Below are 54,844 nucleotides of genomic sequence, written 5' to 3'. Positions count from 1 at the left end.
ATCTGCTTCCTGACCATCGGTGTCGGCCTCGGCATGGTTTCCGCATGGAAGCAGGGCAGCGTCCTGGACAGGATCGCCAGCTCGATCTCGCTGGTCGGCCAGTCCACCCAGATCTACTTCCTCGGCCCGCTGGCCATGGGTCTGTTCGTCACCAACCTGAACTGGCTGCCGCAGCCCTCCTACATCCCGCTGACCCAGAACCCCTGGGCCTGCTTCATGGGGATGATCCTGCCCTGGCTGGTCATGTCGGTCATCTTCTGGTCGAACTACACCCGCCAGGTCCGCTCGCTGATGCTGGAGCAGCTCTCCGAGGACCACATCCGGGCTGCCCGGGCCAAGGGCATGTCGAGCCGCTACGTCTGGTGGCGCTACGCCCTGCGCGGTGCGATGGCCCCGATCATCACGATCTTCGGTATCGACCTCGGCGCGGTCTTCTCCGGCGCGGTCGTCACCGAGTACACCTTCGGCATCCACGGTCTCGGCTTCCTCGCGGTCGACTCGGTCCGCCAGTCCGACATCTACCTGGAGCTGGGCGTGCTGATCTTCAGTGCGGCCTCCATCATCCTGTTCAACATCATCGTCGATGCGGCCTACGCTCTCCTCGACCCCCGGGTCCGGCTGGGATGACCTCCTCCACCGCACCCCTGCCAGCTCCGCACCACCCCGCTTTCGAGGAGATCCGACCGTGAGCACCCTCACCAAGTCCGAGGCCGTCCCCGCACCGCAGGCCGGAGACGCCTTCCTCTCGGTGCGTGACCTGCGTGTCCGGTTCCGCACCGAGGACGGCATCGTCAACGCCGTCAACAACCTCACCTTCGACATCGAGCGGGGCAAGACCCTCGGCATCGTCGGTGAGTCGGGCTCCGGGAAGTCCGTCTCCAACCTGGCCGTGATGGGCCTGCACAACCCGAAGAACACCACCGTCGAGGGCTCGATCCAGCTCGAGGGCAAGGAGTTGCTCGGCGCCTCGCAGAGGGAGCTGGAGAAGCTCCGCGGCAACACGATGGCGATGATCTTCCAGGACGCGCTGGCCGCGCTCTCGCCCTACTACACGATCGGCCGGCAGATCGCCGAGCCGTTCATGAAGCACACCGGGGCGAGCAAGAAGGAGGCCCGCGAGCGCGCGATCGAGATGCTCCGCCGGGTGGGCATCCCGCAGCCGCAGACCCGCGTCGACGACTTCCCGCACCAGTTCTCCGGCGGTATGCGCCAGCGCGCCATGATCGCCATGGCACTGGTCTGCGACCCCAAGCTGCTGATCGCCGACGAGCCGACCACCGCGCTCGACGTGACCGTGCAGGCGCAGATCGTCGACCTGCTCAAGGAGCTCCAGCAGGAGTTCGGCACCTCGATCATCTTCATCACCCACGACCTCGGTGTGATCCGCGAGATCGCCGACGACGTCCTGGTGATGTACGCGGGCCGGGCGGTCGAGCGCGGCACCATGCGCGAGGTGCTGAAGGCCTCGCAGCACCCCTACGGCTGGGGCCTGCTGAGCTCGATCCCGCGGATCAACGCCTCGGTGGACGTCCCGCTGGAGCCGATCCCGGGCACCCCGCCGTCGCTGCTGAACCCGCCGACGGGCTGCGCGTTCCACCCCCGGTGCGCGTACCGTGAGCTGGTCGACGGCGACAAGTGCGTGACCGAGCGCCCGCCGCTGGAGCTGGCCAACGGCCACCTCTCCGCCTGCCACCTCACGGCCGCGCAGAAGCAGTCCATCCTCACCGAGCAGATCCTGCCCCGGCTGAGCAGCTGAGCCTCGGTAAAGGAGCCAAGGAAATCCCATGAGCGCAGAGCAGACTCTGACCGAGCCGGCAGACGCGGCCCCCTCCTCCGGCAAGACCCTGCTGGAGGTCAACGGCCTCACCAAGCACTTCCCCGTGATGGGTGGTTTCCCGTTCAAGCGCCAGGTCGGCGCCGTCCAGGCGGTCGACGGTGTGACCTTCAACGTCCAGGAGGGCGAGAGCCTGGGCCTGGTCGGCGAGTCCGGCTGTGGCAAGTCGACCACCGGCCGACTGCTCACCCGCCTGCTCGAGCCCACCGGCGGGTCGGTCAAGTACCTCGGCCAGGACATCACGCACGCCACCCGCAAGGAGCTCGCGCCGATCCGGTCCGAGATCCAGATGATCTTCCAGGACCCGTACTCGTCGCTGAACCCGCGGCACACGGTCGGCACGATCATCGCCGGGCCGATGGAGATCAACAACATCAACCCGGCGGGCGGCCGTGCGGCCCGGGTCAAGGAGCTGCTGGAGATCGTCGGGCTCAGCCCGGAGCACTACAACCGCTTCCCGCACGAGTTCTCCGGCGGCCAGCGCCAGCGCATCGGCGTGGCCCGCGCGCTCGCGCTCAACCCGAAGCTGATCATCGCGGACGAGCCGGTCTCCGCGCTCGACGTGTCGATCCAGGCGCAGGTCGTCAACCTGCTCCAGGGCCTGCAGCGCGACCTGGGCATCGCGTTCGTCTTCATCGCGCACGACCTCTCGATCGTCCGGCACTTCTCGCAGCGCGTCGCGGTGATGTACCTGGGCAAGATCGTGGAGATCGCGGAGCGGGACGCGCTCTACACGCGCCCCCGCCACCCGTACACCCACGCGCTGCTCTCGGCCGCCCCCGACGCCGACCCGGACAACATGTCCGTGGAGCGGATCCGGCTGACCGGTGACGTCCCGTCGCCGCTCAACCCGCCGTCCGGCTGCCGCTTCCGCACCCGGTGCTGGAAGGCCCAGGAGAAGTGCGCCACCGAGGAGCCGCCGCTGCTCCAGATCGGCGGCAACGACCCCGGGCACCTCACGGCCTGCCACTTCCCCGAGGACGGTGACGCCGCCGGCAAGCGCTCGGCCACCGTTCCCGCGGCACGGACCACCGAGGACTGACCGCGATCGGTCGCACCACGCGTGAGGGCCCCAGGAGCCGTTCCTGGGGCCCTCACGGGTACCCGGGTCATTCGATCGGCGCTGCCCCACCACCGCCGTTGCCACCGTTCCCGCCGTTGCCACCGTTCTCGCCGTTCTCGCGCTCCGCCGCGCTGTGCCCGATCTCGCGCTCCGCCGCGCTGTGCTCAATCTCGCGCTCCGCCGCGAAGTGACACGCCGAGTCGTGCCGGGCGAGCCCGCCCAGCCAGCTCGGCGAGGCCAGCAGCGGGACCTCGGTCGCGCAGCGGTCCTGGGCCTTCCAGCAGCGGGTGCGGAACCGGCAGCCGGAGGGCGGGTTGGCGGGTGAGGGCACGTCGCCGACCAGCACGATCCGGTCCCGCGACTCGCGCGCCGCGGGGTCCGGCAGCGGCACCGCCGAGAGCAGCGCCTGGGTGTACGGGTGCGTGGCGTGCTCGTAGATCTCCAGGTCGGTGCCGATCTCGACCATCTTGCCCAGGTACATCACGCCCACCCGGTCCGAGATGTGCCGGACGATCGAGAGGTCGTGCGCGATGAACATGTACGAGAGGTTGAACTCCTTCTGCAGCTGGTCCAGCAGGTTGATCACCTGCGCCTGCACCGAGACGTCCAGCGCGGAGACCGGCTCGTCGCAGATGATGATCTCCGGTCGGAGCGCCAACCCCCGTGCAATGCCGATGCGTTGGCGCTGCCCGCCGGAGAACTGGTGCGGATACCGGTTGATGTACTCGGGGTTGAGCCCGACCACGTCCAGCAGATCCTGAACGGCCTTGCGGCGGTCGCCCTTCGGCGCCACCTCCGGGTGGATCTGGAACGGCTCGCCGATGATGTCGCCGACCGTCATCCGCGGGTTGAGCGAGGTGTACGGGTCCTGGAAGACCATCTGGATGTTGCGCCGCACCGCCTTCAGTGCCGGACCCGAGAGCTTGGAGATCTCCTCGCCCTTGTAGCGGACCGAGCCCGCGGTGGCCGGCTCCAGGTTCATCAACACCTTGGCCAGCGTGGACTTTCCGCAGCCCGACTCCCCCACGATGCCGAGCGTCTCGCCCTTGACCAGGTCGAAGGAGACCCCGTCGACGGCCTTGACCGCCCCGACCGTCTTCTTGATCACGACGCCCTTGGTCAACGGGAAGTGCTTGACCAGGTCCCGGACTTCGAGGATCGCCTCGCCGTGCTGGACCGGCTGCTTGAAGGCCGTCTCCCCCGGCTGGGCCGCGCTGAGCGCGGTGGCGCCGTCAGTCATGGAGGGTCTCCTTCCAGAAGTGGCAGGCGCTGGCCCGCCCGGGCGCCGGGACACCCTCGTCGTCGGTCACCTCGAAGAGCGGCGGCACCGTGGTCCGGCAGATGTCCTGGGCACGCGGGCAGCGCGGGTTGAAGGCGCAGCCCGGCGGGATCCGCAGCAGGTTCGGCGGCAGGCCCTTGATCGCGTAGAGCTCCTGGCCCTTCTGGTCCAGGCGCGGGATCGAGTCCAGCAGGCCGCGGGTGTACGGGTGCGCGGGGTTGGCGTAGAGCTCGTGGACGGGCGCGGTCTCGACGATCCGTCCGGCGTACATCACGGCGATCTTGTCCGCGACGTCGGCGACCACACCGAGGTCGTGGGTGATCAGGATCAGTCCCATGTGGTACTCCGCCTGGAGCTCCGCCAGCAGGTCCATCACCTGGGCCTGCACGGTGACGTCCAGGGCGGTGGTGGGCTCGTCGGCGATGATCAGGTCCGGCTCCAGGGCCAGCGCCATCGCGATCATGATCCGCTGGCGCATACCGCCGGAGAACTGGTGCGGGTAGTCGCCGACGCGCTGCGCGGCGGCCGGGATCCGCACCCGGTCCATCATCTCGATCGCCTTGGCCTTGGCGTCCTTGCGGTTCAGGCCCTTGTGCACCCGGTACATCTCGCCTAGCTGCATGCCGACGGTGTGCACGGGATTGAGCGAGGACAGCGCGTCCTGGAAGACCATCGCCATCTGCGCGCCGCGGATCTTGCGGCGCTCCTCGGAGCCGAGCGTGAGCAGGTCGCGCCCCTTGAAGACGATCTCGCCCCCGGTGATCTTGGCCGGCGGACTGTCCAGGATGCCCATCACGGCCTGCGCGGAGACCGACTTGCCGGAGCCCGACTCGCCCAGGATCGCCAGGGTCTCGCCGGCCCGGACCGAGTAGTCGACCCCGTTGACCGCCTTGGCCACCCCCTCCCGGGTGTGGAACTCGACGTGCAGTCCGCGCACCTCCAGAAGGGGCGCGTCCTTGCTGTCGGTGGTGTCCCTGCGGGGTTCGGTCGACCTGCTGCTCGTACTGGTGCTGCTACTCATGGCTGGTGGGGACCTCTCTCAGCGCAGCTTGGGGTCGAGAGCGTCGCGGACCGCGTCGCCGAGCATGATGAACGCCAGCACGGTGATGCTGAGCGCCCCGGCCGGGTAGAGCAGGATGTGCGGCGCGTTGCGGAAGGTGTCCGCGGCCGCGGAGATGTCGATGCCCCAGGAGACCGTCGGCGGCTTGAGTCCGACGCCCAGGAAGCTCAGGGTGGCCTCCAGGGAGATGTAGGTGCCCAGTGCGATGGTGGCCACCACGATGATCGGCGCGACGGCGTTCGGCAGGATGTGCCGCAGCATCAGCCGGGCGTTGCCTGCGCCCAGTGCCCTGGCCGCGGTGACGTAGTCCTGCTGTTTCGCCGTGATCACGGCACCTCGGGCGATGCGGGCCAGCTGCGGCCAGCCCAGGACCACGATGAACGCCACCACGATCCAGATCGACTGACTGGGGATCACCGAGAGGAAGACCAGGCCGCCGAGCAGGATCGGGATGCCGAAGAAGACGTCGGCGATCCGCGAGACGACCGAGTCGAGCCAGCCGCCGAAGAACCCGGCCAGCCCGCCCAGCAGGGTGCCGGTCAGCGCGGCGCCGGCGGTGGCGCAGACGCCCACCGTGATGGAGGCGCGGGCACCGTGCACGGTACGGGCGTAGACGTCGCAGCCCTGGTTGTCGAAGCCGAACGGGTGTCCGGACTCGGCGCCGGCCTGGGACTTCGCCAGGTCGCACTTGAGCGGGTTGGTCGAGGTGAACAGGGTGGGCCAGAGCGCCATGATCACCAGGAAGATGATCAGCAGACCCGAGATGATGAAGATCGGGTTGCGGCGCAGGTCGCGCCAGGCGTCCTGCCAGAGGCTGCGCGCGACGACCCGGTCCTCCAGCGCGGGAGTCTCCGGGTGGTCCGCCAGCCGTTCGGCCTTGATTAAGGTCTGGCCCTCCATGGTGCCGAGGTCGAAGGTGCGGCTCTCCACCGCACTCGGCATCTCCTCGTCGCCCGAGCCGGCTTCGGAGAGCGGGTCGGACTCGTTGTACTTCCCCTGGTCAGGCATACCGGATCCTCGGGTCCAGGACCGCGTAGAGCAGGTCGACGAGCAGGTTGGCCGCCAGGAAGACGATGACCAGGATGGTCACGAAGCCCACCACGGTGTTGCTGTTCTGGCGGACGATCCCCTGGTACAGGTAGAAGCCCACGCCGTGGATGTTGAAGATGCGCTCGGTGACCAGCGCGCCGCCCATCAGCGCGCCGAGGTCGGTGCCGAGGAAGGTGACCACCGGGATGAGCGAGTTGCGCAGCAGGTGGTTGATCACCACGCGGCGGCGCGGCAGGCCCTTGGCCGTCGCGGTCCTCACGTAGTCGGCCTTGGAGTTCTCGGCGACGGTGGTCCGGGTGAGCCGGGCGACGTAGGCGAGCGAGACCGAGGCCAGCACGATGCCGGGCAGCAGCAGCGACTGGAGCGTCAGCGGGTCACCGGCGGTCGCCGGCAGGATCCCCCACTTCACACCGACCAGGTACTGCAGCACGTAGCCGGTGACGAAGGTGGGGATCGAGATGACCACCAGGGTCAGGATCAGCACGCTGTTGTCGGCCACCCCACCCCGGCGCAGTCCGCTGATCAGGCCGAAGCTGATGCCGAAGACCACCTCGATGGTGAACGCCACCGCGGTGAGTTTGAGCGTGGCCGGGTAGGCGGTGGCCAGCAGCGAGGTGACCGTCTGGCCGCTGAAGGTGTTCCCGAAGTCCCAGCGGAACAGGTTGCCCATGTACTTGACGTACTGGAGCCAGAGCGGGTCGTTCAGGTTGTACTGGGCCCGGATCTGCGCCGCGACCGCCGGATCCGGTGCCTTGTCCCCGAAGAGCGCGTTGACCGGGTCGCCCAGGGCGTGGACCATCACGAAGATCAGGAAGGTGGTCCCGATGAAGACCGGGATCATTTGGAGCAGCCGTCTGAGGACGTAGCGTCCCATACGAACCTCCTCTGAGCCGTCGGCAGAGCCGCGGCCGGTTCCGGCGACCGAGTGTCGCCGGAACCCGCCGCGGCTGCCGACTACTTGACGGTGATCGAGGTGTAGACCGGGACGCTGAACGGGTCGAGCATGACGTTGCTCACCTTGCTGGACCAGCCGACCGTGCCGTTCTGGTACCAGAGCGGGATAGCCGGCATGTCGGTGGCCAGCATCTTCTCGGCGGTCTGGAAGTCCTTGACCGAATTCGCCGGGTCCGGCTGGGCGTTGGCCTGGCTCACCAGGGCGTCGAACTGCTGGTTGCTGTAGTGCGAGTCGTTCGAGGAGCCGTCGGTGGTGTAGACCGGCTGCAGGAAGTCCTGGATCAGCGGGTAGTCCATCTGCCAGCCGGTCCGGAAGGCTCCGGTCATCTGCTTGCTGGTGATCTGGTTGCGGAAGTCGGCGAACGTGCCGACCGGCCGACCCACGCACGAAGTGGTGTTGCCCATGGCGTTGTTGATGCTGTTGCAGGTCGCGTCGACCCACTCCTTGTGCGGACCGTCGGCGTTGTAGCTGATGGTCAGCTGACCGCCGGGGATCCCACCGCCCTGCTGGATCAGCGCCTTGGCCTTGGCCGGGTCGTAGTTGCACGCGTCACCGCAGATGCCGGCCTGATAGCCGCCCGCCGCACCGAGCACCGGCGAGGTCCACTCGGTCGCCGGCGTACGGGTGCCGGTGAACACCACCTTGGTGATGGTGGCCCGGTCGATCGCCATCGAGATGCCCTGGCGGACCAGCTTGGCGTTGTCGGTGCTCCAGTTGGCCTGGTAGAGCGGGAACGAGATGGTCTGGATGATGCCGGCGGGCTGGTTGAGGTACCGGCCGTTGAGGTCGCTCTGGATGGTCTTCAGCGCGGAGTTCGGCACCCCGTTGTCGACGTCCAGGTTGCCCGACTGGAGGTCCGCGTAGGCCGCGTTGGTGTCGGTGTAGACCTTGAGGTCGATCCCGCCGTTCTGCGGCTTGATGGTGCCGCTGTACTGCGTATTGGGCCGCAGCTGCATCTTCTGGCTGCGGGTCCACGAGGCGATCTCGTACGGGCCGTTGCCGATCGGCTGGTTGAGGTAGCCCGCGTGGTTGGAGAAGAAGGTCTTGGGCAGCGGGTAGTACGCCGAGTAGCCGAGGGTCTGCGGCCAGGTGGAGAACTTCTGGCTGAGTGCGACGGTGAAGGTGTTGTCGTCGACCACCTTGAGGCCCGACATGGTCTGCGCCTTGGGCGCGCCGGTGGCCGGTGCCACGTCGTTGAAGCCGTCGATGTAGCCGAAGAAGCTCGCGTTGACCTGCTTGTTGGTGACCAGCGCGCCGTAGTTCCAGGCGTCCACGTAGGAGCTGGCGGTCACCGGAGTGCCGTCGCTGAACTTCCACCCGGGCTTGAGCTTGACCGTCCAGTTCTGCTGGTCCGTCGAGGTGATCGAGTCGGCGTTGGCGTTGTTGGCCTTGCTGGTCTTCGGGTCGTAGCTGACCAGACCCGTGAAGATCATGTTGAGGACGGCGCCGCCGTTGACCTCGTTCGTGTTCGCCGGCTCCAGCGGGTTCTGCGGGTCGCCCCACCAGGCCGTGACAACGCCGGCGGAGTTCGTCCCGCCGCTGCTGCTGCTGTTGCTACTGCTGCTGCACCCCGTGACCACCAGGGCCAGAGATGTCGCAGCGATGACGGCCCAGCGCGCTCGGGTTGCTGCCGGCATGAAGGTTCCTCCTCGACGTGTGTGTCGCATCACACCCCATCAGAAGGCAGGTCCTGCGGTGGCGCACCCGCAGTAGGGCCGGACGGGGGACCCGGGGACCGGTGGGAGTCCCTCGATGTGATGACGGCTCAGGTCTCGGCGGTGGAACGGCAAAACCGCCGGCCGGCCCCCGCGAGGGGACCGGCCGGCGGCTGGTGGAACGGGTGGATCAGTTCTTCTTGGCGCGCGAGGCGGTACGCCCGCGCTCCTTCTGGTCCAGCACGACCTTGCGGATACGCACGGTCTCCGGGGTCACCTCGATGCACTCGTCCTCGCGGCAGAACTCCAGGGACTGCTCCAGCGAGAGCTTGCGCGGCGGCACCAGGTTCTCGGTGGTGTCGGAGGAGGCCGCACGCATGTTGGTGAGCTTCTTCTCCTTGGTGATGTTGATGTCCATGTCGTCCTGGCGCGAGTTCTCGCCGACGATCATGCCCTCGTACACCTCGGTGGTGGGCTCGACGAAGAGCGTGCCGCGCTCCTGGATGCCCATCATGGCGAACGGCGTCACGACGCCGGCGCGGTCGGCCACCAGCGAACCGTTGTTGCGCATCCGCAGCTCGCCGAACCACGGCTCGTGGCCCTCGAAGATGCTGTGCGCGATGCCGGTGCCGCGGGTGTCGGTCAGGAACTGGGTGCGGAACCCGATCAGACCACGCGACGGGACGATGAACTCCATGCGGACCCAGCCGGAGCCGTGGTTCGTCATGGTCTCCATGCGGCCCTTGCGGACGGCCATCAGCTGGGTGATCGCGCCGAGGTACTCCTCGGGGCTGTCGATCGTCATGCGCTCGACCGGCTCGTGGGTCTTGCCGTTGACGATCTTGGTGACCACCTGCGGCTTGCCGACGGTCAGCTCGAAGAGCTCCCGGCGCATGGTCTCGACCAGGATGGCCAGCGCCAGCTCACCGCGGCCCTGCACCTCCCAGGCGTCCGGGCGCTCGGTCGGCAGGACGCGCAGCGAGACGTTACCGACCAGCTCCTTGTCCAGGCGGTCCTTCACCATGCGGGCGGTGACCTTGTGGCCCTTGCCGCCCTTGCCGACCAGCGGCGAGGTGTTGGTGCCGATGACCATCGAGATGGCCGGCTCGTCCACCGTGATCAGCGGCAGCGCGATCGGGTTCTCCAGGTCGGCCAGGGTCTCGCCGATCATGATCTCCGGGATGCCCGCGACGGCGCAGATGTCGCCGGGGCCGGCCACCTCGGCCGGCTTGCGGGTGAGCGCCTCGGTCATCAGCAGCTCGGTGATCTTGACCTGCTGGATCGAACCGTCGCGACGCATCCAGGCGACCTGCTGGCCCTTGCGCAGCTCGCCCTGCTCGACGCGGCAGAGCGCGATACGGCCGAGGAAGTTGTCGGCGTCCAGGTTGGTGACGTGGGCCTGCAGCGGCGCGTCGGCGTCGTACTCGGGCGCCGGGACGTGCTGGAGGATCGTGGAGAAGAACGGCTCCAGCGAGTCGCTGTCGGTCGGGACGGTGCCGTTCTCCGGCTTGGTCAGCGAGGCCACACCGTCACGCGCACAGGCGTAGACGATCGGGAACTCGATCTGCTCCTCGGTGGCGTCCAGGTCGAGGAAGAGGTCGTAGGTCTCGTTGATGACCTCGTCGATCCGGGAGTCCGGACGGTCGGTCTTGTTGATGCAGAGGATGACCGGCAGCTTGGCGGTCAGCGCCTTGCGAAGCACGAAGCGGGTCTGCGGAAGCGGACCCTCGGAGGCGTCGACCAGCAGGACGACCGCGTCCACCATCGAGAGACCACGCTCGACCTCGCCACCGAAGTCGGCGTGGCCAGGCGTGTCGATGATGTTGATCGTGATGACCTCGCCACCCTCCTTGGGGTGGTACTTGACCGCGGTGTTCTTCGCGAGAATGGTGATGCCCTTCTCGCGCTCCAGGTCGTTCGAGTCCATCATGCGGTCGTCGAGGTGCTGGTGAGCCGCGAAGGCACCGGCCTGCTTGAGCATCGCGTCAACCAGGGTCGTCTTGCCGTGGTCGACGTGGGCGACGATGGCTACATTGCGGATGTCATTGCGCGTGGGCATGCGGAGCGAACTCTCCCGGAGTCGTGGGTTGTGGCGCCCCGGCTGCGATTCCCTTACCGGTCCACCCGCCGGGCACGACATGCCACGGCTCCTCCTATGGTACGTGGAACCATCCAGCGCGGCAGATTCGGGCAGCTCACAGCCGTTAACGCCGCAGGAAACCGAGGTCCTGCCAGCGCGGCCAGGCAAAACCGAAGGCCCCCGCACCGGCCACCCCGGCGCGCACGGCGACCAGCTCGGGCCGCTGGTAGAGCGGCACCGAGTGGCCCAGCTGCCAGATCCGGACGTCGGCCTGGCGCAGCAGCTCGGCCTGCGCCGCGGGGTCGGGCTCGGCGAGGGCCTGGTCGAAGAGGTGGTCGATCTCGTCCGTCCCCGAGCCGCCGAAGTTCTGCCCGGCGACCGGTCGGCCGTCGGCGTCGGGCCGGGGCTTGGCGTAGAGCGGGCGCTCGTCGGCGGCGGGGAAGGCGGTGGCGGGCCAGGAGAAGAGCGCGAGGTCCCAGTCGCCGCCGGCCAGGTGGTCGCGGACGAAGCCGTCCCCCGGGACGGCCTGCGGGTGGACGGTGATCCCGTCCGGGGCGAGCTGCGCCACCAGGGCGTCGGCGGCGCGGCGGGCGGTGGCGGAGCCGTCGGGGAGCAGCAGGGTGAGATCCAGGTGCAGGTTCCTGGCGGTGGCCGCGATCGCCCCGCTGTCGTCCTGGTAGCCGTCCTGGTCGGCCATCAGCAGGTGGTTGCCGAGCGGGACGGCCGGCAGGCCGAGCGGGGCCAGCGCCGCCTCGGCGACCGCACGGCGGTCCACGCAGGCGGCCACCGCCCGGCGGACGGCCGGCTCGGCGAGCGGGCCGCGGGCGCCGTTCAGGGTCAGCTGGGTGAAGGAGGGCGCGGCCGCCCGGTGCAGGCTGAGGCCGGGGAGCGTCTCGGCGCGCTTGAGCGCCGAGAGTGAGGAGTCGACCGCGCCGTCCAGCGCGGCGACATCGACGGTGCCCTGGTCGAGGGCGTCCAGCCGGTTCGGCGTGGCCAGGAAGTCGATCCCGTCGACTTTCACCGGATCACCCCACCACTGCGGGTTGCGGACCAGCGAGGCCTTGCCGCCCTTGGCGTCCAGTGACTTCAGCGCCAGCGGGCCGCCCGTCACGGGAAGGCCGACCGCCGGGTAGAGCGGGCTGAAGAGCGCGCGCCACTGGGCGTACGGCTGCTTGAAGGTGACCTTGACCTGGTGCGGGTCGGCGCCGGGGGCGATCGACTCGATCGCCGCGTAGCCGGGCAGCGAGTCGCGCAGGCCGGTCCACTGGGCGGTGAAGTCGGCGGCCGCCAGCGGCTTGCCGTCGCTCCAGACGGCCTTCGGGTTGAGCCGGTAGACGACCGTGCGGTCCGTCGCGTCGGCGCCGACCAGGTAGTCCGGGTCCGGGGTCGGGCGGGCCCGGTCGTCCGGCCGGAAGAGGCTGGGCAGCAGGGCGTGCGCGATCAGCTCGGTGTCGGGGGTGGCGGTGGGCCGGTAGACGTCCAGCGAGGCGGGCACCTCGTCCACCGCCCAGCGGACCGTCCCGCCGTCGCGGACCGCCGTGCGGTCGCCGCTGGTGAGGTCGGAGGCGGGCTGCGGCGGCGGGGCCGCGGGAGCCGGGGGCCGGGGCGACGAGCAGCCCGCCAGGGCGCCGAGCACCACGGCGGCGGCCAGAACCCTGCGCAGGACCGAGGCGTTGGTCATACCGTCCACTCAACTCCAGTGACCATCACGTGAGCTGACGGCACGACAGGCGGGCACCCGGTTGGACGAGCGAATCCTGTCCGGGGACTTCCCGTGCGTTGTGATCAAGGTCACACTCGCAGGATGACCATAGCGATCCCGGAACGCACACTCCGTACCGACCGCTGGTGGCTGCCACAGCTCGCGACGGCAGCCGGGCTGCTGGCCTTCATCGCCTACTCGACCTGGCGGGCCTTCGAAGGCGCCCACTACTACGCGGCGCCGTACGTCTCCCCGTTCTACTCCCCCTGCCTCGCCGCGAACTGCGCCACCATGCGCGGCGGGGCGGACTGGGCAGTGGTCGGCGACTGGTGGCGGTTGTCGCCCGCGCTGCTGGTGCTGATCTTCCCGCTCGGGTTCCGACTGACCTGCTACTACTACCGCAATCAGTAGATCAGCAGAGGTAGTTTTGTCCTATGGCCGATAACCTGGTACAGCGAGCACACTGGGGCGATCTCAAAGACATGAACTGGGCAAGCCTCACACGGCTTTCCACCGAAGAGCAGGAGGGGGAACTGTCAGCTGATGACCCGTCCAGGAAAGGGCAGTACCTGACGGGGAAGGACATCAAAAGCACTGACGAGCAGGAGAAAGACAACCGCGCATTTGTGGAGAGTCGCGGAGGGACGTACGTCTACACGTACCCCGAGCCGGACACGTCAGCTTGGAAGCGTCGGCGAGTGCTCCAACCTGACGGAACCGTGGCCTACCGGGTGCGTCGCCCGGTATATGAAGGCGCATTAGATGATCTCAAGGCGCGCCGCGCGCCTAACGGTCAGCGGCTTGACGGTTTGATCGTTGCCGACCTTGACCGTCTGACCCGCGACCCGCGCCACCTAGAAGACGCCATAGATGTCGTTCAGCGGTACGGAGTACCGATCATCGATATCACCGGCAGCCTAGATCTCTTGACTGAGAACGGCGTGGCCATGGCGCGGGTGATGACCGCCATGAACAACAAGGCGTCAACGGCCACTAGCCGGCGGGTACGGCGTAAGCACAAGGCCATCCAGGAAAACGGGATTCCCGGTGGCGGGCCCCGCCCGTTTGGGTGGCAGGAGGACCGTCGGACGCTGGACACGACGGAGGCCAAGCTACTGCGCGATGCGGCGAAGTCGATGATCGAGGGTGGAGTGTGGTTCGGCATCATCGCCGACTGGAACCGTCGGGGGGTCAAGACCGCCCACGGAAAGGCATGGACCGTCCAGGCTCTCAAGAAGGTACTGACCAGCCCTCGCATCTGCGGCTACCGAGCGCGTACCGAGATTGAGATCACCCCGGAGACTGGCGCCGAGCGCGCACGCATGGTGATCGTTTACGACGCGGAAGGCAAGCCGACGATTGGCCAGCACAAGCCGATCTTGTCGGTCGAGGACTGGCAGGCAATCTGTGATCTCATCGAGGGAAGCCCCAAACGCGGCACGGGGGACAACACCCGTTCCCGCCTCGGCACCGGGACACTCCGATGCGGCAAGGAAGATTGCGGCGCGAGGCTGCGCGGGATGAAATCATCTCCGAGCCAAAAGAAGCCGGAAGGCCACTACGTCTACATATGCCGCAGTAAAGGAACTGGACAGGGATGCGGCGGTGTGAGCGTCAGCGGTCCTGAAACGGACGAGTTGATCCGCAAGCTCGTTATCGCCAAATACGATGAAGAGGCCAAGCGGCGCGAAGCCGTTGCGGTTGGCAAAGAATGGGAGCACGAAGAGCAGTTGGCCAATGTCCGCGAAGACATCGCCGCCGCCAAGAAGGCCCATAGGGCGCGGCTGATCAGCGCAGATCGGTACTACCAGGATCTCGCCGAGTACGAGGCTGAAGAACGCCGGTTGCTCAAGGACCGGAACCAGTGGCAGCGCACAGCACGCGCCGCACAGGGAGCCCCCATCGATATGGCGAAGGAATGGGACAGGGCCGACATCACGCTTGCCGAAAAGCGCGCATACGTGGAGCGTGCATTTACCGCCATTGTCGTCATGCCTGTTGGCAGGGGAACCCGAATCCCGCTGCGGGACCGGCTGATCCCGATCTACAACGAAGTGCCGTAATCGGGACCAGCCACCTTATGAGACAGGAGGAGCAGAGCGGCGCGGCTCACGGCTCACGACCTTGTGAGAAAGAACCGTGATCATGCGCCGCCACTTCTCGTCAGACCACTCCGGCGCCCGTCGGGCGTGTTCAGCTGCCCACGCCCAATCCTGATCATCAGTAGTCAACTCAGGGCCAATGGCCGGCGCACGCCCCACCACATCATCCGGCATGGTCCGACGCCGATTGCCGGGGCGTGTCAGCCCGCCATGGCGCCCGCCGCGCCCCACCCACCCACCCTGAGGGCAGGTCCTCGCGGGCAAGCGACCGGGTCCGGCACAGGTCCTCAGCGACCCCCGCAGCGATCAGCGCCTCAGCCGGTGAGTGCCCCGAACCGACGAACCGCCACTCCCCCACCGTGATTTCGTCGTCCGACCCGAACAACTCCCGGCCGGACGCCGCCCGCATGTGGGCACCCCGCTCAGCCCTCAGCGCGCCGAAGGTGGTCGAGTACCGGCGCGTCTTCGTCAGGCAGTGCCCCCGGTACCCGAGCATGTGCGCCCAGCTCCGCAACCGAAGGTGACCAAGTTCCACCAGGCCGCCCAAGCGCCAGCAGGTACCGAGGAGAGCCCGAACGTGCGGAGACACCCGAAGCGTTCGGATCTCCGCCACGCTGTCGATCCGCCGTTCGACGGCCCCGGCAGCTTCCGCGCTCTTGGTCGTGTACTTCGCCACATACCCCGCCACCCGCTCGTCAGTCAGCTGACCGCCGCCCCCGGTGATCGGATGCACGTCCAACTGTGTGCCGAAGCCGAGCGGTTGGGACCCGCAGGCCAGCGACGGCGGAACGGTGAGCGACACGGCCGCAGCCGCCGACCTCACCACCTCCACGAGCAGGCCACCCGTCGCCCAGACCGGGGGCTCATCGCCGAAGCCGTCCGGCCCGTCCAGCCGGAGGACCGCGTGGAAGTGGACAGCGCCGCGTCGCTGGTACTCCGCGACCTTCGCCGCCGAGACCCGCACCAGGCGACGGACGACCGATCGGCCGACCCCCGCCCATGCCGCAAGGTGGTGGTACAGGTTGTCTGTGAACGCCTTCCACAGCGCACCCGCATGCGCGTTCCACAACACGTGCCCGATGTAGTCGTAGCAGGCCGGGCACAACGGCTGCCCAACCACCGTTTCCGCCTCAACGTGGACGGCCCCGCATCCGGCCGGGAGTCCGTGCTCGCAGGAACCCGACCGGGCCCGGTGGCACTGCCCCGCACGGTGCACCCGACCGAACGAGGGAGCCGTCAGCGTCGCGAACACCATCGGATGACGCCGGACATCGCCGGGGACACCCTTTCCACCGGCCAGCCCTGCCCGCACCAGTTGCCAGGTGTCACCCTGGTACTGGCGCGAGCAGGGACCGCACCGGGCCGAGCGACGGTTGCGGCACCGGACCGCCAGCCGCCCGCCCGGCTCACCAGCAGTGCTGTAACGCCGCAACAGTTCACCCGACACCGCGTCGTACGTCGAGCTGCGGCCCGTCAGGTAGACCGGATGAGCACACCCACCGGTCGCGGTGATCTGCTCCAACCAGCGCGACAGGTCCGGCATCTGACCCAAGCGCACCAAGTCCCGGTCGACCGGGTCGAGTCGGCGAAGTCGCTCGTCCTGGGCAAGGTATGCGCGACGGGCCGCCGGGCTCTCAAAGGGATTGATCATGGGGGATGACTCCAAGGGAGGCAGGGCCGCCCCGGCCACACCGGGCAGAACCCGGCATGACCAAGGACGACGAGCGAAGGGAGAGGGATGAGCTTTGGTGGTCGCATGGGAACTCCAGTTCGATTAGGTGGTGTGAGTCAGGCCGTTAACGAGCCACGTCACCGTTGCGGCGATCGGATCGGCCAGGTGAGTCTGGGCCAGGTAGAACCCGAACAGCCCGACCACCACCGCTTGCCAGGCTCGTAGCTCGCGTGAGCGGACCATCAGGAAGACCACGACGGCGAGAATCGCCGCCAGGGGCACCGTCATGCTCACGACGCACCACCAGCTTCCAGTTCGGCGAAGGCCGGAGCGAGATAGCCGTACCGCTTGGCCACCCGCTGAGCTTCCTCGGGCGTGACCAGCTGCGAGCGTGCCCGCATCCAACTGCCGCCCGCCGCGCCGAAGGCCACCGCGACGCCCGGGGTGTCGTCCGAGATCTCTTGCACCGCGTCCAGGGCTTCCCGGTCGAGATCACCGAGCGCCATCTCAGCGGTGCCCTTGTCCGAGACCCGGAAGCACACCCGGCCCGCCAACTGGGCCCGCAGTGCCGTGACTCCCGGGCCGAGGTCCGAGCCGACCCGCTGTCCGGCGATCAGGAGGTGAATGCCCAGCGCCGCGCCGAGCTGACCCAGACGCAGAAGGGCCGTCGAGACCTGGGTGACCTCCGCCTTGTCGCTGTTGCTGGCCATCAGATACAGCTCCGCGACCTCGTCCACCAGGACGACCACCGGCACAGGCCGTCCCTTCTCGGGCAGCTCCCAGATCGAGCGAGCGCCCGCCTCACGGCACAGCGCCATCCGGCTCAGCGCGACCTCCACCAGCTTCCCCAACAGGTCCGCCGCCTCACCACGCGTGGTCGCCAGCGCCGACAACCGGTCCTCAAAGAGCGAGAGTTCCATCCCGCCCTTCAGGTCGATCCCGACCAGCGCGACCTTCTGCCGGGCCAACTGCGACACCAGCGCAGCCACCAGCGTCGACTTTCCCGAACGGGTCGCCCCCACGATCAGCCAGTGCGGAACGCGCCGCAGGTCGATCAGCCATCGGGCACCGTCCTCCCACAAGCCGACCACCGCCGACAGAACGCCGGCGGAACCGACGAACGGCACGAACGGCACGGTCAACGGATCCCACGCCGAAGCCCTCAGACTCACCGAGCCCCGCGCGTCCGAGACCGCCCGCACCGCGAACATCTGCCAGGCATGGGCCATCGACTCACACGCAGCCGCGTAAGCCTCCGGAGTCTGCCCAGCGTGCAGCCGCACCCGGACCACCAGGCCGCCGCGCTGCCACCGAGGAAAACCCATCCGGGGCTTGATCGGCTTCAACGCCCTGCCCCGCAGCACCACACCGCCGAGCACAGCCAGCGGCGGACGCTTGGGCACCGACAGGTTCTGAAGATCCGCCAGCTGCCGCCAGGTCCACAGCACCCTCACGGCCGCCGCCGGGTAGCCGCACAGCGCCCACCACACGTTCGGCACCCGACGCCGCAACCACGGCGAGGCCACCGCCAGCAACAGCGCCAGCACCGCCAACGCCCCCAACACGTACACCCCCAGGGGGGTGTGATGCTGGACCACAGGAGCACCCCCAGACACCGCATTCACTTCTTCACCTCCGCCATCTTGTTGATCACGTCCATTTCGACAACCACCGTCCGGCAGATCTGGTCAGCCCACGTCTGGCGCCGGTAGTGCACGACCGGCCGAATGAACCCGAAGAACCCCGGCGCGATGTCGACCACGTGCAGCAGGCTGCGCACCACCGACCGGGCCGGACCGATCGGCCTGCCCGTGTCCTCGTCCACCGTCACGATGCGCATCATTCGCTGACCCAACGACTGCCCGGTCAGGCCCCGCAGCGCCCACTGCCACAGCAGGAACGCCACCGCCAACGCCCAGTAGAAGAAGGCGAAGACGGGTTGCATGTGAAACCCGACGATCAACGCCAGCGTCTGAATCAGAGCGAACGCGGGACGGGCGTAGTACAGGAGATAGCCGTACGCGCTGACGATCCCCGCCGCAATGCTGATCTCCAGCAGCGCGGCAGACGCCCGCGTACTCCAGTCCGCCAGCCCCGGAACAGCCGCCCGCCGCTCAGCCTTCGAAGGGCGAGGCGCACCGATCAACGACTCCCACTCAGCAGGCCCGCTCACTGCGCACCCCCGCCCGTATCCAGCGGCGGCAGCTCAACGCCGTTCTCCGCCGCCTCGTTGACGAGTGCCGTCTCCAGGTCGCGAGCGAGCTGGAACGCGTCCTGCGCCATCGGCGCGATGATCGCGTACAGGAACCGGTACTGACCCGGGTGCAAGCCGGGCTGGATCTCGTCCGCCAGGTCCGACAGATCCATTAACCGCTCCCGCAGGTGACGCCAGTCGCGGTGCCCGCTCACTTCACACCGCCCCGGGGGCCACGCGGCGCCTCACCCTCACCAGCCGGGACCAACCCGGTCACCGATCCCGGCGCCGCCGTCACCGACTCAGCGCGGTAGGCCAAGCCGGAGCGACCGTTCATCTCCCACCAGAACGCCTCCAGGCCGTTCAAGATCACGTGCTGGCCGATGCCCAGGCCCACCGGCTCACCCGAGACGGTGATCTCGATCACGGCCGCCTTGCTTGCCTCCGGCCGGACCGCCACACTCACCGTCCACTGCGGAACGCCGTCCCGGTCCGCCTTGACCGCACCCGTCTCCAGGTCGGTCTTGGGTTCCACTGAGATGCACAGCGCGATACCCATGCGCGACGCGTCCAGCGGCAGGTTCTTCAAGCTCATCCGTCCTACCTCTCCCAGCTTGACGACCGCCAAGAAGGTCAGTCGTCATGATGAATTTTCTGAGTCCGATAGTGCTCCCACTTGACGGGAGGGGCAAGCGCATTCATCCTGACGACTGTTGACAGAATGGGTGCATACGGCACCTGATCAGCGGCAACGTCGATCGAAAAGAAGTTCGGAAGCGTCCTTGGAGTCAGGGACAAAACGCCACCTAAGGGGCGAGCGATGGCAGTGGTCAAGGCTCAGAGCCTGTACAAGCAGGTCGCGCGGGAGATGCGCAAGTCCATCGCCAGAGGCCAATGGACCCCGGGGGACCGGATTCCCACCGAGGACAAGTTGACGGCGCTGTACGGGGTCTCCCGTCCGACCGTCCGTCAGGCGGTGGCCGAACTGCGCAGCGAAGGACTCTTGGACGTGCAGCAAGGACGCGGGACCTATGTGCGCGGACCGAATCCAGACGCGGTGGCACCCGTCTACGTCGAGCGCACGGTCACCCGCACCGGCAAGCGCTACAACGCCCCTGACGGATGGTCGATGGAAGAGCCTGCCACGGTCTACCGCGTCCGCCTGGAAGCCACCGCCGCCGAGATCCTGCACGCGGAGGAAGGCGAGGCCGCCTTTCTGGTGGACCGCATGATCATTCATGAGGCCAGCGGCACCCGCGCCCGTCACGCCGTGCTGCTGCCCATGGAGCAGATCACCGGCACGTCGCTGGCTCAGCAGCCCGACGTAAGTCCCACCGATGCCTACGGCATGCTCGCTGCCGCGCACGGCCCGATCGAGTGGCGCGAAGCCATCAGCGCCCGCATGCCCAACCCCGACGAACGGGCCACCCTCCACGTGGCGGAAGGCGTACCGGTGCTCGTATCTCAGGCCGTCACCCAGACCCAGGCCGACCACCGACGGCTCATGCTGGAGACAACCACCATGGAGGCAGGGGCGACCCACCTCACCTACACCCACCGCCCGACCACCGCGAAGCGACCAGCCACGGCTTAGCCCCCGCCGACCAGCCGTCGAAAACTATCTTCACTTACTCAAGAGCGGCGCTGCGCGCCGCCGGGGCGGCCCTTGCCGCCCCGGCCGGGCATGCGGCCTGGCGGCCGGTCCCGGCCGGTCGTCCGGGACCGCCCCCGCCTCACAGGCGCACCCCAACTAAATCCGATCAGCCGGCGCCGCAGCGAACGTCTTCCGCCCCACCGTCGACCGGGCCGCACTGCATGATCCGATCCAGCACCGCCCCCAGCTTCCGAGCCCCCGACAGAGTGCCCTGGAGGAACACGACGCCGCGCCCGCCATCGGTCCAGCCCGCCTGAGCCTTCACCAACTCATCGCCGCTCAGCCCCAACCGCGCCAGCAGGGCGTTCAGTTGGCTGGCCGCAGCTCGCGCCTCCAGCCACGCCCCCTCGTAGTCGACCCCCGCGACCACCGGCCCCCCGGAGAGGAAGACCCCGTCATCCTCCCCGTAGTCCTCATCACTTGGTCTCTCGCCCATGCCTTGCTCCCCTGTGCGACGCGCCCAGCGCGCACCGGCTACCCCGGCGTACGCCCCCCGACGGCGACCGAAATCGACCGTAGCCATAGCGTCACACAAAGCTAAGACGGCCGCCACGATTCCCCCGGCGAGATTCCGCATCGCGGGAACTGACACACAACCTGCACGTCACCGAGGCGGCTACTCCTCGGGGGTCGCCCCCCGAGCCGACACGAAGGTGCCGCGCTGCGGAACCGTGTAGACCCACCCCTGCTCTCGCAGGTGCCGGACAGCGTTTCGCGCGGTGTCCCGTGCGACCCCGAAGCGCTGAACGAGTGAGGACTCGCTCGGGATCTTGCGATCCACCAGCAGCGTGCCGCGCTCGATATCGGCGATGATCAACGCCGCGATCTGCTGGTACACCGGGGTCGGCCCGTCGTGGTCAATCTCTGATCCCATGCCATCAACGGTAGACAACTGATCACGTAGCCATGCGATGGCATACGTTGATGTACATGGGTAGACGAGGGTATACAAGTTGGCTACCGTCGGTACAAAGAAGCCCCGGCAGACCGGGCCTAAGCGGTCCGCCGGGGCACGACGTCACCAGCTGCAAGGAGCTGACGACATGCGCGAGCATATCGGCCAAGTCCTCTTATGGGTGCGACACTTCCTCACCCCGAACAGCCGCCGCAACAAGCACCGGGCAGCGCTGCCGCGCTATGGCTGGGGGCAGGCCGCGGGACGCTTGGCAGACCCAGGGCTCACGGGATCGACGCCCGATAAGCGTCCAGCGGCCGGCCGAGCGCAGGCCCGCCACCGCCATGGGTGCCACGCCACGCCACCTTCCGCGCCATCGAGGACGAACTCAACCCCACCGTTCTGCTGCAAGAACAACCACCCGGTCCCGGCGCACCTGCTCGTCCGCACGATGCCACTCCGAGCCGAGGAGAACGCGCTCGTCCGCCCCTACTACGACGCGGAGGAGCTGCGACTTGAGCTGCGGCTCCAACGCGAACGGCGAACCGCCGCAGTCCTGGCCGCCATGGGCATCGACTACCCCAACCCGCCCCCAGCACGGGCGTGGGCATGAGTACCGGCGCAGCCTTCGGCGCCCCCAGCTGCAACGCCTACAACCCCGGCAGTGTGACCGGCCTCCCCTGCATCCTCACCACGACACACTCGTCCAATCACATGGACGCAGTCGGCGGATGCTGGCCCCAGCCCAAGCCCTGCAACCGATGCAACCGACCGACCGAGGCGCCGATCCCCATCATCGTGGAGCGCGCCAGCGGCCCCGCCTGGACCGTCCACCTCTGCCCCGACTGTGCGACCCGGCGCACATAGCCCAGACCGCCCGTTGCTCAAAACACTGATACCCCCGCGCGGCCCGTCGAGAGCTGTTCGGGGGTATCAGTGTGCGGGCGGTCAGACGGTGCCGAACTCGCCCGCCTTCACTCCGGCGACGAACGCAGCGAAGACGCCGACAGGGAAGAGCAGGGTAGGCCCCTCGGGGTTCTTGGAGTCACGGACGGGGACGACGCCCGGGTTGTTGGCGGCGACCTCGACGCAGGCGCCGCCGTTGTTGCTGTAGCTGGACTTGTACCACTCGGGGGGAGTCACTGGAGTTCCTCTCGTGCCTTTCTGATGAGCGCCACGGATGCGGCCTGCGGCAGCGCTTCTACCTGTAGCTGATGGTAGGCGGTCAGCAGGCGTTGAACCGCTTCGGGATCACGCTCAAACAGACCCTGTTGGGCGGACTCGGAGTAGGCCGCCGTTGATCGATCGGGCAACCCGAGCAGGTAGACGGGGAGATCAAGGCTTCGGCTCTCACCCATGGCGTACGGGGCGATTTGTAGCGTCATGTTGGGCAGTCCGGCTAGGTGCAAAAGCCGATCAAGCTGTGGGCCCATGACGTCGGGTCCGCCAATCGGCCGACGGATGCAGCTCTCGTCAAGGATCGCGTAGAGCTGTGCTGGCGGCTGGCGGGTTATGAGTGTCTGGCGTCTGGCCAGAACTTCCAGCCGCTCGGCAGCTTGGGCCTCGGTGATGCTGCCCCTGTTCATGGATGCCGTAGCGAGGACCGCCGCGTACTCAGGTGTTTGAAGCAGTCCAGGGATGATGCCTACCTCGAACAGTCGCAGCTCTGTCGCCTTGGCCTCATGAGCCAGGTAGTGGCCGAAGCCCTGGAGCAGGGCGCTCGCTCGAACATCCAGGAACAGGTTTGCGAACTTGGTGCCAGTTCCGAGCGCACGATCAACTTGCTGCGCGAAGAGCAAAGTTGGCGGTTTGCGACCGGTTTCCACCGAGGAGATGTGTCCGGGCGAGTACCCTGTCCGCTGGGATAAGTGATCTTGTGTCATCTTCAACTCCTCACGCGTGCTGCGTAGTTCAGAGCCGAAGGCCGCCCGAGGTGAAGCGTCGGGGGTAAGAGGCTTGAGGTTCACGGTCCACTTTTCTTTCCGAATCGCAAAGTTGAATACCCCGGCAGCGTACGGGACAGTGAGTCGCCCTGGTAGTGGAAGCGCTACGGAGAGGAGCGATGGCGTGGTGAGACCCAGCGACACCCGCAGATCGATCTACGTGCCCCAAGTCGGCGAAGTGGTCCAGGACTTGGCTCGCAAGGGACAGCTCGGGGTCTACATGGGCACCCAAGACGGTCTGCGGTACCTCCGCCCGAAAGGGGGAGGAGTCGAGTGGACGACGGAGCCCGAGGAGCTCGCACCGGAAGGTGCGGCGCCGCAGCTGGAGCCCGTCAGCCGACCCAGCGCTCAGCGCGATCCCCGAGCCATCCAGCTGCCGGACGTGGCCTAATGAGCCGGCGCAGGATCCCGCCCCTTGCCAGAGTCGCCCGAGTTGTGCGCAAAGCCCGGATGGCTCGCGCTGTCGAACTTGCGCAGTTCCCCCCGGGCAGTCCCAGGGTCCTGATCTCGCAATGGCGCCTGGTGCCCCCCGATGCACCGTCGGAGCGCCCGGCCCGCCAAGAGACCACATAGACCCCCGTGCCTGCCGCCGGAAGGGTCAACATCGGCAGGCACGGGCCCGGTTCCGTCCGTACGTGCATCACCCGCTGCTGACGGGCGGAACCACCCCAATAAGCCCCCGCGCCGATTCCCTAGGGAGGGAACTCCAGTCGGCACGGGCTACCCGCCCCGACCAGGGATTGAAGCGCGCGCTAAACCGGTCGGGGCGGGGACTCAGGTCAACATCAAATGATGGGAACTCGCATGGCACGCTGTGACATTGACTCTGCTAACCCGTCGGCGCGCCGCATCCGTCGGGAGCAGCTGTGACGGAGCTAGAACGCACAAACGAGACCCTGAGGCGACACCAGCAGGAAGCGGAGGACGCGGCAGAGGCACTGGCAACGGCGTTCCAAGTCGCCGAACTGACCGAGCTGCCCGGCCTGCGACCGTCGTTCCACGCGACCGGAGTTGAACAGGGCCCGCATGTGTACCTGGGCGGGTGCTCGGCCCGGGTGGCGCTCGAAATCGCGGGCGCACTCAGGGTGTACGCCCGTTGCACGGGGAAGCTGATCGACGGCGAATCCTCTTCCCTGCTACGCGAACTGATGGCACAGAGGAGTGCGACCCCGGCTCTGCCGGGCGACGGAGTGATCGTCATCCGGGGGGAACGGGCATGAGCGCCAAGCCCGCCATCCCCGCCGTCGGGACGTACGTTGTTGACCTTCGGCGTGATCGCGTAGCCCAGGTGATGGACTACCTCACCGGGGTGCTGTACCTCCGCCTGCCCGGCGGGGGATCGGAGTTCACTCGGTCAATCGATCAGGTCCGGGAGACAGCCCCTCTGGAGTCCTTGAGCGCCCGTGTCGACCGGCTCAATGCGATGACCAAGCGGCATGCCGGATGAACGTTCAACGCTCCGCCCAGGGTCGCCTGTACGTGGCCCGGCACGCTGCGGCGAACGTTCCGCGCAACCGGCGCAGGTCGCCCGGCCGCCACCTACTGCTGATCGCCACTGACAGGGGCTACCGGAACGTCGTGCGGGCAGCTAACCGTGCCGAACGAGAAAGGGGTGATCGTGGCCCGTCCAGAGCGTATCCCGTTCGACCCTGAGGAGCTGTACGAGCTCTACGAGGTACGGCGGTTGAGCGTCCGAGGCGTAGCGAGGCACTTCAAGTGCAGCTATGGAAAGGCGAACAAGGAGCTCAAGGCGGCAGGCATCGAACTGCGACCGGCCCACCGACCCTCGGCCTAGAGATAAGGAGAAGCTGCGTGTACCGCAACAGGACCACGGACCCCATGCCCACGTTCGATGCCGCCGAGAAGAAGGTGCTGATCAAGAGGCACGAAGACGGCGAACCCCTGAAAGCATTGGCCAAGGAGCTGGGCGTGTCGCCCAACTGGCTCTCCCAGAAGTTCCGTTCGTGGGGCGTCGTCCCGCGCGGACGAGGTGCAGCAACCGCTATGCGGCACAAGCTCGGGCAAGCCAACCGCTAACCCAAGGCTCCTGCCTCGGGGTAGCCCTCGTTCGGGCCTTCGGATGGGAAGGCGACGCGGGTGAGGCTACCGCGCGGTGGCCGGGTGCGGTGGGGGAAAGCTTTACGCACCCACCGCTGGCGGGGCCCGAGTCGAGCAAGCCCGGGGGGCCACTCGGCCAAATTGCGGTCAGGCCCAAAAGCCCTGACCGACTCGCGGGCAGCTTACGGCCCCCCGGCCATGCCCGACCCCACCACCGGCAGGACCCCGCCCAAAGCTTCCCCCCACCGCCAGCGCGCGAGCCACCCGACCCCTCGGCCGAGCTCCCAGCAGGCGCCGTGATCAACAGCAAGAGCCCGCAGGCCGGAGCACCTGACGGACGAAAAGGCGCAGGAACTACCTCTGCAAATCTATTGCAAGGCCTACTACCGAGCCTTCTGGTCCTCGCCGCCGGCCTGCGCGGTGGCCGAGCCGCACGCCGCGTACACCGGCGAGACGCGCTTCCCGCTGATCCTGCAGAACCTGCACCGCTACTTCTTCTACCTGGCGATCCCGGTCGCCGGGATCCTCACGTACGACGCGGCACTCGGCTTCCGCAACGCCGACGGAGCCTGGGGGCACGCCGGGCTCGGCACCCTGGTGCTGGTCGCCAACGTCGCGCTGATCTGGGCCTACACGCTCTCCTGCCACTCCTGCCGGCACATCGTCGGCGGCCGGCTGAAGCACTTCTCCAAACACCCGGTGCGCTACCGCGCGTGGCAGCTGGTCGGGCGGCTGAACGCCCGCCACATGCAGTTGGCCTGGCTCTCGCTGGCCTCGGTCGGGCTGGCCGACCTGTACGTGTACCTGGTCTCGTCGGGCGTCTTCGCCGACCCGAAGTTCTTCTGAGAGGGAGCCCTGCATGGACAGCTACGACGTGGTGGTGGTCGGCGCGGGCGGGGCCGGGCTGCGGGCGGCGATCGAGGCGCGCGAGCAGGGCCTGCGGGTCGCGGTGATCTGCAAGTCGCTCTTCGGCAAGGCCCACACGGTGATGGCCGAGGGCGGGATCGCCGCAGCGATGGGCAACGTCAACAGCGGTGACAGCTGGCAGGTGCACTTCCGCGACACCATGCGCGGCGGCAAGTTCCTCAACCACTGGCGGATGGCCGAGCTGCACGCCACCGAGGCGCCCGAGCGGGTCTGGGAGCTGGAGACCTGGGGCGCGCTCTTCGACCGGACGACGGACGGCCGGATCTCGCAGCGCAACTTCGGCGGGCACGAGTACCCGCGGCTCGCGCACGTCGGCGACCGGACCGGGCTGGAGCTGATCCGCACCCTCCAGCAGAAGGTGGTCTCGCTCCAGCAGCAGGACTTCAAGGAGTCCGGCGACTACGAGGCCCGCCTGAAGGTCTTCCAGGAGTACACCGTCACCCGGGTGTTGAAGGAGGGTGACCGTGTCGCCGGGGTCTTCGGGTACGTCCGGGAGAGCGGGCAGTTCTTCAGCATCGCCGCACCCGCCGTGGTGCTGGCCACCGGCGGGATCGGCAAGTCGTTCAAGGTGACCTCCAACTCCTGGGAGTACACCGGCGACGGCCACGCGCTGGCGCTGCTGGCCGGAGCGAGCCTGCTGAACATGGAGTTCGTCCAGTTCCACCCCACCGGCATGGTCTGGCCTCCCTCGGTCAAGGGGATCCTGGTCACCGAGTCGGTGCGCGGGGACGGCGGTGTGCTGCGCAACAGCGAGGGCCGGCGCTTCATGTTCGACTACGTCCCCGAGGTCTTCAAGGGGCAGTACGCGCAGACCGAGGAGGAGGCGGACCGCTGGTACGCGGACCCGGACCACAACCGCCGTCCGCCCGAGCTGCTCCCCCGCGACGAGGTGGCCCGGGCGATCAACTCCGAGGTCAAGGCCGGCCGCGGCACCGCGCACGGCGGCGTCCAACTGGACGTCTCCAGCCGGCTGCCGGCCGAGGAGATCATCCGCCGACTGCCCTCGATGTACCACCAGTTCAAGGAGCTGGCGGACGTCGACATCACCCGCGAGCCGATGGAGGTCGGCCCGACCTGCCACTACGTGATGGGCGGCGTGGAGGTGGACCCGGACACCGCGGCAAGCCCGGCCGTGGCCGGCCTGTACGCGGCCGGCGAGGTGGCCGGCGGGATGCACGGCTCCAACCGCCTCGGCGGCAACTCGCTCTCCGACCTGCTGGTCTTCGGTCGCCGAGCCGGGCTGCACGCGGCCCGCTATGCCGCCGGCCTGACCACCCGTCCGGTCGTCGACCAAGCCCAGCTGGACGCGGCGGCCGCCGAGGCGCTGGCCCCCTTCGCCGAGGGCGGCGAGAACCCGTACACGCTGCACCAGGAGCTCCAGCAGACCATGAACGACCTGGTGGGGATCATCCGGCGGGCCGGCGAGATGAAGCAGGCCCTGGACCGGCTGGCCGTGCTGCGGCGGCGGGCGGCTCGGGTGACCGTCGAGGGCCACCGGCAGTTCAACCCGGGCTGGCACCTGGCGCTGGACCTGCGCAACATGCTGCTGGCCTCGGAGTGCGTGGCGCGCGCGGGGCTGCTGCGCCGGGAGAGCCGCGGCGGCCACACCCGGGAGGACTGGCCGGGGATGGACCGGGACTGGCGCCGGGTCAACCTGGTCTGCACGCTCGACGAGGACGGCATAGCGGTGCAGCGGCAGGCGAATCCGCCGGTCCGCTCGGACCTGCTGGCGCTCTTCGAACGCGAGGAACTGGCGAAGTACTTCACCCCTGAGGAGCTGGCCGATGAGCAAGGACGTTGAGTTCCGGATCTGGCGGGGCGAGGGCGGGCAGGGAGGCTTCGCGAACTACCGGGTGGAGGTCAACGAGGGCGAGGTGGTGCTCGACCTGGTGCACCGGCTGCAGGCCACCCAGGCGCCGGACCTGGCGGTGCGGTGGAACTGCAAGGCCGGCAAGTGCGGTTCGTGCAGCGCCGAGATCAACGGGCGGCCGCGGCTGCTCTGCATGACCCGGATGTCCACGCTGCCGGCCGGCCAGCCGGTGGTGCTCACCCCGCTGCGGGCCTTCCCGTCCATCCGCGACCTGGTCACCGACGTGTCGTTCAACTACGCCAAGGCGCGGGAGGTGCCGTCCTTCGTGCCGCCCGCGGAGCTGAAGCCCGGCGAGTACCGGATGCGGCAGGAGGACGTGAACCGCTCGCAGGAGTTCCGCAAGTGCATCGAGTGCTTCCTGTGCCAGGACACCTGCCACGCGGTGCGCGACCACGAGGAGAACAAGGCGGCGTTCGCCGGGCCGCGCTTCCTGATGCGGGTCGCCGAGCTGGACATGCACCCGCTGGACGCCGCCGCCGAGGCCGGCCTGGACCGCAGGGCCGACGCGCAGGACGTGCACGGCCTCGGCTACTGCAACATCACCAAGTGCTGCACCGAGGTCTGCCCGGAGCACATCAGGATCACCGACAACGCGCTGATCCCGCTGAAGGAGCGGGTCGCCGACCGCAAGTACGACCCGCTGGTCTGGCTCGGCTCGAAGATCGGCCTGCGGCCGAAGAGCTAGACACCCAGTTCGAACCAGACGATCTTGCCGTGCGGGGTCCGCCGGCTCCCCCAGCGCTCCGCCAGCAGACTGACGAGTTGCAGCCCTCGGCCGCCCTCGTCGGTCTCCTGGGCGCGGCGCTGGCGGGGCTGGGCGTAACCGTCGTCCCAGACCTCGCAGACCAGGTTGGTGTCGCGCAGCAGCCGCAGCCGGATGTCGCCGCGGCCGTGCCGCAGCGCGTTCGTCACCAGCTCGCTGACCAGCAGCTCGGTGGTGTCCACCAGCTCGTCCAGACCGCGCACCAGCAGCCAGCCGCAGGCCAGTTCGCGGGCCTTGGAGACCGAGGTCGGCTCCGGCGGCAGCCGCCAGTCGCCCACCGCGTCCTCCGGGAAGGCGCGGACCCGGGCCATCAGCAGGGCGATGTCGTCCTCGCCGTGGTGCGGGTCCAGCTCGCTGAGCACCTGGTCGCAGAGCTTCTCCAGGCCGGGCGATCCGTTCTGCAGCGCGGTGCGAAAGGCCAGCAGGCCTTCGTCCAGCTGGTGCTTGCGGGACTCCACCAGGCCGTCGGTGTAGAGGCCGAGCAGGGCGCCGTCGGGGAGGGTCAGGGTGACCTCCTCGAACGGCTCGCCGCCGACGCCCAGCGGCAGGCCGGGCGGGACGTCGAGCATCCGGGCGTCCTCGCCGGGGCTCAGCAGCACCGGCGGCAGGTGGCCGGCGTTGGCGAAGACGCAGCGCCGGGTGACCGCGTCGAAGACGGCGTACACGCAGGTCGCCAGGTAGACCTCGACGGCCTCCTCGTCGGCCGAGTCGGGCACGCCCAGGCCGCGGGCGATCTCGTCCAGCGCGGTCAGCACCTCGGCGGGCTCCAGGTCGAGCATCGCCAACGTCCGTACTGCGGTGCGGAGCTGGCCCATCGCCACGGCGGCGCGCAGGCCGCGGCCCATCACGTCGCCGATCACCAGCGCGGTGCGGTTGCCGGGCAGCGCGATGACGTCGAACCAGTCGCCGCCCACCTCGGTGTTGTTGTTGCTGGGCCGGTAGCGGCAGGCGATCTCCAGGCCGCTGGCCTCCGGGTTGCCCGGGGGCAGCAGGCTGCGCTGCAGGATCAGCGCGCGCTCGTGCTCGCGGCGGTACAGCCGGGCGTTGTCGACGCAGACGGCCGCGCGGGCGGCGATCTCCTCGGCGATCGCGACGTCCCGGGCGTCGAAGGGCTCGCTGCCGATCGCGCGGGAGAGCTGGATCAGGCCGAGCACGACGTCCCGGGCCACCAGCGGGACGACCAGCGTGCTGCGCAGCAGCGGGTCGGGGCCGGGCTCGGGGATGGCGCTGCGGCCGGTGCGCAGCGCGCGGGCGTGCGGGGAGCGCGGGGGGTAGCAGAGCGTCCCGCCGGGCTCGGCGGTGGGCAGCTGGGTGTCGGACGGCGAGGGGTCGCCGCCGAGCACCGAGGAAGCGCCGCCGACCACGCTGGAGACGGCCACCCGGCGCAGCTCGCCGCTGCCGTCGTACGGGCCGCCTCCGGAGCCGCCGAGCGAGGGGCCGCTCTCGCCGGAGAGCAGCGCGGAGTACAGGTCCACGGTGGCCAGGTCGCAGAACTGCGGGACGACCACGTCCAGCAGCTCCTTGGCCGTGGTCTCCAGGTCGAGGGTCGAACCGATGTGCGCGCTGGCCTCGTTGACCAGGGCCAGGTTGCGCCGCACGCCGGCCGCCTCGCGCTCGGCGACGTGCCGGCTGGTGACGTCGTGCACCTGGCCGGCCACGCCCATCGAGCGGTCGCCGGGACCGGTCAGCCGGTAGAGCGAGATCGCCCAGCGGCGGTTGCCGCCGCGGGTCGGCACCGCGCCGCTGAACCGCAGGTCGACCACCGGGTCGCCGCTGGACAGCACTTGGCGCAGAGCGGCCTGCAACCGCTCGGCCTCGGTGGCTGAGAAGAGGTCGTAGGCGGTCAGGCCGGTCAGGCCCTCGGGCTCGACGCCGACCGCCTCGGCGAAGGCGCGGTTCACCCGTTGGAGCTTGAGCTGCTGGTCGAAGAGGAAGAAGCCGCTCGGGGTCTGGCCGAAGACCGCCTCGGAGGCGGCCAGGTCGGTCTCGATCCGGCGCAGCTTGCCCAGGTCGACCGCCAGACAGAGCGCGCCGGCGGCGGTGCCGCCCTGCTCCGCACCGGCGGCGGCCGGCATCAGGTAGACCTCGGCGAGGCCCTCGGCGCCACCGCGGTCCCGGTAGGGGGCGGTGCCGATCCACTCCTCGCCGGCCAGCGCCCGCTCCAGCCGGGCGCGACCGCGCCGCCAGAGCTCGCGCGGGACGAGCGTCGTCACCGGGTCGGCGCCGACCGCCTCGGCGGCGGGCAGCGCGAAGAAGTCCGCCGCGCGTTCGCTCCACTGGCTGATCCGCCCGTCCGGACCGATCGCGAAGGTGGCGACCCGGATGTACTCGTAGATCGAGCCCGGATCACTGTGGCCCCAGCGGCCGGAGTCCGGCCCAGGGGTCGATGGTGCGGGACCGCCGACCGGTGTTCCCGGTTGCCCGGGTACGGCGGCATGGCCACCGCCAGTCAGCGCTTCCCGCGCCGGCATGCTGTTCAAGGACCGACCCCTCCAACCCGCGCCCATCCGGATGTCGAGAAGACCGAGTATTCATCATCCAGGGGCACCCGCACACGCCCTCAACATCACAACATCAAATCGGGGGAAGGATTTTGTCCTCTGGCGCGCGCTACCCCCCTGCTGTGCTCGCGCCCCCGGTCCACTCCCGCACGCCCACCCCAAGTTTGTCATGGACAGACTCTCCATATTCGGTGATCCGTGCGATCAATCCGTCCGGATCATTGCTGATTCGGTTCCTTCCCCGGCAATTCCTGCTCGAACCAGACCACCTTGCCCATTCCCTCCGCCCTGGCACCCCACCGCAGGGCCAGCCGCCGGACCAGCTCCAGGCCCCGGCCGCCCTCGTCGGCCTCCGCGGCGTGCCGCTCCCTCGGCGGGTCGGGCAGCGGGTCGGAGATCTCCACCAGCAGCGTGTCGCCGAAGGTCAGCCGTACCCCGATCGGTGCGCTGGCATACCGCACGGAGTTCGTGACCAGTTCGCTGACCAGCAGTTCCGCGGTGTCGGTCAGCTCCTCGATGCCCCAGTCGGTGAGTGCGCCGCGAACAAGGCGACGAGCGCGGGAGACCGCGGTGGGTTCCGCCGGGAGCGTCCAGCCGACCGTGCGCGCCCCCTCCTCACCCCGTCCGAGCCGGGCGAGCAGCAGCGCGACGTCGTCCGGCTCGCGGCCCTGCTCCATGGTGTCGAGGACCGCCTCGCACGCGTGCTGAATGGAGACGTACGGCTTCTCCAGGACGGACTGCAGCCGGCCGAGGCCGACGTCCAGATCCTTGTCCCGCGACTCGACCAGGCCGTCGGTGCAGAGCGCCAGAATGCTGCCCTCGGGAATCCGCAGTTCGACCGATTCGAACGGGACGCCGCCGACCCCGAGCGGCGCACCCGAGGGCAGGTCCAGCACCTGGCCCTCACCGCCGGGCAGCGGGCTGCCGCTGCGGGCCGGGCCGGTGATCGGCGGCACCACCAGGACCGGCGGGATGTGCCCGGCCTTGGCCACCACCAGACGGCCGGTGGCCGGGTCGTAGACGGCGTAGACGCAGGTGGCGAGGAGCGCCTCGTCCGGGCCCTGGGCCAGGTCGTCGGTCAGCTCGTGCACGTGCCGCAGCAGCACGTCGGGCGGCAGGTCGAGGGCGGCCAGCACCCGGACGGCGGTGCGCAGCCGGCCCATCGTGGCGGCGGCGCGCAGGCCGTGGCCCATCACGTCGCCGACCACCAGCGCGGTGCGGTCGCCAGGCAGCGGGATGACGTCGAACCAGTCGCCGCCCACCTCGGTGCCGCTGCTGCCGGGGACGTAGCGGTAGGCCACCTCGACGCCGGTGGGCTGCGGGACCTGCTGCGGCAGCAGGGTGCGCTGGAGGGTCAGCGCGGCGGTCCGCTCGCGGGCGTAGAGCCGGGCGTTGTCGAGCGAGCTGCCGGCCCGGTCGGCCAGCTCGACGGAGAAGGCCAGATCGTCCCGGTCGAAGCCCTCGCGGCGGCCGGCCCGGCTGAGCACGAGCAGCCCGATCACCAGGCCGCGGGCCCGCAGCGGCACGACCAGCATGGAGTGCGTGCCCAGTTCCAGCGCCGCCCGGACCTTGGGGTCGCCCGGGTAGGTGGCGTCCTCCAACTCGTCTGCTCCGGAGAGCAGTTCGGGCACTCCGGTGCGCAGCACCCGGCCGTAGCAGGACTCCTCGGCGAAGGTGATCCGGGCGCCGCGGCGGAGCATCACCTCGACCTCCTCGCCGTCCTGCACGGCGGCCACGCCCAGCTGGAGCAGCGAGGTCCGGCGGTCGTGGCCGTGCCGCGGCAGGTCGTCGCCGTGCGCCACCGCCTGGAGCAGGATCGCCGCCGCGAAGTCGGCCAGCCGCGGGACCACGGCGCTGGCCAGCTCCTGGGCGATCCGCGAGGCATCCAGCAGGTCGCCGACCCGGGAGCCGAACTCGTTCAGCAGGGCGAGCCGGCGCCGGGCGTGCTCGACCTTGGCCACCGCGCGGTACCGGTCGGTCACGTCCATCACGGTGCCCGAGATGCCCAGCACCTTGCCGGCCCGGTCGGTGAGCCGGCTGTAGGAGACCGAGCGGTAGCCGCCGGTGCGGGCGGTGACCGGCGAGGCCAGCGTGACGTCGATGACCGGTTCGCCGGTGGCCAGCACCTGACGCTGCATCACGGTGATCTCGTCGGCGGCGCGTTCGGGCAGCGTCTCGCCGGTGGTGCGGCCGACGTGGTCGGCGGCGGAGACGCCGTTCATCTCGGCCAGCGTCTGGTTGACGGCGGTGTAGCGCAGGTCGGCGTCGAGCACCGCGATGCCCAGCGGCGACTGCTCGAAGAGCGCGTCGCGCACCGCCAGGTCGCGCTCCACCGCCTGTAGCGTCCGGGCCTCGGCGAGGGCGGCCAGCAGGAACGGGGTGCCGTCGCCGTCCACCAGGAGGGAGACCCTGGCCTCGACCGGGATCATGATGCCGTCGCGGTTGCGCAGCCGGCTCAGCCCCTTCCAGCTTCCGGTGCGCACGGTGGTGCGGAACGCCTCACGGGTCGCCTCGACGCGGTCGTCGTCGACGATCAGCTCCTCGATCTTGCGGCCCACCAGAAGCTCGCTGGGCCAGCCGAGCAGCTCCTCGGCGGCCGGGCTCCAGAGCACCACGCGGCCGGACGTGTCGAGTATCGCGATGGCCACCTTGACGACGTCGAAGAGGCTGCCCTGGGTGTGGTCGGCCGGGCTCTCGCCGTCGGTCGTGCCGGGGTAGGGCTCGGAGGGGGAGCTGCGCAGGGTGGGGACGGCGGGGGCGGGCAGGACGCCGTCCGGGAGGATCGCCGGGGCGTCGGGGGGCGGGGTCGCGGGGCGGCGGCGGGCGGCTGCGGAGCGGGCAGCAGAGTCGTCCAGCAGGCCGCGGGCGCTCGCGGTGCCGCGTGCGGGGCCGCCCGCGGCGTCCTGGGGCATGCGGCGGGCGCGCAGCCGGGCCCGGGCGGCGGCGCCTCCCGCCGGCCGGGGGAGACCGCGCCAGGTCCGCCGCTCTCCCCCGCCGCTACCCGTACTCGTCACCGACGGGGCCTCCGGCTCTCGGGCGGCGCGCCGCGGCCGGTCGCCGGGGCGCGATGGGCACGACTCACCAAGCGTGACGAACCATGCCGAAATGTGACATACCCAGCTGAAACCTTCGCTACCCCAGCGATTGGGTCATCTTTTCCGATTGGCCTACCTCGGATGCCTGACGCGCGATGCCCGCCGCGAGCAGCCGGCCGACCTCCGGGAGGACCTCGCGGTCGTGCTCCAGCCAGTCCACCTCGTCCAGCTCGGCCGGGCCCAGCCAGCGCAGCTCGGAGTGGTCCTCCAGCGGCTGCGGATCGCCGCAGAGCAGCTCGGCCGCCCAGATCCGCAGGACCAGCCCGGTGCGGACCGTCCACTCCCCCGCCAGCCGCTCCAGCGCCCGGGCCCCGACGCCCAGCTCCTCGCGCAGCTCGCGCTCCAGCGCCTGCCGCTCGCTCTCACCGGGCTCGGCCTTGCCGCCCGGGAACTCCCAGCGGCCGGCCACCTCGGGCGGCGCGCTGCGCCGGGCGGCCAGCACCCGCCCCTGGTGGATCAGGGCTCCGCCGACGACGATCCGGTTCTCCATGGCTCGACCATAGAGCCTGGCCGGCGGCGACGGCGGATCAGCTCGCGGGCTCGGCCGCCACCCAGTAGAGCTGCTTGTGCCCGCGCGCCTCGAACTCGGCGGCCAGCGTCTCGGCCGCCTCCCGGGTGAGGTCGCGGGCGACCAGGTAGCGGTTGCCGTTGTCGTCCTGGCGCATGACGCGCCAACAGGGGGCGGCGGGATCGGTCATGGGCGGCAACACGGGCCCCTCTCAGCAGGCACGTCGGTCGCGCCGTGCCGGGCCCGGCTCGGTGGGGGTCGAGTCGGGCCTCGGCACGGCGCCGGCCGCCCCGGTGCCGAAGCTAGGGGCGACCCGCTAACGGGGCGTACGGACGAGGTTTCCGCGCTGTTAGGCAGCTGGTGGCCCGGTTAACAGCGCGTAAGCCGAGGTGGCCGAAGGTCGCTCGGGGTACCGCCCGACGCCCCTGCCCCACTGGTGTGTGCACGGCCGGTATCGACGGTGCGCCGCCCGCACCAGCCTGCACCCGCCGAGTCGTACCCCCGTCCGAATTCACCGCGCGCGAGGAGCCACTGCGACGTCCGTTCGGATGCTACCGACGTGGACACCTCACGTACGACTATCGCAAGGGTGGACCGGCTGTCGCGTCGGCGCAAGGTGCTAGCAGGGTCCTTCACCTCCGACTCGCCTCCGACTCACCTCAGACGCTCTGCGTAGCGCCGTCCGCGGGCATCGAGGGGTAGAGCCAGGAGTCGTCGGTGGAGAGGTTCAGCAGCTTGCGGACCGCCTTCTGCTGGTCGTAGGCCCGGTGCCGGTCGGCCTGCGCGAGCTGGGCCGTCAGGTCGTCGGTACCGGCCGACGCGGCTGCCGCCTTGAGCGCCGGGATCCGCAGTTGGAGCTCGGCGACCTGGGCGGCGACCGCCTCCTTGACCCCCGGATCCCAGGCGTCCCTGGACAGGACGGCGGTCTGCGTGTCCAGCACGCGGGCCATGGCGGCCGCCCAGCTGCGGAAGTCCGCCGGGGCTTCGGCGGGCCCGCCGCTCGGGCGCTTGCCGGCCGCCTGGTCGATCGCGTCCATCGACAGCAGGTACTCGTACTGCGCCGGGGTGGTGTTGCTGGAGTCCCGGCGCAGCGAGCCGGTCAGCTGGGTGTCCGGATCGGTCAGGAAGCAGGAGACCGTCCGGTCGCCGCCCGCCCAGGCGTCCCGCTGCGGGTAGTAGTAGTGCACCACGACGGCGTCGGAGACGGCCCAGTTGTCCATGGCATAGTCATTGGCCAACTGCCCGCAGGCCTCGGCGACCTGCTGCTCGCGCCCCGGCTGGTCCGGGTAGTCGTCGCCCGTCAGCTGGGTGGTGCCGATCGCCTCGCCGTCGTGGGCGCGGTCGCAGGAGAGCACGCTGACGCCCTTGGACCCGCGGTCGAAGCACTGGCCCGGCGTCAGCTTCGAGGGGGCCGTGCCGTTGGCGGCGAGGCCCTGGAGGACGCCTCGGTGGGGCAACACGACCACCGCGACGGTGGTCAGCAGGCCCAGCAGCGACAGCACCAGGCCGGCCACCGCCAGGCCCGTGCCGCGCTCGCGGCGGCGCGGGATCTGGACCAGGCCGGTGATGCCGAAGCCGATGCCCAGCGGCCAGAGGAAGCAGGTCAGCGCGGTCACCAGGGAGACGACCGCGAAGCCGTTGTACGGCGCCTGCGGGGCGGGCGGCTGGACGGCGTGCCAGGCGGCGAAGGGGTCCGGGGCGGCCGCGGGACCGCCGTACGGGTCGGGCGTGTAGGTGGTGGGGACGAACGGGGGCGCCGGCGGCGGAGCGGGCGCGGCGGCGGGGACGGGCGGCGCCCAGGGGTCCGCGGGCGGCGGGGGGCCGGTGCCGTCGGCGGGGCCGCCCCCGATGCCGTCCCCGGTGCTGTCCTCTGCCGTCATGACGTCCCCCCGCACGTGCGCGCACCTGTTCGATGAAGCCGCGACTCTAGCCGACCCCGCCGACCCCGCTCAGCCGCGGGCCAGGATCTCCCCGTGCAGCACGCCGAACCAGCCGTCCGGCTCCACCGACCAGCGCCGCCAGCCGTCCGCGATCCGGGCCAGCTCCTGCTCGGTCGCCAGCCCGTTCGCCACCGCGGTCGCGGCCATCCCCGATCCGGTCACCCGCTCCGCCCACAGCTCGCCCCACCACAGCCGCTCGCCCGGCGTCGCGTACGTCCAGGTCGAGGAGGAGGCGCGCACCTCGGGGAAGCCGGCCGCCCGCGCCCAGGCCAGCAGGCGGCGACCAGCGTCCGGCTCGCCGCCGTTGGCCCGGGTGGTCTGCTGGAACACGCTCATCCAGTCGTCCAGTTCCGGCAGTCGCGGGTACCAGGCCATCGCCGCGTAGTCGGCGTCGCGGGCCGCGACCAGGCCGCCCGGCGCGCTCACCCGGCGCATCTCGCGCAGCGCCGCCACCGGGTCGCCGACGTGTTGCAGCACCTGGTGGGCGTGCACCACGTCGAACTCGCCGCTCGGCCCGGGCAGCGCGTGGACGTCGGCGACGACGAACTCGACGTTGCCGATCCCGCGGCTCGCGACGTACTCGGCGGCCTGCTCCAGAACCTGCGCCGACGTGTCGATCGCGACCACCCGGCCGGTCGGGCCGACCAGTTCGGCCAGGTCGGCGGTGATCGTGCCGGGCCCGCAGCCGACGTCCAGTACGGCGTCCCCCGGGCGCAGTTCGGCCAGCAGGTAGGCGGCGGAGTTGGCCGCCGTCCGGCTGCGGTGCGAGCGCAGCACGGCCTCCTGGTGGCCATGGGTGTAGACAGCCTGATGTTCCGTCATGACGGTTCCCCTCAAAGGCTCGACAGTCCTTCGGCGACATCTCGAGCCTAGCTCTCGTCTCAGTCTGCAAGAAGATCTGTCTCTACATGCGAGACGGCAGAAGGAATGGACTGCCTGCGGGTCGTACCGTAGGCAGTCCCGACCGAACGGAGCACCGATGGGCCAGCACCCGACCACCCCCCAGCGCCCGTACGTGCTGCTGAGCGCCGCGATGTCGATCGACGGCTACCTGGACGACGCCTCGACCGAGCGGCTGCTGCTCTCCAACGCCGCCGACTTCGACCGGGTGGACGAGCTGCGGGCCGACTGCGACGCGATCCTGGTCGGCTCCACCACGCTGCGCCGCGACAACCCGCGCCTGCTGGTCAACGACCCCGCCCGGCGGGCCGCCCGGACGCTCGGCGGACGGAGCGAGTACCCGCTGAAGGTGACCCTCAGCGCGAGCGGCGGACTCCCCGCCGACCTGCGGTTCTGGCACACCGGCGGCGCGAAGCTCGCCTACACCACGGCCGCCGCGGCGCCCGCGCTGCGGGCCGCACTGGCCGCGGTTGCGCAGACCGAGGTGGTCGGGCTCGGCGACACCGTCCGACTCGGGGAGCTGCTGGACGACCTGGGCCGGCGCGGCGTGCGGCGGCTGATGGTGGAGGGCGGCGGGTCGGTGCACACCCAGTTCCTCGCCGAGGGGCTCGCCGACGAGGTGCAGCTGGCGGTCGCGCCGCTGCTGGTCGGGCAGGCCGCGGCGCCGCGCTTCGTCAACCCGGCCGACTTCCCCGGCGGGAGCGCGCGGCGGCTGCGGCTGCTGGAAGCCCGTACGGTCGGGGATGTCGTCCTGCTCCGGTACGCCCCGAAGGAATCCGCCGAATGAACACCGCCGCCAACCTGTCCTTCCTCGCCCGGGCGATCGAGCTGTCCCGGCTCTGCCCCGCCTCGACCAGCGCGTTCTCGGTCGGCGCGGTGATCGTCGGCGCCGACGGCGAGGTGCTCAGCGAGGGCCACAGCCGGGAGACCGACCCGGTCTGCCACGCCGAGGAGGCCGCACTCGGCAAGCTGGCCGCCGACGACCCCCGACTGCGGACGGCCACCCTCTACAGCTCGCTCGAACCGTGCAGCCGGCGGGCCTCCCGTCCGCTGCCCTGCGCGCGGCTGGTCATCGCCGCCGGGATCCCGCGGGTGGTGGTGGCCTGGCGGGAGCCGGACCTCTTCGTCACCGGGTGCGAGGGCGTCGGGCTGCTGACGGCGGCCGGAGTGACGGTCGTGGAGCTGCCGGAACTCGCTGCGCAGGCCCGGGAGGTCAACGCGCACCTGCTCGGCTGAGATCTTCGTCGCGCACTGGCGGCCCGGCCGGTCGAGACTGGCCGTATGCACAAGCGCGACACGCCTCGGCACCCAGCTGCCGTCCGGATCCGACGGATCTACGACCCGCCCGCGCCGGACGACGGCCACCGGGTGCTGGTCGACCGGCTCTGGCCGCGCGGCGTCAGCAAGGAGCGCGCCCAGCTGGACGAGTGGGCCAAGGAGCTGGCCCCCTCCGACGAGCTGCGCCGCTGGTTCCACGCGGCCCCCGAGGAGCACGCAGCCGAGTTCACCGACCGCTACCGCGCCGAACTCGACGCCCCCGAGCAGCAGGACCGCCTCGCCGCCCTGCGCGACCGGGCGCCGCTGACCCTGCTGACGGCGACCAAGGACGCCGCGCACAGCCACGCCGCCGTACTGCTGGCGGAGCTGACGGGTCCCTGAGCGGCCGAACCGGCGCCGCCCAGGGACCCCGCCCTAGCTCACCGTCAGGGTGAGCGGACCGGCCAGCGCCGTGTAGCCGTCGTTGTACAGGTACCAGACCGCGTACGAGCCCGCGCCGCTCAGCTTGCTGGTGCTGAAGGTCAGGCTGCCGGTACCGCCCGGCGCGTACTGCCAGGTGGTGGCCGACTGCTGGCCGGGCGTCACGCCGACCGGGTAGATGCCGATCCAGTTGGTCGAGCTGACGGTGGCCGCCGGGGTCGAGTACTGGAAGGTGACGTTCGCGCCGTTGGCGACCGTCGGCGTACCGGTGGTCAGCGTGTTGGTCGGGGCCGGGGCGGAGGCGGGCACGAACGCGTCGTTGAGCGGGGTGGCGTAGGTGTCGTTGGCGGTCATCCCGGGCAGACCCAGCGCGGCCTCGATGGTGCGGCCGGTGCTGTAGTGGTCGTAGCGGCTCGCGCTGGTGGTGCCCGCCGGGACGGTGCCCTGGGAGCCGACCACGATCGAGGCCACGTGGTTGTCCGGGTCGCTGCCGTCCTCGTCCCAGGTGAGCAGGATCAGCGACTTCTGCGTGGTCCAGGCCGGGGAGGAGAGCACCGGGGTCAGGGTCTGCTTCAGCCAGGCGTCCTGCGTCTGCAGGCTGGTCGTGTTGCCGTTGCCGGAGGCCTCACCGTCGTTGTAGTCGTCCGCCGCGATCCAGGAGAAGTTCGGCGTGGTGGCCGCGCTCGCCAGGTCGGTGGTCAGCTGGGTGGTGTCGAACAGGTGCGCCTGGCAGCGGGCCTGGTTGCCGCTGACGTCGGTGTAGTTGATGAACGGCGAGTCGTCCGGCTCGTAGTACTTGTCATACTGCGTGGTGGTGTTGCAGGGAGTGCCCATGCCCTGCTCGTAGGCCTTCCAGCTCTTGCCCTTGGCCTCCAGCTGGTCGCCCAGGTTGGTCCCCGGGTCCTTGATGTTGGGCCAGTACGTCGCGCCGTTCGTGTAGACGTCACCGCCGGCGACGGCCAGGTAGTTCTCGTCGCTCGGGTGGTAGACCCCGTGGTAGTTCGTCAGGTCGGCACCCTGCGCCATCAGGCTGTGGATGAACGGGGTGTCCGCCGGGTCGTTCATGATCTGGGAGTAGTCGGTGTTCTCCATCATGACCTGGAAGACGTGGTCGTAGCCCGGCACCTTGGAGACCGGAGGCGCCAGCGTGGCCGCCGTGACCGGCGTCGACAGCGTCAGGGACAGGTTGTCCAGGTAGCCGGACTCGCCCGAGCTCTGCAGGAACTGCACCTGCACCAGGATCGAACGGGTGCCCGCGGGGACCGCGCCGGTGCTGCTGCGGGCCAGGAAGGACGTGGTGTTCGACCGGTCGGCCGCGGAGACCGTCGGCAGGGTGGCGGTCGACCCGACCTGGTGGCCCGAGCCGTCCTGGAACTGCAGCGAGACCGCCACGTGCCCGGCGTAGGTGGTCCAACCGCCGAGCCAGCCGGACAGGTTGTAGCTGATGCCGCCGCCGTCGATCGCGCCGGCCGCGGAGGAGACGTCCACGGTCTGGGCCATCGACCCGTCGCCCTGGTTGCCGGGACCGAAGAACGCGTTCCCCGGCGCCGGGCTGGCCGGGTGGCCGAAGCTCCCCGCCGAGTAGCAGTCCACCGCCGGGCTGCCCGACTGAACCGACCAGCCCGGCATGGTGCTGGCCGCCGTCCAGTCGGAGGTGCAGTAGCCGGCCTCGGCGTCACCGTTCACGATCAGGTTCCCACTGGTGGTGGCACCCATCGCGGTCGGCGCCGCCACCAGAAGCGCAGCTGTCAGTGCGAAGACGCTGCCGAGTGCTCTCCAGAGCAGTCGCATGTCCGTAGCCTCATCCCGTTGTCTGAGTTGTATGAACAACCGTCACGAACGGGCTTATTGATAACGGACCCACCTGTCCACCCGGAGAACAGCCGAAGTCGCCGCGACGACGTCCCACCCCCACCTCGGGGCCGATCAGAGGAGCCCGGCCAGATCGGCCATCATGCCCATCTGATGATCGAAGTACTCCTGGCGCGCCTCGATGGCCGCGTCCGTGCGGCCGAACACCTCGAAGCTGACCAGCCCGAACAGCTGGACCCAGCCCGCGAAGACGCGCCCGAGCAGTTCTTCGGGGATCTCGCCGGGCTGCTGGTCGATCAGCTTGCGCAGGTCGGCCCGTAGCGCGTCGGGCAGCGGGGTGCTGGGCGGGAGAGCATCCGGGTGCTCCTGCGCCGCGTCGCCGGCTATCGCGACCAGCAGGAGGACCACGGCCGTGGCCGGTGCGCGGGTGCCCTGCGGCGCGGCGTACCCGGGCACCGGGGTTCCGTAGAGCAGGCCGTACTCGGACGGATGGGCCAGCGCCCACTCCCGTACGGCGTGCGCCACGGCCAGCCAGCGTCCGCGGGCGTCCGCCCTCGGCATCCGGGCGTCGGCCTCCCCCGCGGCGGCGGCCAGTGCCTCGTACGCCTCCGTGATCAGCGCGGTCAGCAGGTCGTCCCTGCTCGGGAAGTACCGGTAGAGCGCCGACGCGACGATTCCCATGTCCCTGGCCACCCCGCGCAGCGACAGGTTGGCCCCGTCGGCCGCCAGCCGGCGGCGGGCCGCCGCCAGGATCTCCTCGGTCATCTCGGAGCGGACCCGGGCGCGCAGTGACGGTGCTGACATGCGACCAGTCTTCCACAGCCGAGAACGCCACTCCATTCAGAGAACACTGTTCTTGACTCGGAGCAGTGCTCACTCATACGGTGGCGCCATCCGAGAACACCGTTCTCTCATTGGAGTCGACCATGTCCTTGCACGTCATCGTGGGAGCCGGCCCCATCGGCTCGGCCACCGCCCGGTTGCTGGCCGACCGGGGAGACGAGGTCCGCCTGATCACCCGCGGCGGCTCCGGACCGGTGCACCCCGGCATCGAACGCGTGAAAGCCGACGCCACCGACCCGGACACCCTGAGCCGCCTGGCCGCGCGGGCCACCGCCATCCACCACTGCGCCCAACCCGCCTACCACCGCTGGCCGACCGAGTTCCCGCCGCTGAACGCCGGCATCCTGCGCGCCGCCGAGGCGACCGGCGCCGTCCTGGTCACCGTGGGGAACCTCTATCTGTACGGCCAGGTGGACGGGCCGATGACCGAAGACCTGCCCGCGCGCCCCAACTCCGTGAAGGGCCGGGTCCGCGCCGACCTCTGGGCCGCCCAACTCGCCGCCCACCAGGCCGGTCGGATCCGCACGGCCGAAGTCCGCGGCTCCGACTACCTCGGCGCCGGGGTCGTGTCGTCCTTCACCGTCATGGTCCTGCCCGCCGTCCTGCGCGGCCGCCACGCCCTCGCCCCCGCCGACGTGGACGCCCCGCACAGCTGGACCTACACCGGAGACATGGCCCGCACCCTCGTCGCCGTCGCCGACGACGAGTCAGCCTGGGGCCGCCCCTGGCACGCCCCGACCCCGCCGCCCCGGTCCGTCCGCGAACTGGCCGGCCTCGCCGCCACGCTGGCCGCCGCCCCCGCCGCCCGCACGCGCCGGATGCCGTCCGCCCTGCTCCGCCTGGCCGGCCTGTTCAGCGCGGAAGCCCGGGAGATCCCCGAGGTCCGCTACCAGTTCGACCGTCCGTTCGTCCTGGACTCCACCCAGGCCCAGACAGCCTTCGGCCTCGAACCCACGCCCACCGAGGAGGCCCTTCGCGAGACCGTCGCGGCCATCCGAAGCGCCGGCTGAGTCATTCCGTTCGCCGAATCAGTCGGCGACCGACCCGTAGGCGGCGACGAGCTGCGGGAGGGCGCCCCCGGCTGCGGCGAACGCGAGGTGGTCGTGGAAGTCGCGGGAGTGGACGATCCGGCCCCCGCGGACCCGCAGCAACAGGATGTTGGGGACCTCGAAGGTGCGACCGGTCGCGGGGTAGCGGCCCTCGTAGTCGAACTCGGCGACGATCACCTCGGGGTCGTCGGTCCGGCGCACCACGGCGTTCTTGGCCCGGAGCTCGATCACCCCGCTCTCGCCCAGCCCCTCGAAGCGCGCCCGGAGCGCGGCGCGGCCCTCGATCCGCCGCGGCGGGTACGGAGCGAACGGGATCTCCACCACCGCGTCCTCGTCGTAGAGTTCGGCGATCTCCCCCCAGCTGCCCGAGGAGATGGCATCGATCAGCCGCTCGAAGACCTCGTGCGGCGTGGCTGCTGCGGACATGTGGACCCCCAGGTCGATAGGACATGCTCGGATGGAGCCGCCTACAATCGGACTGGCGACTCCGATTAGAACGATACGGACTGGCGACTCCGCTTGTCCAGGGATCCACAGAAGGACGTGCCCGGTGACGGCTCAGCAGGCAGGCCAGGACTCCCCGCGACCGCTGCGCGCGGACGCGCGCCGCAACCGCGCCCGGCTACTGGAGGTCGCCGAGGCGGTCTTCACCGCCCGAGGCACGGGGGTGTCCACCGAGGAGATCGCCCGGGAGGCCGGGGTCGGCGTCGGCACGCTGTTCCGTCACTTCCCCACCAAGGAGGCGCTGCTGGAAGCGGTCCTGCTGAGGAGACTGGAGCGGCTCGCCGAGGCGGCGGAGCAGCTCGCCGCCACGAAGGCACCCGGCGACGCCTTCTTCACCTTCTTCGCCCTCGTGGTGGACCAGTCCCCGGCGAAGAACGTCTTCGCCGACGCCCTCTCCGCCGCCGGAGTCGACGTCCGCCAGACCACCTCCGAGATCGGCCGCACCCTGCACCAGGCCATGGCCGCCCTGCTCACCGAGGCCCAGCGCGCCAACGCCGTCCGAGCGGACCTGGGAGTGCCGGAACTGACCGCCCTCCTGGTCGGCACCTGCCGCATGGTGGAGCACCTCGGCAGCGACTCCGACGCCCGCGAGCGCACCTTCGCGGTCATCGCCGACGGCCTGAGGGCTTCGGGCAGCTGACCGCCGCGCGGTGAAAAACCAGAGGCCCACCTCGAAGAGGTGGGCCTGGTGCGCAGCGGTTCGCGGGTCAGACGCTGAAGCGGAACGTCGTTCGGCAGAGGACGATCAGTAGTGATAGCGGGCAGCGAGAATGATGATCTCCTCATCCGTGACCAGGTAGACGAGGCGGTGCTCGTCATCGATCCGCCGCGACCAGGCGCCGGCCAGGTGGTACTTCAGCGGCTCGGGCTTGCCGATCCCGGCGAAGGGATCACGGCGGGCGTCCTCGATGAGCTTGTTGATCCGGGCGAGCATCTTGCGGTCGCTCTTGAGCCAGGACGTGTAGTCCTCCCAGCCCTGATCCTCGAAGACGAGCCTCACGCGGCGCCCTGCCCCGCATCCGCCGCATCGGGGTCGATCAGCTCGCGCTCGGCGAGGTTGATGCGACCGAGAGCGTTTTCGTACGCCTTGAGCAGGCGGCGGGCATTGGCGGGCGAGCGGAGCAGATAGGAGCCCTCGCGCAGGGCGGCGTAGTCCTCGGCGGATACGAGGACGGCATTCCCGTGCTTGGAGACGATCTCGATGGCCTCGTGGTCGTCATTGACTTTCTTGATGAGCGGGAAGAGATCCTTGCGGGCCTCGCTCGCAGTGATGGACATGGCAGAAACCCTTCGAGAGTGGTACCGAATAACGTACCACTCGCGGCGCGATGCCGACCCGAAGAAGTCAGCACCAAGTCAGCACGGGAACAAGTCAGGGGCCCACCCCCGAGGAGGTGAGCCCCATGCAGGCTGCGCGCGGGCGGGTCAGACGTTGAAGCGGAACTCCACCACGTCGCCGTCCTGCATGACGTATTCCTTGCCCTCGATGCGGGACTTGCCCTTGGCGCGGGCCTCGGGGATGGAGCCGCAGGTGACGAGGTCGTCGAAGGAGACGATTTCGGCCTTGATGAAGCCCTTCTGGAAGTCGGTGTGGATCACACCGGCAGCCTCGGGGGCGGTGGCGCCCTTCTTGATGGTCCAGGCGCGGACCTCCTTGGGGCCGGCCGTCAGGTAGGTCTGCAGGCCGAGGGTCTCGAAGCCGACGCGGCCCAGGGTGGCCATGCCGGCCTCCTCCTGGCCCATCGACTGGAGGAGTTCGAGGGCCTCGTCGTCGTCCATGCCGATCAGCTCGGACTCGATCTTCGCGTTGAGGAAGATCGCCTCGGCGGGGGCGACCAGGGCGCGCTGGGCGTCCTTGAAGGCCTCGTCGGTGAGCTCGTCCTCGTCCACGTTGAAGACGTAGAGGAAGGGCTTGGCGGTGAGCAGGTGCAGCTCGCGGACCGAGGCGGAGTCGAAGCCGGCTTCGAAGAGGGTCTTGCCGGCCTCCAGGATCTCCTGGGCGGCCTTGGCAGCAGCGAGGGTGGCCGCCGACTCCTTCTTGAGCCGCGACTCCTTCTCCAGGCGGGGGATGACCTTCTCGATCGACTGGAGGTCGGCGAGGATCAGCTCGGTGTTGATGGTCTCGATGTCGTCCTTCGGCGAGACCTTGCCGTCCACGTGCACCACGTCGGGGTCGACGAAGGCGCGGATGACCTGGCAGATCGCGTCGGACTCGCGGATGTTCGCGAGGAACTTGTTGCCCAGGCCCTCGCCCACCGAGGCGCCGCGGACGATGCCGGCGATGTCGACGAAGTCGACGGTGGCCGGGAGGATGCGCTGCGAGCCGAAGATCTCGGCGAGCACGGCCAGTCGCGGGTCCGGGACGCCGACCACGCCGACGTTCGGCTCGATGGTGGCGAACGGGTAGTTGGCCGCCAGGACGTCGTTCTTGGTCAGGGCGTTGAACAGGGTCGACTTGCCGACGTTCGGCAGGCCGACGATTCCGATCGTGAGCGACATGAAGCGAGATCCCGTGGGCTTGGAGGGCGTGGAGCGGCACCGTACGGGCCGATCGCCCAGTCTACGGGGCGGCGGGGAGGGGGCCGGAAGCGCGTCGCTCCGGAGACACGGACGGGCCGGTTTTTCCTCCATTACCCACTGTCGCGATGATCGGACCGTACGTTGGGCAGGTGGAGCAGAGCATCCGTACCCAGCCGCCCGGGCCGCGGCCCCGCCCGCCAGCCGGCGGCGGGGCCGGCGAGGCCGCCGTTCCGGGGCCGTCCGCGCCCCGCGATGCCGCCGGTGCCACGGCCGGGGCCGGCGGGGGTCCGCCCGGCGCCCGACCGGGCAGGCTGCGGCCGGCCTCCGGCGGCGCGGGGGCGGCGCGGCTGCGGTGGAAGCTCAGGCTGCCGCTGGGCCGAACGGGGCAGCAGGCGCGCAGCGGGCGGCCGGCGCGGCTGACGGCGATCGGCACCGGGGTGCTCACGCTGGCCGGGACGGTGGCGGCGGCGGGCGTCGACCAACTGCTGTTCGGCGGCCTCGGAGTGCTCTTCGGGCTCGGCTTCGTGGCGGTCTGCTTCCAGGCCGCCGTCCGGGTCCGCTCGGCGGACCTGCTGGCGGCGCCGATCAGCGGGCCGATCTCGTTCGCGCTGGCGCTGCTGCTGCTCGGTCCGGTGACCAGCCCCGGGGTGATCGGGCAGGTGCTGGCGCTGGCGACCGGTCTGGCGCTGCGGGCGGGCTGGCTGTTCGCGGGGACAGGATTGGCGGCGCTGATCGTCGCGGCGCGGTTCGTGGCGCAGCGCCGGATCCGCCGCAACCGGTAGGCCCCCGGTCTCAGGAGGCGTTCTTGGCGGCGGCCATCGCCGCGCCGACGATGCCCGCGTCGTTACGCAGCTCCGCCGGGACGACCCGGGCCGGCCGCTCCTTCAGCAGCGGCAGGAACTTCTCCTGCTTGCGGCTGACACCGCCGCCGATGATCACCAGCTGCGGCGAGAAGAGCCGCTCCACCAGGTCCAGGTACTCGTCCACCCGCACCGCCCAGTCGGCCCAGCTCAGCTCGTGCCGCTCGCGTGCGCCGGCCGAGGCGCGCCGTTCGGCGTCCTTGCCGCGCAGCTCCAGGTGGCCGAGCTCGGTGTTGGGGACGAGCGCACCGTCGATGAAGAGCGCGCTGCCGATACCGGTGCCGAAGGTCAGCATGAGAACCACGCCGCCGTGGTCGCGCCCGGCGCCGTAGCTGACCTCGGCCAGGCCGGCCGCGTCGGCGTCGTTGAGGACGGTGCAGGGCAGGTCGAGCGTCTCGCGGAAGATCCCCTCGGCGTCCAGGTCGACCCAGCCCGGGTCGACGTTGGCGGCGGTCCTGGTGTGCCCGTCGACCACCACGCCGGGGAAGGTCAGACCGACCGGACCGCGGTGGCCGAAGTGGTCCACGATCTCCTTCACCACGGCGACCACGGACTCCGGCGAGGCGGGGTGCGGGGTGAGCACCTTGTGCCGCGGCTCGGCGAGCGCACCGCGTTCCAGGTCGACCGGGGCGCCCTTGATCCCCGAGCCGCCGATGTCCACGCCGAACACCGAGAGTGCCGTCACGTCTCCGCCTCCTCCGCGCTGTCCACAGCCTGTGCACAACCGTACGAGGGCCGAGCCGGCCCCGCCTGCTGATACCCGCAGCAGGCGGGGCCGAACGGCGAAGCCGCTAGAGCTTCCCGGCGGCCTCGGCGCGCAGGTCGCGGCGCAGCTCCTTGGGGAGCGAGAACTGCAGGGTCTCCTCGGCCGTCTTGACCACCTGGACGTCCTCGAAGCCGCGCGCGGCGAGCCACTCCAGCACGCCCTGCACCAGGATCTCGGGGACCGAGGCGCCGCTGGTCAGGCCGACCGTCCCGACGCCGTCCAGCCAGGCCTCGTCCAGCTCCTCGGCGAAGTCCACCAGGTGGGCGGCCTTGGCGCCGTACTCAAGGCCGACCTCGACCAGGCGCACCGAGTTGGAGGAGTTCTTCGAGCCGACCACGATCAGGAGGTCGGTCTCGGGAGCGATCTGCTTGACCACCACCTGGCGGTTCTGGGTGGCGTAGCAGATGTCGTCGCTGGGCGGGCTGACCAGCAGCGGGAAGCGCTTCTTCAGCTCACCGACGGTGGCCATCGTCTCGTCCACCGAAAGGGTGGTCTGGGAGAGCCAGACGACCTTGCTCTCGTCGCGGACCTTGACGTTGGCGACGTCCTCGGCGCCGTCCACCAGGTGGATCCGGTCCGGGGCCTCGCCCATCGTGCCGACGACCTCCTCGTGGCCCTCGTGGCCGACGAGCAGGATGTCGTAGTCCTCCTCGGCGAACCGGACGGCCTCCTTGTGGACCTTGGTCACCAGGGGGCAGGTGGCGTCGATGGTGGCGAGCTTGCCGGCCTGCGCCTCGTCGTGGACGGCGGGGGCCACGCCGTGCGCGGAGAAGACCACGATGGAGCCCTCGGGCACCTCCTCCGTCTCGTCGACGAAGATGGCTCCCTGCTTCTCCAGGGTCCGCACCACGTACTTGTTGTGGACGATCTCCTTGCGGACGTAGATCGGAGCCCCGTACTGCTCGAGGGCCTTCTCCACGGCGATGACTGCGCGGTCGACGCCCGCGCAGTAGCCCCGGGGGGCGGCGAGCAGGACACGGCGCTGTGCGGTGGTGGACATGGCTCCCATGGTAGAGGTGTCGTCGGGCGGCGGGCTGTCGGCGGGCGGCGCTAGCCTCGTCTCCATGGCCAACTCCAGCTCCCCCGAAGCCCCGATCCCGGTCGGCAAGGTCTCCGCACTGATCGGGGGCTGGGTGGACCGGCTGGGCGCGGTCTGGGTGGAGGGGCAGATCACCCAGCTGAGCCGGCGCCCCGGCATGCAGTTCCTGACGCTGCGTGACCCCGACAAGGACATCTCGCTGGGTGTCACCTGCTACCGCTCGGTCTTCGAACCGGTGGCCGACGTGCTGCAGGAGGGCTCGCGGATCCTGGTGTACGCCAAGCCCGAGTGGTACACCCCGCGCGGCACCCTCTCGCTGCGGGCCACCGAGATCCGCCTGGTCGGTCTCGGCGAGCTGCTGGCCAGGTTGGAGCAGCTCAAGCACCGGCTGGCGGGCGAGGGGCTCTTCGCGATGGACCGCAAGAAGCCGCTGCCGTTCCTGCCGCAGTGCGTCGGGCTGATCACCGGCCGGGCCTCGGCGGCCGAGCGCGACGTGCTGGAGGTCGCCCGGCGGCGCTGGCCGGCGGTGCGCTTCGAGGTCCGCAACGTGCTGGTGCAGGGCGCCCAGGCGGCCTCCCAGGTGGCCGCCGCCGTCCGGCAGCTGGACGAGCACCCCGAGGTGGACGTGATCGTCGTGGCGCGTGGCGGCGGCAGTGTGGAGGACCTGCTGCCGTTCTCGGACGAGCAGCTGCTGCGCACGGTCGCCGCCGCCGCGACGCCGGTGGTGAGCGCGATCGGCCACGAGCCGGACCAGCCGCTGCTGGACTTCGTGGCCGACCTGCGGGCCTCCACCCCGACCGACGCGGCCAAGCGGGTCGTCCCGGACGTCGGCGAGGAGCAGACCCGGGTGCGCCAGCTGCGCGACCGGGCCCGGCGGACGGTGATCGGGCTGGTGGAGCGCGAGCAGCACGGGCTGGCGGGGGTCCGCAGCCGTCCGGTGCTGGCCGCGCCGCAGCGGCTGGTGGAGGAGCGCGCGCAGGAGCTGACGGCGCTGCTGGACCGCTCGCGGCGCTCGCTGGGGCACCGGCTCGACCGGGCCGAGTCGGACCTCGGGCACACCCTGGCCCGGGTGGTGGCGCTCTCGCCGGCCGCGACGCTGGAGCGCGGCTACGCGGTACTGCAACGTAGCGACGGCACGGTGCTGACGGATCCGGCGCAGGCGGCGGCGGGCGAGCGGCTGCACGCCCGGGTGGCGGGCGGCGGGCTCTCGGTGACGGTGGAGGAGGTCGACCCGGTCGATCCGGTCGACTCGGTCGGCGAGGGGATTGTCGCTGCCGACGCCTAGGCTGACGCCATGGCAGAGAGCGCGGGCACCGCAGGCGAGCAGGCTCCGAACGACGACGCGGCGGGCGACAGCACGCTGGGCTACGAGCAGGCCCGGGACGCCCTGATGGACGTGGTGCGCCGACTGGAGACCGGCGGGACGTCGCTGGAGGAGTCGCTGGCCCTGTGGGAGCGCGGTGAGCAGCTGGCCAAGGTCTGCCAGCGCTGGCTGGACGGCGCCCGGGCCCGGCTGGACGCGGCACTGGCGGCGGAGCAGCAGGGCGGCCCGGCCGACGAGTAGCCGGGACCACCGAGAAGCGGAGGCGTGATCCGGATCACATGCACGCCCGGAATGGTTGAAAATTCATCCACGTTGGAGACGATGTGCGGCACCGAGCCGCCCTTCCGATCCCAGCATGAGGTGTAGCCAGCATGACCACCGCCAACGACGCCCTCGTCCTCGACGCCGCCGCCCAGGACCTGCTCTTCCGCGAGGCCCGCACGGCCAACACCTTCACCGACGAGCCGGTCAGCGACGAGCAGATCCAGGCCGTCTACGAGCTGGTCAAGTTCGCCCCGACCGCTTTCAACCAGCAGCCGCTGCGCGTCGTGCTGGTCCGCAGCCCCGAGGCCCGCGAGCGCCTGGTCAACCAGCTCGCCGACGGCAACAAGGCCAAGACCGCGGCCGCTCCGCTGGTCGCCATCCTGGCCGTCGACAACGAGTTCCACGAGGAGCTGCCGACCCAGTTCCCGGCCTTCCCCGCCGCCAAGGACATCTTCTTCTCCGAGCGCCCGGTCCGTGAGGGCTCGGCCCGCCTGAACGGCGCGCTGCAGGTCGGCTACTTCATCCTCGGCGTGCGCGCGGCCGGCCTGGCCGCCGGCCCGATGACCGGCTTCGACGCCCAGGGCGTCGAGAAGGAGTTCTTCGCCGACGGCGACCACTCGGTGCTGGCCGTGGTGAACATCGGCAAGCCTGGCGCCGACGCCTGGTACCCGCGCTCGCCGCGGCTGGCCTACGACGAGGTCGTCACCACCGTCTGACGCGCCCGAGACGCCGATGGGCCCCGGTTTCCGCGAGGAAACCGGGGCCCATCGGCGTTCGGCGGGCTCGCGGGCCGGCGCTACTTCAGCGCCTGCGCCAGCTGGCCGAGCTCGTCATAGGAGGCGGTACCGGCGACCACTGTGGTGGCCGTGCCGGTCGCCTCGGTCAGGCCGCGGTAGGGCTCGCCCTGGACCCGGTCCCAGGCGTGGCCGTCGATCGTGGAGCTGCCGTCGGGCTGGTAGCCGGCCACCACGGTGGTCAGCTGGGTGACCTTGGGAGCGTCGCTCTGCTCGACGGCGGCGTACTTGCCGGAGGGGGTGACGAAGCCCAGGTGCCAGACGGCGTGGCCCTGGTCGTCCTTGCGGTACTCCACCGAGGTCGCGCGCCACTGGTCCGACAGTCCTACCGGAACCAGCAGCGGGTACGGCGCAGCGCGCTTCGCCGAAGCCGCGGCGGAGCTGTAGTCCACCACGTGAACTCCGTCACCTCCGGAATGCGGGGTGAAGAGATAGGCCAGCAGGCCCACGCCGATGACGGCGGCCATCGACAGGACCATGTCCCGTACGTTCTGCCGCCCACTCCTACCACTCTTCGCTGCCACCGTCCCATGGTGACCCATCGTGTCCCGCGGCCGGTCACCCGGGGTGCCCTCGAAGGGCCCAACCGGTGCAAATCGGCCAGGAGCCGCAGGTCGCGGGGACCCGCGCCACAGACAGTCATCCCGTACACAGATACGATCGGGGAACCCTCACCGCAGCGTTCGACCAGGCAGTAGTCGACCGCTCACTGGCCGTCGCGTACAGAGAGGTATCGACGATGACCGCGCACGCAGTCAAGAAACCCAGCTCCTCCCACCTTCCGCAGGCCCTGGAGGTCGCCCCGGAGGCGCCCGACCGGAACCTCGCGCTCGAACTCGTCCGGGTCACCGAGGCAGCGGCCATGGCGGCCGGTCGCTGGGTCGGCAAGGGCGACAAGAACGGCGCCGACGGCGCCGCCGTCAAGGCCATGCGCACCCTCGTCTCGACCGTCTCGATGAACGGCGTCGTCGTCATCGGCGAGGGCGAGAAGGACGAAGCCCCGATGCTCTACAACGGCGAGCGGGTCGGCGACGGCACCGGCGCCGAGTGCGACGTCGCCGTGGACCCGGTCGACGGCACCACGCTGACCGCCAAGGGCATGGCCAACGCCGTCGCCGTCCTGGCGGTGGCCGACCGCGGCACCATGTTCGACCCGAGCGCCGTGTTCTACATGGACAAGCTGGTCTGCGGCCCCGAGGCCGCCGACTACGTCGACATCACCGCCCCCGCCGCGGTCAACATCCGCCGCGTCGCCAAGGCCAAGGGCACCTCGGTCGAGGACGTCACGGTGATGATCCTGGACCGCCCGCGGCACGCCAAGCTGGTCCAGGAGGTCCGCGCGGCGGGCGCCCGGATCAAGTTCATCACCGACGGCGACGTCGCCGGCGCCATCATGACCGCCCGCGAGGGCACCGGCGTCGACCTGCTGCTCGGCATCGGCGGCACCCCCGAGGGCATCATCGCCGCCTGCGCGATGAAGTGCATGGGCGGCGTCATCCAGGGCCGCCTGTGGCCCAAGGACGAGGCCGAGAAGCAGAAGGCGCTGGACGCCGGCCACGACCTGGACCGGGTCCTCACCACCAACGACCTGGTCAGCGGCGAGAACGTGTTCTTCGTCGCCACCGGCATCACCGACGGCGAACTCCTGCGCGGTGTCCACTACCGCAAGGAGACCGCCACCACCAGCTCCCTGGTGATGCGCTCCAAGAGCGGCACCATCCGCGAGATCCACTCCTCCCACAAGCTCTCCAAGCTGCGGGCGTACAGCGCGATCGACTTCGACCGCGCGAACTGAGGCACGGCGACTGACGACTGAGGGCGGCGGGTGGTTGACACCCGCCGCCCTCAGCCCGCTATCCGGCCGCGCTCGGCGGCCCGCGGACCCGCCACCAGCTGGGCCTCGGCGCGCAGTTCGACCTCCCGGCGGCGCCGGCGGGCCAGCACCACCCGGCGCTCGGCCGCCGTCAGCCCGCCCCAGACCCCGTACGGCTCGGGCTGGACCAACGCGTGCTCCCGGCACTCCAGCAGCACCGGGCAGCGGGCGCAGACCTGCTTGGCCTGGGCCTCCCGGGCCAGCCGGGCCGCCGTCGGCTCCTTCGAGGGGGCGAAGAACAGCCCGGCCTCGTCGCGCCGGCAGGCCGCACAGGTGTGCCACGGGTTGTCCTCGAGGTGGTCGAGCCGCACCACCGCGGGTGCACCCCCGGATGCGCGCCGCTCTGCGGCCGCGGCCGCGCGGACGACACCGGTAGTGCTGGGCTCGATCGGGTGCAGCACGGCGACTCCTGACACAGCTCGGGTGGCACAGCTCGGGGAAGGCTCGCGTCGCTCACCGGCTGCCGTTCTGACCGCAGCCGTTCAAGAAACGATGTGCGAGAGGAATTACCCCGCGCGCTCCCGGTTCATGCACACCGTGCCCGCCCGACCACAGCCTGCACTCAAGCCAACCACGAGTGCAGGTGAAAGAGTTGACGGAACCTCGGGTTCCGCGGCCGCTCCGCCGGGCAGCGTCAGAGCTCCAGCTGCCGGCGGACCCATTCCTTGAGCTTCTTGCCCCGGCTCGGCTTGGCGTCGCACCCGCCGAAGACCGCGGCCCCCTTGATCCGCACCACCGGCGCGTACGGATCGGCGGCGGTCTGCTCGCGGACGTCGAAGGCCCCGAAGATGCCGACCCCGCCGCCGTGCAGGCTGACGTTCTCCGGCACCCGGATCTCCACCCCGCCGAAGACCGCGGTCACGTCGATGACCACCTCCGGCGACTCGAAGACCGCGTCCGTCAGGTCGATCTCGACTCCGCCGAAGATCGCCACCGCCTTGAGGTGCGAGCCCACCCGCCAGCGGCCCTTGCGGGACGAGCCGCCGAAGATCGCCACCATGCTCGCCGACTCCTGGCGGGCCGGCGGCAGCACGGGGCCGGCCGGCGCGGTGGGCTTGTCCATGGAGATCGGGCGGTGCGCCGGCAGGTCGCGGGTCAGCGGGGCCAACTCGCCGAGCGTCCTGGCGTTGTAGGCCGCCTCGATCCGCTCGGAGTGCTCGTCGACGGTCAGCCGTCCGTCGGCGTACGCGTCGCGCAGCAGCTCCGCGATCCGCTCGCGGTCGGCATCGGAGGCTCGCAGCTCGGCCTCGGCGACCGGGGCGGCGGGCGGTCTGGCCGCAGGGTCGGTGGCGGACTTGGTCAAGGGTACGGGCGCCTGGCCCTCGGGGTTCTGTGCCGCGGTGTTGTCCACCGTTCCAGCCTAGCCAGTGGGGCGCTGCGCGAACGGGTGTTCCGGTACTCGGAAGTGACCCCTGTCACGCAGGCTCACCTGGCCACGCCGGACGGCCTCCCGGGTCCTACGCTGGAGGGCGCTTCAACGACGCAGCCGGAGACGACCCAGCCGGATCCGGATCGACCCCACGAAGGACCGCCCCATGGCAGCCACGCCAGACTTCGCCTACTCCGACCTCCTCCCGCTCGGGGCCGACCCCACCCCGTACCGGAAGCTGACCTCCGAGGGCGTCAGCACCTTCGAGGCCGGCGGCCGGCGCTTCCTGCAGGTCGAGCCGGAGGCCCTGCGGCTGCTCACCGCCGAGGCGATGCACGACATCTCGCACTACCTGCGGCCCGCGCACCTGGCGCAGCTGCGGCGGATCCTGGACGACCCCGAGGCCAGCCCGAACGACCGCTTCGTGGC

General features: G+C 70.2%; 56 protein-coding genes and 2 pseudogenes (2 of these 58 only partly in view). 24 read left to right on the top strand and 34 right to left on the bottom strand.

The window, feature by feature from the left end; translation table 11 throughout:
- The 3 genes in view from P3T37_RS22100 to P3T37_RS22090 are tightly spaced (at most 58 nt apart) and all read left to right on the top strand, a layout consistent with a single transcriptional unit that may run on beyond the window.
- Positions 1–627, top strand: the 3' portion of a protein-coding gene (locus P3T37_RS22100; protein ID WP_280725508.1) for an ABC transporter permease. Its footprint begins 357 nt before the window's first position; the window shows 627 of its 984 coding nt (coding positions 358–984); its start codon lies off the left edge, out of view; it ends in the stop codon at positions 625–627.
- 58 nt (positions 628–685) lie between these two features.
- Positions 686–1,756, top strand: coding sequence for an ABC transporter ATP-binding protein (locus tag P3T37_RS22095; RefSeq protein WP_280725507.1), 1,071 nt, complete (start codon positions 686–688; stop codon positions 1,754–1,756).
- 28 nt (positions 1,757–1,784) lie between these two features.
- Complete coding sequence (locus P3T37_RS22090) at positions 1,785–2,876, top strand: dipeptide ABC transporter ATP-binding protein (RefSeq protein WP_280725506.1); 1,092 nt, start codon at positions 1,785–1,787, stop codon at positions 2,874–2,876.
- 67 nt (positions 2,877–2,943) lie between these two features.
- Here the strand turns inward: P3T37_RS22090 and P3T37_RS22085 are convergent, their stop codons facing one another.
- The 7 genes from P3T37_RS22085 to P3T37_RS22055 form a co-directional block, all read right to left on the bottom strand.
- A complete protein-coding gene (locus tag P3T37_RS22085) occupies positions 2,944–4,137 on the bottom strand; it encodes a dipeptide ABC transporter ATP-binding protein (protein WP_280725505.1) in 1,194 nt (397 codons plus the stop codon).
- The gene (locus tag P3T37_RS22080; protein ID WP_280725504.1) at positions 4,130–5,197 is read right to left on the bottom strand and encodes an ABC transporter ATP-binding protein; all 1,068 of its coding nucleotides are present in this window, start codon (positions 5,195–5,197) and stop codon (positions 4,130–4,132) included. Before P3T37_RS22080 ends, P3T37_RS22085 begins: the two co-directional genes overlap by 8 nt.
- A gap of 18 nt (positions 5,198–5,215) precedes the next feature.
- The gene (locus tag P3T37_RS22075; RefSeq protein ID WP_280725503.1) at positions 5,216–6,244 is read right to left on the bottom strand and encodes an ABC transporter permease; all 1,029 of its coding nucleotides are present in this window, start codon (positions 6,242–6,244) and stop codon (positions 5,216–5,218) included.
- Entirely contained in the window at positions 6,237–7,160 is a 924-nt protein-coding gene (locus P3T37_RS22070) for an ABC transporter permease (RefSeq protein ID WP_280725502.1), read from the bottom strand. Before P3T37_RS22070 ends, P3T37_RS22075 begins: the two co-directional genes overlap by 8 nt.
- Positions 7,161–7,240: 80 nt before the next feature.
- Positions 7,241–8,878 carry an ABC transporter substrate-binding protein gene (locus P3T37_RS22065; protein ID WP_280725501.1) on the bottom strand — a complete coding sequence of 546 codons (1,638 nt, stop codon included), beginning with the start codon at positions 8,876–8,878 and terminating at the stop codon, positions 7,241–7,243.
- Positions 8,879–9,086: 208 nt separating this feature from the next.
- Positions 9,087–10,955, bottom strand: coding sequence for a translational GTPase TypA (gene typA, locus P3T37_RS22060; protein ID WP_280725500.1), 1,869 nt, complete (start codon positions 10,953–10,955; stop codon positions 9,087–9,089).
- A gap of 145 nt (positions 10,956–11,100) precedes the next feature.
- Positions 11,101–12,657, bottom strand: a complete 1,557-nt coding sequence (locus tag P3T37_RS22055; protein WP_280725499.1) for an ABC transporter family substrate-binding protein — start codon at positions 12,655–12,657, stop codon at positions 11,101–11,103.
- Between the two features lie 123 nt (positions 12,658–12,780).
- Between P3T37_RS22055 and P3T37_RS22050 the strand changes: the two are divergent.
- A pseudogene (locus P3T37_RS22050) lies at positions 12,781–13,080 on the top strand (hypothetical protein); the annotation flags it as partial.
- A 32-nt stretch (positions 13,081–13,112) separates the two neighbouring features.
- Positions 13,113–14,741 (top strand): recombinase family protein, encoded by a 1,629-nt coding sequence (locus tag P3T37_RS22045; protein WP_280725498.1) that lies wholly within the window; start codon positions 13,113–13,115, stop codon positions 14,739–14,741.
- Between the two features lie 202 nt (positions 14,742–14,943).
- On the opposite strand, the gene P3T37_RS22040 is transcribed toward P3T37_RS22045, so the two are convergent.
- From P3T37_RS22040 to P3T37_RS22015, 6 genes are all read right to left on the bottom strand, one after another.
- Positions 14,944–16,431 (bottom strand): replication initiator, encoded by a 1,488-nt coding sequence (locus P3T37_RS22040; protein WP_280725497.1) that lies wholly within the window; start codon positions 16,429–16,431, stop codon positions 14,944–14,946.
- Positions 16,432–16,554: 123 nt separating this feature from the next.
- On the bottom strand, positions 16,555–16,740 hold the full coding sequence (locus P3T37_RS22035; protein ID WP_280725496.1) for a hypothetical protein: 186 nt from the start codon (positions 16,738–16,740) through the stop codon (positions 16,555–16,557).
- 2 nt (positions 16,741–16,742) lie between these two features.
- Complete coding sequence (locus tag P3T37_RS22030; protein ID WP_280725495.1) at positions 16,743–17,999, bottom strand: FtsK/SpoIIIE domain-containing protein; 1,257 nt, start codon at positions 17,997–17,999, stop codon at positions 16,743–16,745.
- 74 nt (positions 18,000–18,073) lie between these two features.
- Entirely contained in the window at positions 18,074–18,625 is a 552-nt protein-coding gene (locus P3T37_RS22025) for an RDD family protein (RefSeq protein WP_280725494.1), read from the bottom strand.
- Entirely contained in the window at positions 18,622–18,819 is a 198-nt protein-coding gene (locus tag P3T37_RS22020) for a hypothetical protein (RefSeq protein WP_280725493.1), read from the bottom strand. Before P3T37_RS22020 ends, P3T37_RS22025 begins: the two co-directional genes overlap by 4 nt.
- A gap of 38 nt (positions 18,820–18,857) precedes the next feature.
- Positions 18,858–19,274, bottom strand: coding sequence for a hypothetical protein (locus tag P3T37_RS22015; protein ID WP_280725492.1), 417 nt, complete (start codon positions 19,272–19,274; stop codon positions 18,858–18,860).
- A 192-nt stretch (positions 19,275–19,466) separates the two neighbouring features.
- On the opposite strand from P3T37_RS22015, the gene P3T37_RS22010 reads away from it, so the two are divergent.
- Positions 19,467–20,240: a GntR family transcriptional regulator gene (locus P3T37_RS22010; protein ID WP_280725491.1), complete on the top strand. Its 774-nt coding sequence runs from the start codon at positions 19,467–19,469 to the stop codon at positions 20,238–20,240.
- Between the two features lie 166 nt (positions 20,241–20,406).
- Here the strand turns inward: P3T37_RS22010 and P3T37_RS22005 are convergent, their stop codons facing one another.
- Both P3T37_RS22005 and P3T37_RS22000 read right to left on the bottom strand, forming a co-directional pair.
- Positions 20,407–20,736 (bottom strand): hypothetical protein, encoded by a 330-nt coding sequence (locus P3T37_RS22005; RefSeq protein WP_280725490.1) that lies wholly within the window; start codon positions 20,734–20,736, stop codon positions 20,407–20,409.
- A gap of 180 nt (positions 20,737–20,916) precedes the next feature.
- Positions 20,917–21,174: a winged helix-turn-helix domain-containing protein gene (locus P3T37_RS22000; RefSeq protein ID WP_280725489.1), complete on the bottom strand. Its 258-nt coding sequence runs from the start codon at positions 21,172–21,174 to the stop codon at positions 20,917–20,919.
- A gap of 472 nt (positions 21,175–21,646) precedes the next feature.
- Between P3T37_RS22000 and P3T37_RS21995 the strand changes: the two genes are divergently transcribed.
- Positions 21,647–21,808 carry a hypothetical protein gene (locus P3T37_RS21995; RefSeq protein ID WP_280725488.1) on the top strand — a complete coding sequence of 54 codons (162 nt, stop codon included), beginning with the start codon at positions 21,647–21,649 and terminating at the stop codon, positions 21,806–21,808.
- A 335-nt stretch (positions 21,809–22,143) separates the two neighbouring features.
- On the opposite strand, the gene P3T37_RS21990 is transcribed toward P3T37_RS21995, so the two are convergent.
- On the bottom strand, positions 22,144–22,338 hold the full coding sequence (locus P3T37_RS21990) for a DUF397 domain-containing protein (protein ID WP_280725487.1): 195 nt from the start codon (positions 22,336–22,338) through the stop codon (positions 22,144–22,146).
- Positions 22,335–23,162: a helix-turn-helix transcriptional regulator gene (locus tag P3T37_RS21985; protein WP_280725486.1), complete on the bottom strand. Its 828-nt coding sequence runs from the start codon at positions 23,160–23,162 to the stop codon at positions 22,335–22,337. Before P3T37_RS21985 ends, P3T37_RS21990 begins: the two co-directional genes overlap by 4 nt.
- Positions 23,163–24,004: 842 nt before the next feature.
- Between P3T37_RS21985 and P3T37_RS21980 the strand changes: the two genes are divergently transcribed.
- The 6 genes and pseudogenes from P3T37_RS21980 (at position 24,005) to P3T37_RS21955 (ending at position 28,678) form a co-directional block, all read left to right on the top strand.
- Positions 24,005–24,358: a hypothetical protein gene (locus P3T37_RS21980; protein ID WP_280725485.1), complete on the top strand. Its 354-nt coding sequence runs from the start codon at positions 24,005–24,007 to the stop codon at positions 24,356–24,358.
- On the top strand, positions 24,355–24,585 hold the full coding sequence (locus P3T37_RS21975; protein ID WP_280725484.1) for a hypothetical protein: 231 nt from the start codon (positions 24,355–24,357) through the stop codon (positions 24,583–24,585). The genes P3T37_RS21980 and P3T37_RS21975 overlap by 4 nt, the downstream gene beginning before the upstream one ends.
- Positions 24,586–24,977: 392 nt before the next feature.
- Positions 24,978–25,175, top strand: coding sequence for a hypothetical protein (locus P3T37_RS21970; RefSeq protein ID WP_280725483.1), 198 nt, complete (start codon positions 24,978–24,980; stop codon positions 25,173–25,175).
- Positions 25,176–25,565: 390 nt separating this feature from the next.
- Positions 25,566–26,042 (top strand): annotated as a pseudogene (locus P3T37_RS21965) (hypothetical protein); the annotation flags it as partial.
- Positions 26,043–26,055: 13 nt separating this feature from the next.
- Positions 26,056–27,924, top strand: coding sequence for a fumarate reductase/succinate dehydrogenase flavoprotein subunit (locus P3T37_RS21960; protein WP_280725482.1), 1,869 nt, complete (start codon positions 26,056–26,058; stop codon positions 27,922–27,924).
- The gene (locus P3T37_RS21955; protein ID WP_280725481.1) at positions 27,908–28,678 is read left to right on the top strand and encodes a succinate dehydrogenase/fumarate reductase iron-sulfur subunit; all 771 of its coding nucleotides are present in this window, start codon (positions 27,908–27,910) and stop codon (positions 28,676–28,678) included. Before P3T37_RS21960 ends, P3T37_RS21955 begins: the two co-directional genes overlap by 17 nt.
- Here the strand turns inward: P3T37_RS21955 and P3T37_RS21950 are convergent.
- From P3T37_RS21950 to P3T37_RS21925, 6 genes are all read right to left on the bottom strand, one after another.
- The gene (locus P3T37_RS21950) at positions 28,675–31,227 is read right to left on the bottom strand and encodes a SpoIIE family protein phosphatase (protein ID WP_280725579.1); all 2,553 of its coding nucleotides are present in this window, start codon (positions 31,225–31,227) and stop codon (positions 28,675–28,677) included. The two genes, P3T37_RS21955 and P3T37_RS21950, sit on opposite strands and share 4 nt — an antisense overlap.
- A 248-nt stretch (positions 31,228–31,475) precedes the next feature.
- Positions 31,476–34,271 carry a SpoIIE family protein phosphatase gene (locus P3T37_RS21945; protein ID WP_280725480.1) on the bottom strand — a complete coding sequence of 932 codons (2,796 nt, stop codon included), beginning with the start codon at positions 34,269–34,271 and terminating at the stop codon, positions 31,476–31,478.
- Positions 34,272–34,389: 118 nt separating this feature from the next.
- Positions 34,390–34,842 carry a (deoxy)nucleoside triphosphate pyrophosphohydrolase gene (locus tag P3T37_RS21940; RefSeq protein WP_280725479.1) on the bottom strand — a complete coding sequence of 151 codons (453 nt, stop codon included), beginning with the start codon at positions 34,840–34,842 and terminating at the stop codon, positions 34,390–34,392.
- Positions 34,843–34,879: 37 nt separating this feature from the next.
- Positions 34,880–35,050 carry an SPOR domain-containing protein gene (locus P3T37_RS21935; RefSeq protein WP_280725478.1) on the bottom strand — a complete coding sequence of 57 codons (171 nt, stop codon included), beginning with the start codon at positions 35,048–35,050 and terminating at the stop codon, positions 34,880–34,882.
- A gap of 469 nt (positions 35,051–35,519) precedes the next feature.
- A complete protein-coding gene (locus tag P3T37_RS21930; protein WP_280725477.1) occupies positions 35,520–36,740 on the bottom strand; it encodes a DUF4190 domain-containing protein in 1,221 nt (406 codons plus the stop codon).
- A gap of 69 nt (positions 36,741–36,809) precedes the next feature.
- Positions 36,810–37,622 carry a methyltransferase domain-containing protein gene (locus P3T37_RS21925; RefSeq protein ID WP_280725476.1) on the bottom strand — a complete coding sequence of 271 codons (813 nt, stop codon included), beginning with the start codon at positions 37,620–37,622 and terminating at the stop codon, positions 36,810–36,812.
- Between the two features lie 157 nt (positions 37,623–37,779).
- Between P3T37_RS21925 and P3T37_RS21920 the strand changes: the two genes are divergently transcribed.
- Genes P3T37_RS21920 through P3T37_RS21910 form a run of 3 tightly spaced genes read left to right on the top strand, consistent with a single transcriptional unit; the run spans position 37,780 to position 39,359 of the window.
- Complete coding sequence (locus P3T37_RS21920) at positions 37,780–38,487, top strand: dihydrofolate reductase family protein (RefSeq protein WP_280725475.1); 708 nt, start codon at positions 37,780–37,782, stop codon at positions 38,485–38,487.
- Complete coding sequence (locus P3T37_RS21915) at positions 38,484–38,936, top strand: deaminase (RefSeq protein ID WP_280725474.1); 453 nt, start codon at positions 38,484–38,486, stop codon at positions 38,934–38,936. Before P3T37_RS21920 ends, P3T37_RS21915 begins: the two co-directional genes overlap by 4 nt.
- A gap of 45 nt (positions 38,937–38,981) precedes the next feature.
- Positions 38,982–39,359 (top strand): DUF488 family protein, encoded by a 378-nt coding sequence (locus P3T37_RS21910; RefSeq protein WP_280725473.1) that lies wholly within the window; start codon positions 38,982–38,984, stop codon positions 39,357–39,359.
- Positions 39,360–39,392: 33 nt separating this feature from the next.
- On the opposite strand, the gene P3T37_RS21905 is transcribed toward P3T37_RS21910, so the two are convergent.
- Both P3T37_RS21905 and P3T37_RS21900 read right to left on the bottom strand, forming a co-directional pair.
- Complete coding sequence (locus tag P3T37_RS21905) at positions 39,393–41,189, bottom strand: alkaline phosphatase family protein (RefSeq protein WP_280725472.1); 1,797 nt, start codon at positions 41,187–41,189, stop codon at positions 39,393–39,395.
- Positions 41,190–41,324: 135 nt separating this feature from the next.
- On the bottom strand, positions 41,325–42,014 hold the full coding sequence (locus P3T37_RS21900; protein WP_280725471.1) for a TetR/AcrR family transcriptional regulator: 690 nt from the start codon (positions 42,012–42,014) through the stop codon (positions 41,325–41,327).
- A gap of 122 nt (positions 42,015–42,136) precedes the next feature.
- On the opposite strand from P3T37_RS21900, the gene P3T37_RS21895 reads away from it, so the two are divergent.
- On the top strand, positions 42,137–43,063 hold the full coding sequence (locus P3T37_RS21895; RefSeq protein WP_280725470.1) for an NAD-dependent epimerase/dehydratase family protein: 927 nt from the start codon (positions 42,137–42,139) through the stop codon (positions 43,061–43,063).
- An 18-nt stretch (positions 43,064–43,081) separates the two neighbouring features.
- Here P3T37_RS21895 and P3T37_RS21890 read toward each other — a convergent pair whose 3' ends face one another.
- Positions 43,082–43,528, bottom strand: a complete 447-nt coding sequence (locus P3T37_RS21890; RefSeq protein WP_280725469.1) for a nuclear transport factor 2 family protein — start codon at positions 43,526–43,528, stop codon at positions 43,082–43,084.
- A 124-nt stretch (positions 43,529–43,652) separates the two neighbouring features.
- Between P3T37_RS21890 and P3T37_RS21885 the strand changes: the two genes are divergently transcribed.
- A complete protein-coding gene (locus P3T37_RS21885) occupies positions 43,653–44,246 on the top strand; it encodes a helix-turn-helix domain-containing protein (RefSeq protein WP_280725468.1) in 594 nt (197 codons plus the stop codon).
- 105 nt (positions 44,247–44,351) lie between these two features.
- On the opposite strand, the gene P3T37_RS21880 is transcribed toward P3T37_RS21885, so the two are convergent.
- From P3T37_RS21880 to ychF, 3 genes are all read right to left on the bottom strand, one after another.
- A complete protein-coding gene (locus P3T37_RS21880) occupies positions 44,352–44,606 on the bottom strand; it encodes a Txe/YoeB family addiction module toxin (protein WP_280668157.1) in 255 nt (84 codons plus the stop codon).
- Positions 44,603–44,884, bottom strand: coding sequence for a type II toxin-antitoxin system prevent-host-death family antitoxin (locus P3T37_RS21875; RefSeq protein ID WP_280725467.1), 282 nt, complete (start codon positions 44,882–44,884; stop codon positions 44,603–44,605). Before P3T37_RS21875 ends, P3T37_RS21880 begins: the two co-directional genes overlap by 4 nt.
- Positions 44,885–45,031: 147 nt before the next feature.
- On the bottom strand, positions 45,032–46,105 hold the full coding sequence (ychF, locus tag P3T37_RS21870) for a redox-regulated ATPase YchF (RefSeq protein ID WP_280725466.1): 1,074 nt from the start codon (positions 46,103–46,105) through the stop codon (positions 45,032–45,034).
- A gap of 170 nt (positions 46,106–46,275) precedes the next feature.
- On the opposite strand from ychF, the gene P3T37_RS21865 reads away from it, so the two are divergent.
- Complete coding sequence (locus tag P3T37_RS21865; protein ID WP_280725465.1) at positions 46,276–46,908, top strand: DUF6542 domain-containing protein; 633 nt, start codon at positions 46,276–46,278, stop codon at positions 46,906–46,908.
- Between the two features lie 10 nt (positions 46,909–46,918).
- Here the strand turns inward: P3T37_RS21865 and ppgK are convergent, their stop codons facing one another.
- Positions 46,919–47,671 carry a polyphosphate--glucose phosphotransferase gene (gene ppgK / locus P3T37_RS21860; RefSeq protein ID WP_280725464.1) on the bottom strand — a complete coding sequence of 251 codons (753 nt, stop codon included), beginning with the start codon at positions 47,669–47,671 and terminating at the stop codon, positions 46,919–46,921.
- A 106-nt stretch (positions 47,672–47,777) separates the two neighbouring features.
- Complete coding sequence (locus P3T37_RS21855; protein WP_280725578.1) at positions 47,778–48,761, bottom strand: 4-hydroxy-3-methylbut-2-enyl diphosphate reductase; 984 nt, start codon at positions 48,759–48,761, stop codon at positions 47,778–47,780.
- Between the two features lie 55 nt (positions 48,762–48,816).
- Between P3T37_RS21855 and xseA the strand changes: the two genes are divergently transcribed.
- The 3 genes from xseA (at position 48,817) to P3T37_RS21840 (ending at position 51,095) form a co-directional block, all read left to right on the top strand.
- Entirely contained in the window at positions 48,817–50,076 is a 1,260-nt protein-coding gene (gene xseA, locus P3T37_RS21850; protein WP_280725463.1) for an exodeoxyribonuclease VII large subunit, read from the top strand.
- 9 nt (positions 50,077–50,085) lie between these two features.
- Entirely contained in the window at positions 50,086–50,355 is a 270-nt protein-coding gene (locus tag P3T37_RS21845) for an exodeoxyribonuclease VII small subunit (protein WP_280725462.1), read from the top strand.
- Positions 50,356–50,486: 131 nt separating this feature from the next.
- Entirely contained in the window at positions 50,487–51,095 is a 609-nt protein-coding gene (locus P3T37_RS21840) for a malonic semialdehyde reductase (protein ID WP_280725461.1), read from the top strand.
- An 80-nt stretch (positions 51,096–51,175) separates the two neighbouring features.
- Here the strand turns inward: P3T37_RS21840 and P3T37_RS21835 are convergent, their stop codons facing one another.
- Positions 51,176–51,715: a DUF4245 domain-containing protein gene (locus P3T37_RS21835; RefSeq protein WP_280725460.1), complete on the bottom strand. Its 540-nt coding sequence runs from the start codon at positions 51,713–51,715 to the stop codon at positions 51,176–51,178.
- Between the two features lie 197 nt (positions 51,716–51,912).
- On the opposite strand from P3T37_RS21835, the gene glpX reads away from it, so the two are divergent.
- Entirely contained in the window at positions 51,913–52,968 is a 1,056-nt protein-coding gene (gene glpX, locus P3T37_RS21830; RefSeq protein ID WP_280725459.1) for a class II fructose-bisphosphatase, read from the top strand.
- A gap of 50 nt (positions 52,969–53,018) precedes the next feature.
- Here glpX and P3T37_RS21825 read toward each other — a convergent pair whose 3' ends face one another.
- A complete protein-coding gene (locus P3T37_RS21825) occupies positions 53,019–53,360 on the bottom strand; it encodes a WhiB family transcriptional regulator (protein ID WP_280725577.1) in 342 nt (113 codons plus the stop codon).
- Between the two features lie 320 nt (positions 53,361–53,680).
- Entirely contained in the window at positions 53,681–54,397 is a 717-nt protein-coding gene (locus P3T37_RS21820; RefSeq protein WP_280725457.1) for a DUF1707 domain-containing protein, read from the bottom strand.
- Positions 54,398–54,581: 184 nt separating this feature from the next.
- Here P3T37_RS21820 and P3T37_RS21815 point away from each other — a divergent pair, with 184 nt between their 5' ends.
- Positions 54,582–54,844: the start of a fumarate hydratase gene (locus tag P3T37_RS21815; protein ID WP_280725456.1), read on the top strand. 1,408 nt of this gene lie beyond the right edge of the window; the window shows 263 of its 1,671 coding nt (coding positions 1–263); the start codon lies at positions 54,582–54,584; the stop codon falls past the right edge of the window.

It is taken from the genome of Kitasatospora sp. MAA4 (assembly GCF_029893355.1).
Lineage (GTDB): Bacteria > Actinomycetota > Actinomycetes > Streptomycetales > Streptomycetaceae > Kitasatospora.
Note: the sequence above shows the minus strand (reverse complement) of the source record. Positions and strands in the feature narration are given on the sequence as shown.

Excerpts from the sequence above, each read along its gene's own strand:
- P3T37_RS22090 (WP_280725506.1), top strand. The coding sequence starts at position 1,785 with ATGAGCGCAGAGCAGACTCTGACCGAGCCGGCAGACGCGGCCCCCTCC.
- P3T37_RS22085 (WP_280725505.1), bottom strand. The coding sequence starts at position 4,137 with ATGACTGACGGCGCCACCGCGCTCAGCGCGGCCCAGCCGGGGGAGACG.
- P3T37_RS22080 (WP_280725504.1), bottom strand. The coding sequence starts at position 5,197 with ATGAGTAGCAGCACCAGTACGAGCAGCAGGTCGACCGAACCCCGCAGG.
- P3T37_RS22075 (WP_280725503.1), bottom strand. The coding sequence starts at position 6,244 with ATGCCTGACCAGGGGAAGTACAACGAGTCCGACCCGCTCTCCGAAGCC.
- P3T37_RS22070 (WP_280725502.1), bottom strand. The coding sequence starts at position 7,160 with ATGGGACGCTACGTCCTCAGACGGCTGCTCCAAATGATCCCGGTCTTC.
- P3T37_RS22065 (WP_280725501.1), bottom strand. The coding sequence starts at position 8,878 with ATGCCGGCAGCAACCCGAGCGCGCTGGGCCGTCATCGCTGCGACATCT.
- typA (WP_280725500.1), bottom strand. The coding sequence starts at position 10,955 with ATGCCCACGCGCAATGACATCCGCAATGTAGCCATCGTCGCCCACGTC.
- P3T37_RS22055 (WP_280725499.1), bottom strand. The coding sequence starts at position 12,657 with ATGACCAACGCCTCGGTCCTGCGCAGGGTTCTGGCCGCCGCCGTGGTG.
- P3T37_RS22045 (WP_280725498.1), top strand. The coding sequence starts at position 13,113 with ATGGCCGATAACCTGGTACAGCGAGCACACTGGGGCGATCTCAAAGAC.
- P3T37_RS22040 (WP_280725497.1), bottom strand. The coding sequence starts at position 16,431 with ATGATCAATCCCTTTGAGAGCCCGGCGGCCCGTCGCGCATACCTTGCC.
- P3T37_RS22035 (WP_280725496.1), bottom strand. The coding sequence starts at position 16,740 with ATGACGGTGCCCCTGGCGGCGATTCTCGCCGTCGTGGTCTTCCTGATG.
- P3T37_RS22020 (WP_280725493.1), bottom strand. The coding sequence starts at position 18,819 with ATGGATCTGTCGGACCTGGCGGACGAGATCCAGCCCGGCTTGCACCCG.
- P3T37_RS22010 (WP_280725491.1), top strand. The coding sequence starts at position 19,467 with ATGGCAGTGGTCAAGGCTCAGAGCCTGTACAAGCAGGTCGCGCGGGAG.
- P3T37_RS22005 (WP_280725490.1), bottom strand. The coding sequence starts at position 20,736 with ATGGGCGAGAGACCAAGTGATGAGGACTACGGGGAGGATGACGGGGTC.
- P3T37_RS22000 (WP_280725489.1), bottom strand. The coding sequence starts at position 21,174 with ATGGGATCAGAGATTGACCACGACGGGCCGACCCCGGTGTACCAGCAG.
- P3T37_RS21995 (WP_280725488.1), top strand. The coding sequence starts at position 21,647 with ATGCCACTCCGAGCCGAGGAGAACGCGCTCGTCCGCCCCTACTACGAC.
- P3T37_RS21975 (WP_280725484.1), top strand. The coding sequence starts at position 24,355 with ATGAGCGCCAAGCCCGCCATCCCCGCCGTCGGGACGTACGTTGTTGAC.
- P3T37_RS21970 (WP_280725483.1), top strand. The coding sequence starts at position 24,978 with ATGCCCACGTTCGATGCCGCCGAGAAGAAGGTGCTGATCAAGAGGCAC.
- P3T37_RS21960 (WP_280725482.1), top strand. The coding sequence starts at position 26,056 with ATGGACAGCTACGACGTGGTGGTGGTCGGCGCGGGCGGGGCCGGGCTG.
- P3T37_RS21955 (WP_280725481.1), top strand. The coding sequence starts at position 27,908 with ATGAGCAAGGACGTTGAGTTCCGGATCTGGCGGGGCGAGGGCGGGCAG.
- P3T37_RS21950 (WP_280725579.1), bottom strand. The coding sequence starts at position 31,227 with ATGCCGGCGCGGGAAGCGCTGACTGGCGGTGGCCATGCCGCCGTACCC.
- P3T37_RS21940 (WP_280725479.1), bottom strand. The coding sequence starts at position 34,842 with ATGGAGAACCGGATCGTCGTCGGCGGAGCCCTGATCCACCAGGGGCGG.
- P3T37_RS21935 (WP_280725478.1), bottom strand. The coding sequence starts at position 35,050 with ATGACCGATCCCGCCGCCCCCTGTTGGCGCGTCATGCGCCAGGACGAC.
- P3T37_RS21930 (WP_280725477.1), bottom strand. The coding sequence starts at position 36,740 with ATGACGGCAGAGGACAGCACCGGGGACGGCATCGGGGGCGGCCCCGCC.
- P3T37_RS21925 (WP_280725476.1), bottom strand. The coding sequence starts at position 37,622 with ATGACGGAACATCAGGCTGTCTACACCCATGGCCACCAGGAGGCCGTG.
- P3T37_RS21920 (WP_280725475.1), top strand. The coding sequence starts at position 37,780 with ATGGGCCAGCACCCGACCACCCCCCAGCGCCCGTACGTGCTGCTGAGC.
- P3T37_RS21915 (WP_280725474.1), top strand. The coding sequence starts at position 38,484 with ATGAACACCGCCGCCAACCTGTCCTTCCTCGCCCGGGCGATCGAGCTG.
- P3T37_RS21910 (WP_280725473.1), top strand. The coding sequence starts at position 38,982 with ATGCACAAGCGCGACACGCCTCGGCACCCAGCTGCCGTCCGGATCCGA.
- P3T37_RS21905 (WP_280725472.1), bottom strand. The coding sequence starts at position 41,189 with ATGCGACTGCTCTGGAGAGCACTCGGCAGCGTCTTCGCACTGACAGCT.
- P3T37_RS21900 (WP_280725471.1), bottom strand. The coding sequence starts at position 42,014 with ATGTCAGCACCGTCACTGCGCGCCCGGGTCCGCTCCGAGATGACCGAG.
- P3T37_RS21895 (WP_280725470.1), top strand. The coding sequence starts at position 42,137 with ATGTCCTTGCACGTCATCGTGGGAGCCGGCCCCATCGGCTCGGCCACC.
- P3T37_RS21890 (WP_280725469.1), bottom strand. The coding sequence starts at position 43,528 with ATGTCCGCAGCAGCCACGCCGCACGAGGTCTTCGAGCGGCTGATCGAT.
- P3T37_RS21875 (WP_280725467.1), bottom strand. The coding sequence starts at position 44,884 with ATGTCCATCACTGCGAGCGAGGCCCGCAAGGATCTCTTCCCGCTCATC.
- ychF (WP_280725466.1), bottom strand. The coding sequence starts at position 46,105 with ATGTCGCTCACGATCGGAATCGTCGGCCTGCCGAACGTCGGCAAGTCG.
- P3T37_RS21855 (WP_280725578.1), bottom strand. The coding sequence starts at position 48,761 with ATGGGAGCCATGTCCACCACCGCACAGCGCCGTGTCCTGCTCGCCGCC.
- xseA (WP_280725463.1), top strand. The coding sequence starts at position 48,817 with ATGGCCAACTCCAGCTCCCCCGAAGCCCCGATCCCGGTCGGCAAGGTC.
- P3T37_RS21845 (WP_280725462.1), top strand. The coding sequence starts at position 50,086 with ATGGCAGAGAGCGCGGGCACCGCAGGCGAGCAGGCTCCGAACGACGAC.
- P3T37_RS21840 (WP_280725461.1), top strand. The coding sequence starts at position 50,487 with ATGACCACCGCCAACGACGCCCTCGTCCTCGACGCCGCCGCCCAGGAC.
- P3T37_RS21835 (WP_280725460.1), bottom strand. The coding sequence starts at position 51,715 with ATGGGTCACCATGGGACGGTGGCAGCGAAGAGTGGTAGGAGTGGGCGG.
- glpX (WP_280725459.1), top strand. The coding sequence starts at position 51,913 with ATGACCGCGCACGCAGTCAAGAAACCCAGCTCCTCCCACCTTCCGCAG.